Source organism: Variovorax dokdonensis (assembly GCF_030316895.1).
In the GTDB taxonomy this organism is placed as follows: domain Bacteria; phylum Pseudomonadota; class Gammaproteobacteria; order Burkholderiales; family Burkholderiaceae_C; genus Variovorax; species Variovorax dokdonensis.
The window spans coordinates 1,306,575-1,363,115 of the sequence record NZ_JASZYV010000001.1 but is presented as its reverse complement, the minus strand read 5'-3'; the positions used below and the strand labels follow the sequence as shown (position 1 = coordinate 1,363,115).

The following is a 56,541-nucleotide window of genomic DNA, read 5'->3' as shown; positions in this document are numbered from 1 at the left end:
TGTAGGCCCGACCTTCGGCCTTGAGCTGCTGCTCGGTCTGTCCGACCCACGCGATCTCGGGGGAGGTGTAGATCACCCACGGGATGGTGTTGAAGTTGACATGGCCATGCTGACCGGCAATGCGCTCGGCCACGGCAACGCCCTCTTCCTCGGCCTTGTGCGCCAGCATCGGGCCGCGCACCACGTCGCCAATGGCCCAGACGTTGGGCAAATTGGTCTTGCAGTCACCGTCCACGACGATGGCGCCGCGATCATCGAGCTTCAGGCCAACGGCATCGGGATTCAGGCCGATGGTGTTGGGCACGCGGCCGATCGAGACGATGAGCTTGTCGACATCGAGCGATTGCGCTTCGCCCTTGGCGTTCTCGTACGCAATCGAAACGCCCTTCTTGCCGGACTTGATCTCACCGACCTTCACGCCGAGCTCGATCTTCAGACCCTGCTTGTCGAAAGCCTTCTTGGCCTCCTTCGCGATCTGTTCGTCCACCGCGCCGAGGAAGGTCGGCAGCGCTTCGAGCACGGTCACGTCAGCGCCAACGCGGCGCCAGACCGAACCCATTTCCAGGCCGATCACGCCGGAGCCGATCAGAGCCAGCTTCTTGGGCACAGCGCCGATGCGCAGAGCGCCGTCGTTGGAGAGCACGTTTTCTTCGTCGAAAGGCACGCCGGGCAAGGCACGGGCATTGGAGCCCGTGGCCACGATGATGTGCTTGCCGCTGATCGTCTCTTCGGCCGCACCGGCGACCTTGATCTCATAGCCGCCATCGGCCGCCTTCACGAAGGAGCCACGACCGTGGAACGACGTGACCTTGTTCTTCTTGAAGAGGAATTGGATGCCGTCGTTGTTCTGCTTCACGACGGCGTCCTTGCGGCCGACCATCTTGGCGATGTCGATCTTCACGTCGCTGGCCGTGATGCCATGCTCGGCGAAGTGCTTGTTCGCGTGCTCGAAATGCTCGGACGACTGCAGCAGCGCCTTCGAGGGAATGCAACCCACGTTGGTGCAGGTGCCACCCAGCGCGGGCTTGCCGTCCTTGTTCTTCCATTCGTCGATACAGGCGACGGAAAAGCCCAGTTGAGCCGCACGGATGGCGGCGATGTAACCGCCAGGTCCACCGCCGATCACGACGACGTCGAATTGCTTGTTGCTCATGACTTGACGCCCCGCCTTCAGATGCCGAACAGCAGGCGAGCGGGATCTTCCAGCGCGTCCTTCATGGCCACCAGGCCCAGCACGGCTTCGCGGCCGTCGATGATCCGGTGGTCATAGCTCATGGCCAGGTAGTTCATCGGGCGAACCACGATCTGGCCGTTCTCGACCACGGCGCGATCCTTGGTGGCGTGCACGCCCAGAATGGCCGATTGCGGCGGGTTGATGATGGGCGTCGAAAGCATCGAGCCGAAAGTGCCGCCGTTGGAGATGGAGAAGGTACCGCCGGTCATGTCTTCGATGCCCAGCTTGCCTTCTTGCGCCTTCTTGCCGAACTCGGCGATCTTCTTCTCGATGTCGGCGAAGCTCATCTGATCTGCATTGCGCAGGATCGGCACCACCAGGCCGCGGGGCGAACCCACCGCGATGCCGATGTCGAAGTAGCCGTGGTAGACGATGTCATTGCCGTCAACCGAGGCATTGAGCACGGGGTACTTCTTGAGCGCATGCACGGCAGCCTTCACGAAGAAGCTCATGAAGCCAAGCTTGGTGCCGTGTTCCTTGGTGAACGCATCCTGGAACTTCTTGCGCAGGTCCATCACGGGCGCCATGTTCACTTCGTTGAACGTGGTCAGGATGGCGTTGGTGCTTTGCGATTGCAGCAGGCGCTCGGCAATGCGGGCGCGCAGGCGGCTCATCGGCACGCGCTGCTCGGGGCGCTCGCCCAGGTCCTGCGAAGCCGACGGGGCCTGCACTTGCGGCAGCGCGGTCTTCGGCACGCCGGTGGGGATCTGCACTGCGGGTGCCGCAGAAGGCGCACCGGCGCCGCGAGCGACGGCGGAGATCACATCGCCCTTGGTCACGCGGCCATCCTTGCCGGTGCCAGCCACGTCGGCCACCGTCAGGTTGTTGTCGGCCAGCAGCTTGGCAGCGGCCGGCATGGCGACGTCGCCCTTGCTGTTGCCGCTCGCCACGGGTGCAGCAGCAGCAGCCGGAGCGGGTGCAGCGGCGGCAGGCGCAGGTGCCGCAGCGGGCGCTGCCGCGCCAGCCTTGGCCGCGGTGTCGATCTTGGCGATCACCTGGTCGGCCGTGACGGTGGCGCCGTCGGCCTGGACGATCTCTGCCAGAACCCCAGCAGAGGGCGCGGGCACTTCGAGGACGACCTTGTCGGTTTCGATCTCGATCAGGATTTCATCGATAGCGACGGCTTCGCCGGGCTTCTTCTTCCACTGCAGGAGGGTGGCCTCGGCCACGGATTCGGACAGTTGGGGAACCTTGACTTCTACGATAGACATTTGAATGAGTTCTTTCGCTTCGCTGTGCTCTTTTCGAGGGCAGTGCGGGGTTGTTCTTACTTGGTGAGCACGAAGCCCTTGAGCTTGGCGAAGGCGGCGTCGACCAGCGCCTTCTGCTGTTCCTGGTGCAGGTGCGAGTAGCCCACTGCCGGCGATGCCGAGGCAGCGCGACCCGCGTAGCCCAGCTTCTGGCCTTCGGACATGTTCTCGTGGATCTGGTGCTGCACGAAGAACCATGCGCCCTGGTTCTGAGGCTCGTCCTGGCACCACACCACGTCGGCCAGATTGGGGTACTTCTTGAGCTCGGCGGCGAAGGCGCGGTGCGGGAACGGATAGAGCTGTTCCACGCGAAGGATCGCCACGTCGTCGCGACCCGACTCGGCACGCTTCTTGGCCAGGTCGTAGTAGACCTTGCCCGAGCAGGCAATCACGCGCTTGACCTTGTCGGCCTTCAAGTCGCCGCTGTCGGGAATGACGGTCTGGAACGCGCCCTTCGTGAACTCGGACAAGGGCGAGGTCGCATCCTTGTTGCGAAGCAGCGACTTGGGCGTGAGGATGACCAGCGGCTTGCGCAGGTTGCGAACCATCTGGCGACGCAGCACGTGGAAGATCTGGCTGGCCGTGGTCGGCTGCACGATCTGCATGTTGGTGTCGGCAGCCAGCTGCATGAAGCGCTCCAGGCGCGCCGAGCTGTGCTCGGGGCCCTGCCCTTCGTAGCCGTGCGGCAGCATCATCGTGATGCCATTCACGCGGCCCCACTTGACTTCACCCGAGGCGATGAACTGGTCAATGACCACTTGGGCGCCGTTGACGAAATCGCCGAACTGGGCTTCCCAGATCACCAGGGTGTTCGGGTCGTTCGACGAATAGCCATATTCGAAGGCCAGCACGGCTTCTTCGGAGAGGATGGAGTCGATGACGACGAACGGCGCCTGGTGCTCGGCCACGTTCTGAAGCGGCACGTAGGTGCCTTCGTCGAACTTCTCGCGCTTCTGATCGTGCAGCACGGCGTGGCGGTGCGTGAAGGTGCCGCGCCCGCTGTCCTCGCCCGACAGGCGAACGGGGTAGCCACTGGAGACCAGCGAGGCGAAGGCCATGTGCTCGCCCATGCCCCAGTCGACGTTGATCTCGCCGCGGCCCATGGCGGCGCGGTCGTCCAGCACCTTCTTGACCAGCGGGTGCACCGCAAAGCTTTCGGGCAACGTGGTGATGCGCTCGGCCAGTCGCTTCCATTCGGACGTGGGGATGGCCGTGTCGCCGGCATCCGTCCACTTCTTGCCCAGGAACGGGCTCCAGTCAACGGCGTACTTGCTCTTGAAATTGGTCAGCACCGGATCGACCGTGTGCTTGCCCGCGTCCATGGCGGCGCGGTAGGCCTTGACCATGTCGTCGCCCAGCGTTTCGCCGAGGCCTTGGGCAGCCAGCTTGTCTGCATACAGCTTGCGCGTGCCGGGGTGCTGGGCGATCTTCTTGTACATCAGCGGCTGGGTGAGCGAAGGCGTGTCCTGCTCGTTGTGGCCCAGCTTGCGGAAGCAGATGATGTCGACGACCACGTCCTTCTGGAACTCCATGCGGAACTCCAGCGCGAGTTGCGTCGCGAGCACCACCGCCTCGGGATCGTCGCCGTTCACGTGCAGCACCGGCGCCTCGATCATCTTGACGATGTCCGAGCAGTACAGCGTGGAGCGGCTGTCGCGCGGATCGCTGGTCGTGAAGCCGATCTGGTTGTTGATGACGATGTGCACCGTGCCGCCGGTGTAGTAGCCGCGCGTTTCGGCCAGCGCCAGCGTCTCCATCACCACGCCCTGGCCGGCAAATGCAGCGTCACCATGCACCAGCACCGGCAGCACCTGCTTGCCGTCGACATCGCCACGGCGGTCCATGCGGGCACGCACCGAACCTTCGACCACGGGATTGACGATTTCCAGGTGAGAAGGGTTGAACGCCAGGCTCAGGTGAACCGGGCCGCCCGGCGTGGTCACGTCCGAGCTGAAGCCCTGGTGGTACTTGACGTCGCCCGATGGCAGCTCTTCCGGCGCCGTGTGATCGAACTCGGCAAACAGGTCGGCGGGCATCTTGCCCAGGGTGTTGACCAGCACGTTCAAGCGGCCACGGTGGGCCATGCCGATCACGATTTCCTGCACGCCGCGGGAGCCCGCCTGCTCGATCAATTCGTCCATCGACACGATGAAGCTCTCGCCGCCTTCGAGCGAGAAGCGCTTCTGGCCCACGTACTTGGTGTGCAGGAATCGCTCGAGCCCCTCTGCCGCGGTCAGGCGGTCGAGCACACGCTTCTTGTCGTCCGTGCTCAATTGCGGATTGGTGCGCGCGCTTTCGAGCTTCTGTTGCCACCAGCGCTTCTGGTTCTGGTCGGTGATGTACATGTACTCGGCACCGATGGAGCCGCAGTACGTTTCGCGCAACGCGTTGAGCAGGTCGCGCAGGGACATGGTGTCCTTGCCGAAGAACGTGTTGCTGGTGTTGAACACGGTCTCGAGGTCGGCATCGGTGAAGCCGTAGAACGAGGGCTCGAGCTCAGGAATGGACGGGCGCTCGGTGCGCTTGAGCGGATCCAGGTCGGCCCAGCGAGCACCGACGTTGCGGTAAGCGGCGATGAGCTGCTGGGCGGCGGTTCGCTTGCGACCCAGTTCGGAATCGGCTCCGCTGGCCTGCACCACCTGCTTGGTGCCCTGCTTGGCCAATTCGGCGAAGGCATTGACCACCGGCAGGTGGGGAACGTCGCGCGAGTTGGAGCCGTCGGCGGCTGGGACGTGCTGAAGCGCGTCGAAATAGGCACGCCAGTTGTCAGGAACGCTGGTGGGGTTGGCCAGATAGTTCTCGTACATCTCTTCGACATAGGGGGCATTGCCGCCGAAGAGGTAGGAGTTGCCTTGATAAGAGGCGTAGACGCCCGCACCGGGTGCCTGATTTGAATCGCTCATTGTTGCGCTCACCTTCGCTTCCCTGCAGGAAGCACGAGTCGGTTGCTGGAAACCTTCCGCGACACGGCTGAACCGGTTGGCGGATGCGAACTGTGGCTGGAAGGGCCTGAATTCAGCCCGCTATTGTGCCACCAAGCCCCTCAGCGCGTGTGACAAGCCGTCCGCGTCCTGCTTTTTGGACCTCAAAGGTCCAGTTGCCGGCGGATCGATTCGAGGCTGGCCGGATCGTCCATGGTGCTCAGGTCGCCGGGGTCGCGACGCTCGCACACAGCCTGGATGGCGCGGCGCAGCAATTTGCCGCTGCGCGTCTTGGGAAGGGCGGCGACGAACATCACACGGGACGGCCGCGCCACCGCACCCAACTCGTCGTTCACGCGCTTCATCACCTCGCCTTCCAGGGAACGGGCACGCCCGGCGTCGGTGAGCGCACCCGCATCCTTCGGCACCGCAAACGCCATCGCAACTTGGCCCTTGAGGGCATCGGCGACGCCGACGACGGCCACCTCCGCCACTTGGGCATGGCCGGAAATACATTCCTCAATTTCGCGCGTACCCAGCCGATGGCCGGCCACGTTGATGACGTCGTCCGTGCGGCCGAGGATGTAGAAATAGCCATCCGCGTCGCGGATGCCCCAGTCGAATGTCGAATAGGCCATGCGACCGGGAATGCTTTTCCAGTAGGTGTTCACGAAGCGCGCGTCGTCGTTCCAGACGGTCTGCATGAAGCCGGGGGGTGTCGGGCCTTCGATCACCACCACACCCTTCTCCCCTGGGGCTGTGAGTTCCTCGCCCGTGGCTTCGTGCACCACCTTCACCTTGTAGCCGTACATGGGCACGCCAGGGCTGCCGAATTTGGTGGCCATGTGCTCGACGCCGTTGGCCAAGGTGATGATCGGCCAACCCGATTCGGTCTGCCAATAGTTGTCGATGATGGGCACGCCGAGCCCGTCGCTGATCCAGCGCGCGGTGGGCTCATCGAGCGGCTCGCCCGCCAGAAACAGCGCGCGAAGACTGGACAGGTCGTGCTTCTTCAGAAGCGCCGGATCCTGCTTCTTGAGCACCCGCACGGCCGTCGGCGCACTGAACATCACCGTCACCTTGTACTTCTCGACCAGGCGCCACCAGATTGCGCCATCGGGTTGGCCGTCCATGCCCTGTGTGGGAAGCCCCTCGTACATCAGCGTGGCCATGCCCGCCAGCAAGGGGCCATAGATGATGTAGCTGTGTCCCACGACCCAGCCGATGTCGCTCGTGGAGAAGTAGGTGTCGCCGGCACGCCCATCGAAGATGTGCCGCATGCTGGCCGCCAGCGCCACGGCATAGCCGCCCACGTCCCTCTGAACGCCCTTGGGCCGTCCTGTCGTGCCGCTCGTATAGATGGTGTAGCTGACGTCGGTGGCGTCGAGCCAGGTGCAGGCGACCTCGGTGGACTTCACTCGCGCCGCCATGTCGGCGGCCAAGTGGTCGCGTCCCGGCACCAGCGCCATTGGCGCCAAGCCGCGATCGGCCAGCAGCACGGCATCGGGCTTGTGCGTCGAAAGCCGGATGGCTTCGTCCAGCAAGGGCTTGTAAGCCGTCACCTTGCCGCCACGCGAACCGGCGTCGCTGCTGACGATCACCTTGGGCGTGGCGTCGTCGATGCGCGACGCCAATGCGCCGCTCGCAAACCCACCGAACACCACGCAGTGAATCGCACCGATGCGCGCACAGGCCAGCATGGCGAAAGCGGCTTCGGGAATCATCGGCATGTAGATGAGCACGCGGTCGCCCTTGGTGACGCCAAGCTCCAGCAGACACGCCGCGGTGCGCTGTACCTCTTCGTGCAATTGCCTGAACGTGAAGGTGCGTTCGGTTCCGGTCTCGGTCGACACATGGATCAGCGCGGGCTGGTCGGCCCGATCGGCGAGGTGCCGATCGATCGCGTTGTGGCACAGGTTGGTCTTGCCGCCGACGAACCATCGCACGAAAGGCGGCGTGTCGGCATCCATGATGCGGGTCGGCGCCGTCTGCCAGTCGATCATGGCCGCCTGCTCGGACCAGAACGCCTCGGGCGATTCGATCGACCGTTGATGAAATGCTCTGTAGCTCTCACTCATGTTGGCTGTCTCCGATTGCCTTTGCGTCTTGGTGCCAGCGCAGACCGCGGCGGCTGGCACTTCTCTATTTGATCAATGCCAGCGCCTCTCGAAAGGCTGGATGCTCGGCGCTACGCAACCACTCGAAGGCCACCATCTCGGTCGTGACCAGTTCGGCTCCTGCACCGGCCAGGCGGTCGAAGGCCGCATCGCGGTTGCGTTCGGTGCGCGAGGCGCAGGCGTCCGTCACCACCCACACGTCGAATTCATCCTCGATCAGATCCAGGGCCGTCTGCATCAGGCAAACATGCGCTTCGCAACCGGCCAGCACGATGCTGTCCCGCCCCGGCGCAGGCGCGGCAGCGGATTTCTGCAGGTGCTTGGGCAGGCTTCGGGCATTGCCCCGGGGCTGGGCAGGCTCGGGCGGGCGCAGCCACTCGCTCAAGCCTTCTTCCACGGCGCTGAAGTGCATCTTGGCCATCGTGCGCTGGCAAAGCGCGCGGATCTCGGGCACGTTGGGGCCGAGGCTGGAGGGGTTTTCCTCGGTGCCCCATACGGGCACTTTCATCAGACGCGCGAGTTCACCCAGTCGGCGGGCGTTGCGCAATACGGCCTCGCCTTCGGCGATCGCGGGCATCAGGCGCGCCTGGTAGTCCACCAGGACGAGTTGGGATTGGGTGGCGTCGAGCAGCATCTTGTTTTCGTGCAATGTGTAGCGAACCGCGACCCTACCACCGACCTGCTTCGTTTCGCCGCGCAACAACCCGACTCAGGGCTGCAGCCGGATCAGTTGGCCGTTGCTCTGGTCGGTCAGCACATACAACAGGCCGTCCGGCCCCTGTCGCACGTCGCGAATGCGGGCTCCGCCGTCCGCCAGCAACCTGTGCTCGGCGACAACCTTGCCCCCCTGCAACTCGATCCGGTCGACAAAGCCGAACTTGAGCGAGCCCACGAAGAGGTTGCCCCGCCAGGCCCGGCCGTAGCGGTCACTGGTCAGGAAAGTCATGCCCGAAGGCGCGATGGACGGTACCCAGTAATGCAGCGGCTGCTCCATGCCGTCGTACGCCGTGATGCCATCGCCGATCTTGCCGCCGCCGTAGTTTTCGCCATAGGTAATGACCGGCCATCCATAGTTGCGGCCCGCCTGGAGCACGTTGATCTCGTCGCCGCCCTGCGGCCCATGCTCGATCATCCAGAGTCGTCCGTCCGGGCCCAGCGTTGCACCCTGGCTGTTGCGATGCCCCCAGGTCCAGATCTGCGGCTGGGCGTCGGCCCGGCCCACGAAGGGGTTGTCGGCCGGCACGGTGCCGTCCTTGGCGATCCGGATGACCTTGCCGAGATGGTTGTCGAGCTTCTGCGCGTCGTCCTTGCGGCTGAACCGGTCACCCAGCGTGAGGTACAGCGTGCCGTCCGGAGCCTCGACGATTCGGCAACCGAAGTGATTGCGGCTGGCGACCTTGGGGCTTTGGCTGAAGATCACCTGGACCCCGTCCAATCGGGCGCGATCGACCGACAGTTGCGCTTTGGCCAGTGCCGTCCCGCTCCTGCCCTCCGTATCCGGTTCGGAATAACAGAAGTACACCATGCGGTTGGCAGCGAAATCGCGATCGACGATCACGTCGAGCAAGCCGCCCTGCCCGCCGACGGCCACCTTCGGCAAGCCCGGAAGCGGCGGGCCGACCTTGCCCTCCGGATCGATGACACGCATGCGCCCCAGGCGCTCGGTCACCAAGAAGCGACCCGACGGCAGGAATGCAACCGCCCACGGGTTCTCCAGACCGCTTGCCACCACGACCGGACGCGGCGCTACGGGCGTCGTGGCCGGCTTGGCCTGCGCCCAGGCCAAAGCCGGCGCCAGGAGCACCAAATTCGTGCACAAACGGCCGACGAACTTAGAGTACTTTGAGATTACTTTGAAAGCAGTTGATTTCATTTGTCACCGGGGCACCAGAACAGAATTTACATTTCAGACTTCAACCAGTGTCAGAAATTTCTTTGCCGACAACGAGATAAGTGAGTGTCCTAGAGTGAAAAGTGGTTTGACATGACCCTTTGTCATCAATATCCTACGGCTCATGCGTTTTGTCGTCTTACCAACAATATTGATCTTGGCCTGCAGCCAAGCTTTCGCGGCCCCCCCATCGATCGAACGCAACGACGAAATTGGTCGCCTTCTGGTCAATGAAGGTTTGATCGCCCAGCTCGATCAAGTTCGCCAGACGGTGAGCGATCGTACTAACTCCCTGGTCACCGCCGCGGTTGGCTTCCTCGGCGTCCCCTACCGCCGCGGCGGCAACACCGCAGAAACCGGCGTCGACTGCAGCGGCCTGGTCAAGGCTCTTTACGACCAGACCCTGGGCTACGTTCTTCCCCGCCGCGCCGAAGAGCAGGCGGCTGCCACCGAAAAGATCGACCGCGCCGAACTCAAGCCCGGCGACCTCGTCTTCTTCAACACAATGCGCCGCGCTTTCAGTCACGTGGGCATCTACATCGGCGACGGCAAATTCATCCACGCCCCACGCACGGGTGCGACTGTCCGCATCGAGAGCATGGACGGCAGCTATTGGCAGCGCCGCTTCAATGGCGCGCGACGCGTACTGGGCATGGAAACCGCAGACGCTTCAGCTGCGGCAGCCGCGGCCAAATAGGCGATCTCGAGGCCTGCCCTCGCATCGACCAACAGAAAACCCGCCGTCGGCGGGTTTTCTGTTTCTGGAGCCGCGCCGCGCCCGGAAGGCGCGCCCGGATCAACGCCGCTGAGGCGGCAGATCGGTGCAGGTGCCGTGGGCGACTTCCGCCGCCATGCCGATCGACTCGCCAAGCGTCGGGTGCGGGTGAATGGTCTTGCCGATGTCCACCTCGTCCGCGCCCATCTCGATGGCCAGGGCCACCTCGCTGATCAGGTCGCCGGCGTGCGTACCGACGATGCCGCCGCCCACGATGCGATGGGTTTCGGCATCGAACAGCAGCTTGGTCACGCCTTCGTCGCGGCCGTTGGCAATGGCGCGGCCGGAGGCCGTCCACGGGAACAAGCCCTTCTTGACCTTCACCCCTTGCGCCTTGGCGGCGTCTTCGGTCAGGCCGACCCATGCGACTTCGGGGTCGGTGTAGGCCACGCTCGGAATCACGCGCGCCTGGAAGGCGGCGCTGGCCAGTTCCTTGTCGCCCTTCTGTTCGCCGGCGATCACTTCGGCAGCCACATGCGCTTCGTGCACCGCCTTGTGAGCCAGCATGGGCTGGCCGACGATGTCGCCGATCGCGAAGATGTGTCGCACATTGGTACGCATCTGGATGTCGACAGGAATGAAGCCGCGATCGCTCACCGCCACGCCTGCCTTCTCCGCGCCGATCTTCTTGCCATTGGGCGAACGCCCCACAGCCTGCAGCACGAGGTCGTACACCTGCGGTTCCTTCGGTGCCTGCTCGCCTTCGAAGGTGACGCGAATGCCCTCCTTCGTGGCCTCGGCCCCGACCGTCTTGGTCTTGAGCATGATGTTGTCGAAGCGCGGCGCATTCATCTTCTGCCATACCTTGACCAGATCGCGATCGGCGCCCTGCATCAGGCCGTCGAGCATCTCGACCACATCCAGCCGAGAGCCGAGCGTGGAATAGACCGTGCCCATCTCCAGGCCGATGATGCCGCCGCCCAGCACGAGCATTCGCTTGGGGTCGTGGCCCAGTTCGAGCGCACCGGTGGAGTCGACCACGCGCGGATCCTTGGGCATGAACGGCAAGCTGACCGACTGGGACCCGGCGGCGATGATGCAGTTCTTGAAGCGGATGACCTGCTTCTTGCCGGTCTGGTCCTTGCCGTCCCCGCTGGTTTCCTGCACTTCGAGATGGTGGGGGTCGAGGAAGGTGCCCACGCCGCGCACGGTGGTCACCTTGCGCATCTTGGCCATGGCGGTCAGCCCGCCGGTGAGCTTGCCTACCACCTTGCTCTTGTAGCCCAGCAGCTTGGCGCGATCGACCTTGGGCGCACCATAGTCGACGCCCAAGTCGGCAAAGTGCTTGACCTCGTCCATCACGCCGGCCACATGCAGCAGCGCCTTGGACGGAATGCAGCCCACGTTCAAGCAGACGCCGCCCAGGGTCGAGTAGCGCTCGACGAGGACGGTCTTGAGGCCCAGGTCGGCACTGCGGAAGGCGGCCGAATAGCCGCCCGGTCCGGCGCCCAGCACCAGCACGTCGCACTCATGGTCGACGCCACCGGAATAGCTGCCCGCAGGCAGCGGTGCTTGAGCGGGCGCAGCGGGCGCGGGCGCCGAAGCGGCCGGGGCACTCGCCGGCGCCGGAGCGGCCGGTGCCGGTGCGCTTGTACCGGCGGTCGCTTCAACGGTCAGGATGACCGAGCCTTCGCTGACCTTGTCGCCCACCTTCACGGCCAGCGACTTGACCACCCCGCCCTGACTGGCGGGAATTTCCATCGAGGCCTTGTCGGACTCGACGGTGATCAGCGACTGCTCGGGCGCAATCGTGTCGCCCACTTTCACCAGCACCTCGATGACCGCCACTTCGTCGAAGTCGCCGATGTCGGGAACCTTGATCTGTTGTTCACTCATCAGCATTCCTTCACAACAGGATGCGGCGATAGTCCGCCAGCACCTGGGACAGATAGGCGTTGAACCGCGCGGCAGAGGCGCCGTCGATCACACGGTGGTCGTACGACAGCGACAACGGCAAGGTCAGACGTGGAACGAACTGCTTGCCGTCCCACACCGGCTTCATCGCGCTCTTGGACAGGCCAAGGATGGCCACCTCGGGCGCATTGATGATGGGGGTGAAGTGCGTGCCGCCGATGCCGCCTAGCGAACTGATTGAGAAGCAGCCGCCCTGCATGTCGGCCGCGCCGAGTTTGCCGTCGCGCGCCTTCTTGGCCAATTCGCCCATCTCGGTGCTGATCTGCAAGATGCCCTTCTTGTCGGCGTCCCTGAGCACAGGCACGACCAAGCCGTTGGGCGTGTCGGCCGCAAAACCGATGTGGAAGTACTGCTTGTAGACCAGTTGGTCACCGTCCAGGCTGGCATTGAACTCGGGGTACTTCTTGAGCGCCGCCACCACAGCCTTGATGACGAAGGCAAGCATGGTCACTTTGACGCCCGATTTTTCGTTCTCCTTGTTGGTGGAGACCCGGAAGGCTTCGAGCTCGGTGATGTCCGCTTCGTCGTTGTTGGTGACGTGAGGAATCATCACCCAGTTACGCGAAAGGTTTGCGCCGCTGATCTTCTTGATGCGCGACAGGTCCTTGCGCTCGACCGGACCGAACTTGGTGAAATCGACCTTGGGCCAAGGCAGCAGGTCCAGGCCAGCGCCGCCGCCACCGCCGCCCGCCGGGCGCGCCGCCGCAGCCGCTTTGGTGGTGGCCGCGCCACTCATCACCGATCGGGTGAAGCCCTGGATGTCGTCCTGCGTGATGCGACCCTTGGGGCCGCTGCCCTTCACTTCGTCGAGTGGCACGCCCAGTTCGCGGGCGAACTTGCGCACCGATGGCGACGCATGGGGCAAAGACCCGCTCGGCGCCGCGGTGGGGTCGTGCGGCGCGGGCGCCGAAGCGCTCGCTCCGGACGGCGCACTCGATGCAGCCGGAGCCGAAGCCGGGGCCGGCGCGCTGCTCGGCGCAGCCGCAGGCGAGCTCGCAGCCGGCGCGGCCGACGGCGCCGGGGCGGGCGTCGAACCCGCCGCGCCTTCCAGCACGGCGATCAGGTCGCCGACGTTGACGGTGTCGCCGACCTTGACCTTCAGCTCCTTCAACACGCCTGCAGACGGCGAAGGGATTTCCATCGAAGCCTTGTCCGACTCGACGGTGATGAGCGACTGCTCTGCCGTCACCGTGTCGCCGGGCTTGACCAGCACCTCGATGACCGCAACGTCCTTGAAGTCGCCGATATCAGGCAACTTGACGTCCACCGGGCCCGAGGCGGCTGCCGCAGAGGCTGGCGCCGCTGCCGGAGCCGGTGCAGGTGCAGGTGCCGCAGCCTGGTCAGCCTTGGGAGCAGGTGCCGGTGCCTGTGTTGCAGGCGCCGCAGCGGCGCCGCCGCCCTCAGCTTCCAGCATGAGCACCACGCTGCCTTCCTTGACCTTGCTGCCAACGTCGACCTTGAGCTCCTTCACCACGCCGGCCGCGGTCGAGGGAATCTCCATCGACGCCTTGTCCGACTCCACGGTGATGAGCGATTGGTCGACCGCGATCTTGTCGCCCGGCTTGACCAGCACCTCGATGACCGCAACGTCATCGAAGTCCCCGATGTCCGGGACTTTCACTTCCATCAATGCCATTTCAAGTTCTCCCGCCCCGAAGGTGCGCTTTGGAGGTTGTTGGACCCACGAATGGGCTTATGCGTAGAGCGGGTTGATTTTGTCGGTGTCGATGCCGTATTTCTTGATGGCCTCGACCACCTTCTCTGCGGGCAATGCACCGTCCTCTGCCAGCGCCTTGAGCGCGGCAACCACGATGAAGTGGCGGTTGACCTCGAAGTGCTCGCGCAGCTTGGAACGGAAATCGCTGCGGCCGAAGCCGTCGGTGCCCAGCACCTTGAAGTTGCGTCCCTTGGGCACGAAGGCACGGATCTGGTCGGCGTACGCCTTCATGTAGTCGGTCGAAGCGACGACCGGGCCACCTTCGCCGAGCTGCTGGGCCACGAAGGGCACGCGCGGCGACTCGGACGGATGCAGCAGGTTCCAGCGCTCGCAGTCCTGGCCGTCGCGGGCCAGTTCGTTGAAGCTCGGGCAGCTCCAGATGCGTGCCGCGACGCCCCAATCCTGCTCCAGAAGTTCCTGAGCGTGGAAGGACTCGCGCAGGATCGTGCCGCTGCCCATCAGGTCGACCACCGGCATCGCCTTGCCCTTGCCGCCCTTGGCCTTGACCTCGGGCGCCTGCTTGCAGATGTACATGCCCTTGATGATCTGCTCTTCGGTGCCTGGCTGCAGGCCGGGCATGGCGTAGTTCTCGTTGAGCAGCGTCAGGTAGTAGAAGACGTTGTCCTGCTTTTCCACCATGCGCTTGAGACCGTGGTGCAGGATCACGCCGACTTCATGCGCGAACGTGGGGTCGTAGCTGATGCAGTTGGGGATGGTGCCGGCCAGGATGTGGCTGTGGCCGTCCTCGTGCTGCAGGCCCTCGCCGTTGAGCGTGGTGCGCCCCGACGTTCCGCCCAGCAGGAAGCCACGCGCCTGCATGTCGCCCGCCGCCCAGGCCAGATCGCCCACGCGTTGGAAGCCGAACATCGAGTAGTACACATAGAACGGCACCATGATGCGGTTGCTGGTGCTGTAGCTCGTGGCGGCGGCAATCCAGCTCGACATGCCGCCAGCCTCGTTGATGCCTTCCTGCAGGATCTGGCCGGCCTTGTCTTCCTTGTAGTACATGACCTGGTCCTTGTCGACCGGGGTGTACTGCTGGCCTTCGGGGTTGTAGATGCCCACCTGGCGGAACAGGCCTTCCATGCCGAAGGTGCGCGCTTCGTCGACGAGGATGGGCACCACGCGCGGGCCCAGCGCCTTGTCGCGCAGCAATTGCGTCAGGAAGCGCACGTAAGCCTGCGTGGTCGAGATCTCGCGGCCCTCGGCCGTCGGCTCGAGCACGGCCTTGAAGTTGTCGAGCGCGGGCACGGTGAAGCTCTCGTCCGCCTTGGTGCGGCGATGCGGCAGATAGCCGCCCAGCGCCTGGCGACGATCGTGCAGGTACTTCATTTCCGGCGTGTCGTCTGCCGGCTTGTAGAACGGCAGGTCGGCGATCTGACTGTCCGGGATCGGGATGTTGAAGCGATCGCGGAAGGCCTTGATGTCTTCGTCGCCCAGCTTCTTGGTCTGGTGGACCGTGTTCTTGCCTTCGCCGATCTTGCCCATGCCGAAGCCCTTGACCGTCTTGATCAGGAGCACGGTGGGCTGGCCCTTGTGGCTCACCGCCGCATGGAAGGCCGCATAGACCTTCTGCGGATCATGGCCGCCGCGGCGCAATTGCCAGATCTCGTCGTCGCTCATGCTCTCGACCATCTTGGCGGTGCGCGGGTCGCGGCCGAAGAAGTGCTGTCGGACGTAGGCGCCGTCGTTGGCCTTGAAGGCCTGGTAGTCGCCGTCGTTCGTTTCCATCATCAGCTTGCGCAGCGCACCTTCCTTGTCGCGCGCCAGCAGCGGATCCCAGTTACTGCCCCACAGCAGCTTGATGACGTTCCAGCCTGCACCACGGAATTCGCCTTCGAGTTCCTGGACGATCTTGCCGTTGCCCCGCACCGGGCCATCCAGGCGCTGCAGGTTGCAGTTGACGACGAAGACAAGGTTGTCGAGCTTCTCGCGCGCAGCCAAGCCGATGGCGCCGAGCGATTCGACTTCGTCCATTTCTCCATCGCCGCAGAACACCCACACCTTGCGGTTGGCCGTGTCGGCGATGCCGCGGGCATGCAGGTACTTGAGAAAGCGAGCCTGGTAGATCGCCATCAGCGGGCCCAGGCCCATCGACACCGTCGGGAACTGCCAGAACTCCGGCATGAGCTTGGGGTGCGGATAGCTCGACAGGCCCTTGCCGCCCACTTCCTGACGGAAGTTGAGCAGTTGCTCCTCGGTCAGGCGACCTTCCAGGTAGGCGCGGGCATAGATGCCCGGCGACACGTGACCCTGGATGTAGAGGCAGTCGCCGCCATGCTTTTCGCTCTCGGCGTGCCAGAAGTGATTGAAGCCCGCGCCGAACATGGTGGCCAGCGAGGCGAAGGAGCCGATGTGCCCCCCGAGGTCACCGCCTTCAGGCGGGTGATGGCGGTTGGCCTTGACCACCATCGCCATGGCGTTCCATCGCATGTAGGACCGAAGACGCTCCTCGATCTCGTTGTTGCCGGGCGAACGCTCTTCCTGGTCGGCCTCGATCGTGTTCACGTAGGCCGTGTTGGCCGAGAACGGTTTGTCGATGCTGTTCTGCCGGGCGTGTTCGAGCAATTGCTCAAGAAGGAAGTGGGCGCGTTCGGGGCCTTCGGACTGGATGACCGCCGAAAGGGCGTCCATCCATTCGCGCGTTTCCTGAACATCCGCGTCGTTCGCCGCTGCGCCGAAGGCGCCTTCGGGATTTGCCGACATGCTGTGTCTCCTTGGGTGGGATGTGGCTCTAATTTAGTGCCCGGTTGAAGTTGCGCGGCAGTTTCCCACAAAAAAGTCGCAATTTCAAATAGTGCGTTGTAGATTCATATTATGAAATACAGTTGACTACAAGATAGAAATGTGAACCGTGGCGCGGACATAGGGGCACCTCCTCTACACTCGCGCGATGTCCCCCTTGTTGCCCAAGGAAGTCCCGGCGCATGCGACTTCTTCTCCGTTCGCCTTGTGGCGGCACTGGTGGCGTCGCCAGACGCCCAGGCTGCAGGATGCCGTCGCCATGCTCGTGCCGCTGGCTGCCGTTCTCCTGTTCCTGTCGGCGATCGTGGCTGCCTTCTGGTATTTGCGCGCCGAGGAGCTGGAGCGCGAGCAGGAATCGGTAAGACGCGACGTCGAATACGCGCAGCAGCGCCTTCGCCTGCAATTGCTCGAACGGCAGGAGCAACTCATGCGCATTGCGCGCGATGCCTCCACGCGGGAGATCGACGCCGCCGAGTTCGTCAGCCGCTCCGAATCCCTGTCCAGCCAGTACCCGGTGCTGCAGTCGGTCAGCTGGATCGACGATCGTCGCCGCTTTCTGGCCGTGTACTCGGCGCCCAGCGTCCATCCGGCGCAGCAGCACCTGGTCGGCGATGTCTTGCGTCCGGGCGAGGTCGAAACCAACTACGCGCTCGCGCGCGAGTTGCGCCAGCCGGTCTTTTCGCAACCGGCCTTCGGCACGGACGTGCCGGGCGTGCTTCAACTGCACATCCCGCTGTTCGACCAAGGCCTGTTCGCCGGCGTCGTGCTGGCCGAATTCTCGGTGGACGCGATACTGCGCTACGGCATCCCGCCCGAGGTCACGGCGCGCTATGCGGTGTCGCTGCTCGATGGCAATGGCAAGCTGATCGCCGGCAACACGGTCAGCCCGATCGAGCCCACGCCCCACTTTCTGCCTTGGACCAAGCGGGTCAACGAGTACGAAGTGCCGGTCTCGCCGGTCGGCAACGGACTCATCCTGCGTGCGCAGGGCTATCGGACCTCTCAGGGCCTGGTGGGCAACGGCCTGTTCTGGCTGGTGATGGCGCTGAGCGTGCTCACCAGCTGGATCCTGATCGGCAACTGGCGCCATACCCGCCGACGCCAGGCCGCGCAGGAAGCATTGGTGGCCGAAACCAACTTCCGCCGTGCCATGGAAAACTCCATGCCCACCGGCATGCGCGTGCTCGATCTTGAAGGCCGCATCACCTACGTCAACGCCGCCTTCTGCGCGATGACGGGCTGGAGCGAACAGGACCTGGTCGGCCAGTCGCCGCCCTTCCCCTACTGGCTCGAAGCCGACCGCGAGATCATGAACGAGCGGCTCGAGGAGGAGCTGCACGGCCGCTCGCTGCCGGGCGGCTTTCAGGTCAGGGTCAAGCGCAAGAACGGCACCGTGTTCAACGCCCGGCTGTACGTCTCGCCGCTGATCGACGCCAAGGGCCACCAGACGGGCTGGATGACCTCGATGACGGACATCACCGAGCCGACCCGCATCCGCGAACAGCTCTCGGCCTCGTACGAGCGCTTCACCACCGTGCTGGAAGCGCTTGACGCCGCCATCTCGGTGGCGCCGATCGGCAGCGAAGAGCTGCTGTTTGCGAACAAGCTGTACCGGCTCTGGTTCGGATCGAACACGGTCGGGCACCTCAGCATCGTGGCGCAAGCGGGCGTGCCGCCGGCCACCACCCATGACGATGCGATGGACGAAGTCGACGCCTTCGCTGGTCTGCCCATCGACACGCTCACCGGCGCGCAGCCGGCCAACAACGAGATCTTCGTCGCCGACCTGGGCAAGTGGCTCGAAGTGCGCTCGCGGTACCTGACGTGGGTCGACGGCCGACTCGCCCAGATGGTGATCGCCACCGACATCACGCCACGCCGCGACGCCGAAGACCAATCGGCCCAGCAGGCGGACCGTGCGCAGGCGGCCAGCCGGCTGATCACCATGGGCGAGATGGCCTCCAGCGTCGCGCACGAGCTGAACCAGCCGCTGACCGCAATCACCAACTACTGCAACGGCATGGTCTCGCGCATCCGCTCGCAGCAGATCGATGAAGAGTCCTTGCTGTCGGCGCTGGAGAAGACCTCGCGGCAGGCACAGCGCGCCGGACAGATCATCCAGCGCATCCGCACCTTCGTGAAGCGCAGCGAACCCAACCGCACGCCTTCCGACGTGTCGACCATGGTGAGCGAAGCGGTGGAGCTTGCCGGCATCGAGCTGCGACGCCGCAACGTGCGCCTGAATCACTACGTGGCCGCGCGCCTGCCGATCGTGCAGGTCGATCCGATCCTGATCGAACAGGTGCTGGTCAATCTTCTGCGCAATGCGGCCGAAGCCATCGATCAGGCACAACGCCCTTCGTCACGCCGCAGCGTCGAACTGCGCGTGCTGCCACGCATGATCGACGGCAACGAGGCGGTGGAGTTCTCGGTGCAGGACACCGGCGCCGGTCTGCCGCCTGAAGTGATGGAGCGCCTGTACGAAGCCTTCTTCTCGACGAAGCCAGAAGGCATGGGCATCGGACTCAATCTGTGCCGCACGATCGTCGAGTCGCACAAAGGGCGCATGCAAGCTGAGAACATCTACAATGGACCAGAGATCGTCGGGTGCCGTTTTTCGTTCTGGATTCCGGTACTCGACTCCACGCGATCATTGACAAGCGACGAGGCAAAGGTACCTGCATGAGTTTGATTCCGAAGAAGGGTACGGTGTATGTGGTCGATGACGACGAAGCCGTACGTGATTCGCTGCAATGGCTGCTAGAAGGCAAGGACTACAGGGTTCGCTGCTTCGACTCCGCCGAATCTTTTCTTTCCCGCTACGACCCGCGCGAAGTCGCCTGCCTCATCGTCGACATCCGCATGGCCGGCATGACGGGCCTTGAACTGCAGGACAAGCTCATCGAACGCCGCTCGCCGCTGCCCATCGTGGTCATCACCGGCCACGGCGACGTGCCGATGGCCGTCGACTCGATGAAGAAGGGCGCGATGGACTTCATCCAAAAGCCCTTCAACGACGAAGAACTCGTCACGCTGGTCGAACGCATGCTCGAACACGCACGCGAGTCGTTCGCGCAGCACCAGCAATCGGCCAGCCGCGATGCGCTGCTGTCCAAGCTCACCGGCCGCGAGGCGCAAGTGCTCGAGCGCATCGTCGCCGGGCGCCTGAACAAGCAGATCGCCGATGACCTGGGAATCAGCATCAAGACGGTCGAGGCACACCGCGCCAACATCATGGAGAAGCTCAACGCCAACACCGTGGCCGACCTGCTCAAGATCGCATTGGGGCAGGCAGCGCCGGCAAAGGCCTGAGCCACTTTCACACCCATCACGCCCGCCAGTTGCTGAGCGGGCGTTTTTCATTTCAGAACTGCAAGAGCACACCATGACAGCCCAACTAATCGACGGCAATGCCCTGGCACGCAGCATTCGTGAGGAAGTCGCCGGCCGCACCGCGGCGCTGAAGGCACGCGGCATTCATCCGCATCTCCGGATCATCCTCGTGGGTGAGGACCCGGCCAGCCAGGTCTACACCAAGCACAAGGTCAGCGACAGCACGGCCACCGGCCTCGACGCCAAGCTCGAGGTCTACCCCGCCGACCTGTCCGAAGCAGACCTGCTCGCGCGCATTCGCACGCTCAACGCCGATGCCAGCGTGCACGGCATCCTGGTCCAACTTCCGCTGCCCGCGCACATGGACAGCCAGAAGGTCATCGAGACCATCTCGCCCGTCAAGGACGTCGACGGCTTCCACGTGGCCAGCGCCGGCGCGCTCATGACGGGAGCACCGGGCTTTCGCCCCTGCACACCGTACGGCTGCATGAAGATGATCGAGTCGATCGGCTATTCGCTGCGCGGCAAGCATGCGGTGGTGATCGGCCGCAGCAACATCGTCGGCAAGCCGATGGCGATGATGCTGCTCGCGCAAAGCGCCACGGTCACCATCTGCCACAGCGCTACCGCCGACCTCGGTGCCATCACGCGTCAGGCCGATGTGGTGGTGGCCGCGGTGGGCAAGCGCAATGTGCTGACCGCCGACATGGTCAAGCCGGGCGCGGTGGTGATCGACGTCGGAATGAACCGCAACGACGAAGGCAAGCTGTGCGGCGATGTCGACTTCGAAGGTGTGAGCAAGGTGGCGGGCTGGATCACGCCGGTGCCGGGTGGCGTCGGCCCCATGACGCGCGCGATGCTTCTGGTCAACACCCTGGAAGCCGCCGAGCGCCAATCCTGAAGCGCACGCCGCGCGGTCAGGTACGCACCAGCGCCAGCAGCGTGATGTCGTCGCTGGCGACTTCCGGGCCGCCCTCGAGCGCGCGCGAAATGCCGAGCGCCAGCGTGTTCGCCTCTCGATGGCCATCGGCCATGAGCGCATCGAGGCGATCGACCGCCAGGTCGCCGCTCGCTTCCAGGGCTTCGGTCAAACCATCGCTGAAGGCGACGAGCATGTCGTTCGGCCCCATCGATACCTGGTGAATGTGCCAGGCCGGGCCGGCCACCAGACCCAGCGCCGGCCCACTGACCTCCAGCGCGACGACGCCGGGGGCCCCTTGGCCGCCACGCCGCAGCAAAGGCAGTTCATGGCCCGCATTCAAATACGTCAGCGTGCCGCCTTGGGGCTCGAGCAGCGCCACGAAGGCGGTTGCAAACATGTTCTCCTGGCCATGCACGCTGGCGATGTAGTCGTTGGTCGCGCCCACGCATCGTTGCAGCACATCATGTGGCGCAGCGCCCGGCGCAAGTTGCTGGGCCGTCACGCGGAGCAACGTGCGGAAGAGCGCCATGTACAAGGCCGCGCCCACACCCTTGTCGCAGACATCCGCCACCACCAGCATGCATTGCCCGTCGGGCAGCACGAAGGCGTCGTAGAAGTCGCCGCCCACGTGGCGCGCCGGTCTGCAGAAGGCAGCCAGGCTCCAGCCTGGAACCGACGGCAACTGTGCCGGCAGAAAGCCTTGCTGAATGCGATGGCCGATCTCCATCTCGCGCGAGAGGGCTGCCAAGAGTTGCGCCTGCTGGTCCTGCAGGCGCTTCTTGACCAACGACGCCTCCACCCTCGCCTGCAGCACCCTGGGATTGAACGGCTTGGTGAGGTAATCGTCGGCGCCGAGTTCCAGACAGCGCACCACGCTCTCGGCTTCGTCGATGGCCGACACCATCACCACCGGCAATTGCGCCAGCCGAGGATCGGCGCGGATGTGGCCCAGGGTTTCGTAGCCGTCCATCTGCGGCATCGTGATGTCCAGCAGCACCAGGTCCCATTCGTCCTGGGCCAGCTTGGCCAGCGCATCGCGTCCGTCCACCGCCGCCACACCTTCGTGGCCCAGGCGCTGTACGCGACGGATGAGCAAGTCTCGATTGAGGTCCAGGTCGTCCACGACCAGGACGCGGACGGGCCGGCTCGAAACCAGCGCCGCGCTCATGACGCCATCTCCGCCGCTTTGGGCGTTGCGATCAGTCGCTGCAGATAGGGAATTTCTCGCTCCATGGCGGCGACGCCGCGCTCGACCAGATAGGGCACCAGATGCACGTCACCCAGGCCGACCCGGCGCTGGATGTCAGGAAAGATGGCCAGCGTCTCGGCATGATGAGTGAGGTTGTAGAAGCCGTACTGCGCCCGATACAGCCGGTTGACCAGCAGCGTCGTGAGCTGGCGCACCAGCCCCATGCCGGACTGGAACTCGGTTTCCAGCGCATCCTCGAAGCCCACCGCGATGATGATGTCGGCCCCTTCGCGAATCGCGACATTCAGCGGCAGCGGATTGCACACGCCGCCATCGACCAGGGTACGACCTGCCAGCTCCCAGGGCGGCAGGATCAGCGGCATCGCGATCGTGGCCCGGATGCCGTCTGACAGCATGCCGCTGGACAGGATCACTTCCTCGCCCGAGATGAAATCGGTGGCGACAAGCCGCAGGGGCACCGGCAGGTCTTCGATGCGCAAGTCGTTCGCGAAGCCCTGCAAGGCCGCGTTGATCCTGCGGTCGCGGATGATGCTGGCGCGCTGGTCGAAGCGCAGCATGCGCGGAAAGACGGCGCTGAGCACCGCGCGATAGTCCACTTCGTCGAAGGCGCCGTCCCATCCGCGTGCGAAGCGCGCGGCCGCGACATCGGCCGCATCGGCGGGTTGTGCACCAGTCCCGCATTGCGCCAGCCAGGCCGCGCAGAACGCACCGCCACTGCAGGCAACGATCAGATCCGGAACGATGCCGTGGCGCTGCAACACCTTCACAACGCCGAACGCCGCGGCGCACTTGAGCGAGCCGGCACCCAGCACGAGCGCCACCTTGCGCCGTGCCGGCGCCTTCGGGGAGACCTCCGCGCCCTCAGGCGACCTGGGCAATTCGAGCACGGTCCGCATTGAGCAAGGAATGCAGATAGGGCAACTGCTGCAAGGTCGCCTGCTCGCCCTCGTCGATGATGTAGGGAACCATGGCGGTGTCGAAAAGCTTCACCCGATGCTTGAACTGCGGCAGGATCAGGATCAACTCCGAGTGATGCGCCGCGCTGTGGAAGGCCAGCCGCGAGCGCAGCAGGTTGTTGGCCAGGATGGCGCTGAGCTGGAAGGCAAAGCGACCCGCACTGCTGATCCGTTCCTGGTACGGGTTCTCGAAGCCCACCGCCACGATGACACGGCTGCCGTGCCTCATCGCCACGCTCACCGGCAAGGGGTCGGAGAGGTAGCCGTCGACCAACAGGCGCTCGCCGATGCGCACCGGCTCGAAGGCCAGCGGCAGCGACAAGCTGGCACGGATGGCATCCACCATCGATCCGCGCGACAACTCCACCAACTCTCCGTTGGCAAAGTCGGTCGCGGTGATGTGCAGCGGGATCGGTGTGTCCTCGATGCGCCGGTCCCCGAACACGGCCCGCAGCTTCTCACGCAGCATGCGGTCGTTGCGCAGCCCGAAGTTGTCGGCACGAAAGCCGAACAGGCGCGGCGCCACGACCCTCAGCAGGCCCATGACGTTGCGCTGCGAGGTGATGTCGCGGGTCCAGGTTCGGATGGTCAGATCGCGCGACGTTTCGGTGTCGTAGCCCAAGGCCACCAGCGTCGCAAAGAGCGCGCCCGCGCTGCAGCCCACCACCCGGTCGATGCCGATGCCCGCGTCCGCCAGCGCCTTGACGACGCCGATGGCCGCCGCGCACTTGACGCTGCCCGATCCGATGACCAGCGTGACTTTCGGCAGTGAGTCGTCCGAGTCGACGTTCTTGTGATGCACGATGCGCTCCTTTGGGAGGTTGTTCAGTCTGCGTCGCCGAAACTGGCCACCGCGCTGGGCACGTCGGTATAGACCTTCAGGATCGCGGTAAAGCCGGCGATCGACAGCACCCGTTCGACCTGGGGCTGCAGTGCTGCAAGCCGGAGATCACCCCCCGCGCGCCGGCATTCCTTGACGGTGATGAGCAGTGAGCGCAGCCCGGCGCTGCTCGTGTAGTTGACCTGCGCGAAGTCGGCGACCAGGCGTTGCCGCCCCTCGCCAATGGGCAACGCAAAGGCGCTGGTGAGCTGGTCGGCATTGAGGCTGTCCACGCTGCCGGTGATGCTCAGCACCAGAACGTCATCAGGATGCGGGGTGATCGCGATTTCCACTTCTCTTCTCCTACTCAGACTTGAATTCGTGTGTCAGCTCACCGGCGGCAGGTGCTTTTCGATCACAAGCACGTTGCCCAGCGCCGGGTCGCGCCGATAGTCGACGCGGTCGGCCAGTTGTCGAATCAGATGAACGCCCAGGCCTCCGATCTCGCGGTCCATCGCATCGAGCAATGGATCGGGCGGTTCGGCGGCCAGCGGGTCGAAGGGAATGCCGCGATCCTGCAGAACGAGTTCGACGCCACGGTGCGTGCATCGAACGCGCAACAGCAACGTGCCGTCCGCGCCTTCAGGGTAGGCGTGGCGCATGATGTTCACGCATGCCTCCTCGGCCATCAGAAGCAGGTCGTGTGCCATGTCCTGAGGCGCATCCATGTGCGCGCAGGCCTCGCGCACCATGTCGAGCAGCGGCGGCAACTCACCGAGCGTCGCCGGGCAGCTGCGCTGCCGCTGCCAGGGCGCGACAAGCGGTGATTCACCTTTCATCGACGCCTCCCCACAGTGTGGCGGGACCTGTGTCCGCAGGCAGCGTGACGACTTCCTCGTTGGTGACTTGCGCAAGCTGCTGCGGCAGGCGCAGCCGGAAGCAGGAGCCCCGGCCGGGCTCACTGCTCACGTCAAGTTCCCCGCCGAGCAGGTGCGCGAGTCGCCGCCCGATGGCCAGTCCCAGGCCGCTGCCGCCAAACGACCGTGTGCTGCCGCTGTCGGCCTGCACGAAGGGTTGGAACACGTGGGCGACCTGCTCCTGGCTCATGCCGATGCCGGTGTCCTGCACCTCGAACAGCACGCCGCGGCCACCATCGATGTGCATGAGGCTGGCCCGCAGTTCGACCTGACCGGAGCGTGTGAACTTGGCGGCGTTGGCCAGCAGGATGTGAAGCACCTGCCGCAGGCGTTGCGGATCGGTGCGCATGATGGCCGGCGCGTCGCCGCAGCGCACCGTGAGCTGGTTCTCGTTGGCCTGCATCGCGCTCTTGACCGAATCGACCACCTGAGCCAGCAAGTTGGGTACATCGCAGTCCTGCAGGTGCAGTTCGACCTTGCCGGCATCCAGGCGAGAGAGGTCCAGCACGTCGTTGATCATGCCCAGCAGGTGCCGCGCCGATTGGCGGATGCGCTGGACGTCCTCCAGCGCGCCGGGGTCGACGCCGGCGTCTCGCAAGTCTTCGTCCAGCAGGTCGGCGTAGCCGATCACGGCATTGAGCGGCGTGCGCAGTTCGTGGCTCATGTTGGCCAGGAAGGCACTCTTGGCGCGGTTGGCCACCTCGGCCTCCTGGCGCGCACGCTCCAGGTGGATGGCCTGCGCCTCGATCTGGGCATTGCGCTCCCGAAGTGCCCGCCGCGTGCGGCCGGCACGACGGGCCTGGATATGCATGGCAAAGCCCCACACCATGAGCTGCACCGCAAACGTACAAGCCGAGACGATGGTCGGCCACCACGCCAGCTGGGGCATGAATCGCCAATCATTGGCCATGCCCCCCAGCGCCATGCCCAGCAGAACGGCCGGCAGATTGCGCAGGGCCAGCCTGCCGCCACCGATGCTCAGGCTGGAGCCCGTCACGCCGAAGCAGAAGACGACGATGCACCACGGACTGAAGTTCGCCAGCGCCGCGTACAAGCCCAGCAGGCATGAGTCGACAGAAAGCGCCACGTACTCGCGCCGCTTGATGCCCACTGTCGGGCCGTGCGTGGCCAGCAAGAAGGCCAGGTGCGGCCACAGCAACGAGACGGCCATGACGCCCCACAGCGCTGGCGTGGCCGGCGGCTGCTCCAGAAAGATGGACAACAGCAGCAGTGCGCTCAGCAGGTGTGCCCCCACGCGCACCGGGTAAGTCAGCCTTGGCAAGCGCAACGCCTTTTCGCGGGCGTCTGCGTCCGCGGCGCCGGCGTGCGGCGGCGGCCAGACGGGTTCGCTCGCGATCGGCGAGGTGGAACTCATGCACCCGTCCTGCCGAGCAGGGCTTCAATCTTGCCGAGCAGACGTTCGAACTCGATGGGCTTGGTGTCGAACTCATCGCAGCCCGCCTCCAGCGCCCGTTCGCGGTCGCCGGACATCGCATGGGCCGTCAGTGCGATCACCGGAATGTGGCGCAATTGCGGATCTGCCTTGAGTCGGCGCGTGGCCTCCCAGCCGTCGATGATCGGCAGGCTCATGTCCATCAGCACCAGTTGGGGCTGCCCGTCGCGAACGGCCACCAGCGCCTGTTCGCCGTCGACGGCCATCGCGACCTCGTAACCGCGCCGCATGAGCCGACGCGAGAGCATGTCGCGATTGAGCTCGTTATCCTCGACGAGCAGGATTCTGGCCATGCGCCCTCTCCTCCTGGTGGTTCATTGAAAGCGGCAGGAACACCGAATAGCGCGAACCGCGCTCGCGGCTGGACTCGGCCTCGAAGCGGCCACCCATGCGTTCGCACAGGCCGCGCGCCAGCGCAAGCTGCAGCCCCGGGTCCGTCTGCCCCGCGCCGATCGCCTCGAAAGCGAGCGCATCGTCGGGCGCCTGGAAGGGTGCCAGCGCCTGGCGCAGGGCTGCCTCCGAAACGCCGGGAGCGTTGTCGCGCACCTGCACTTCCACCCAGTTCCCGTCAGGCGGACGGGGCACGATGAAGATCGACAGGCGATCGCCGCCCCGGTTCGCATGGCTGACCAGCGCCAGCAGCAGTTGCTTGAGGCGTGTACGGTCCGCGCGCACCAGGAGCACCACGCCGCGCTCCACCTGGATGCTGTTGGCCCGGCGCCGGCATGACTGCTGCGAGGCCGCTGCCACTTCCGTCAGCACCGCGTCGAGCGCCACGTCTTCGATCTTCATCGGCAGTTCGCCGCGCTCCAGGCTCGCATGGTCGAGCACGGTGTCGATCATCGACAGCAGCGTGTGCCCCGATTCGCGAATGCTGCGCGCGGCCACTGCCACATCGGCGGGTTCGCGCCGCGAGGCCGCGTCTTCCAGCAACAGATCGGCGTAGCCAAGGATGCCGGTGAGCGGCGTGCGCATGGCGTGGCTCATGCTCGACAGGAAGCGCGACTTCGCCTCGCTCGCCGCCTCGGTGGCGGCCTGCGCCTGGCGCAAGTCGCTGATATCGACCACGCCGGCGATCATGCATGTGCGGCCGCCGTAGCTCAGGTTGTGGGCAGACACCCGGCCCCAGAACTCGCTGCCGTCCGCGCGCAGGAAGCGAAGCTCATGTCCTGTGACGGAACCGTTGGCGCGCAGGGCCGCGCTGAGCTTTTCGCCGTCGACGCTGTGCGCCGCGTACAGGCGCTGCATCGACAAGCCGATCAGTTGCAGCGGCTGGTAGCCGAACAACTCCTCGCTGCGCGGACCGGCCAGCAGGATGTGGTCGTCGCTGCCACGCCAGAGGATGAGGAAGATCGGTGCGGCCTCCACCACGGCGCGAATGCGCTCGTCCTGCGCGTCGGCGGCCGATGGGGCGGGCGGGCGATAGAGCTTGTTCGGCTCGTCGGCGTTCGCATCCGAGGTCCGCGCCAAGGCGGTGGCCTTGCGCTCGTACCAGCTGGCGGCCACCTGGTCCTGCAAGGTCGGAAACTCGCGTAGAACGCTGGCGAGGAAACGGCTGCCCTCGCCGGGCTGGCTGGTCACCGTGAGGTCGCCGCCCATCATCCGGCACAGGCGACGGCTGATCGCCAGGCCCAGGCCGGTCCCGCCGTACTTGCGGCTCGTCTCCGAGCTGGCTTGAACGAAGGGCTGGAAGAGCCGCTCCATCTGCTCCGGGGTCATGCCGATGCCGCTGTCGACCACTTCGAACACGACCAGGGGCCTGCCATGTTCATTGCGCCCTTCTCGGGAATGCAGCGCGATCGTCCCGCCGTGCGTGAACTTGGCCGCGTTGCTCAGCAGATTGAACAGCACCTGCCGCAAACGCGTCTGGTCGGTCCGCACGATGCCCAGCCCGGGCTGGGTGTGCAATTGCAGCGTGTTGCCGTTGGCGGCCACCAGTGGATGCGCGGTCGACGCAACAAGATCGACCAGCTCGGCCACTTCGAAAGGCTCGGCATGCAGCTCGATCTTGCCGGCCTCCACCTTGGACAGGTCGAGCACGTCGTTGATCAGGCCGAGCAGGTGCTTGGCCGCGCCGCGGATGCGGCCAAGGTCGCCCAGCATCCGCTGCGAGTCTTCGCGATCGGCAAGGTCTTCCTCCAGCATTTCGGCATATCCGATCACGGCGTTGAGCGGCGTGCGCAGCTCGTGGCTCATGTTGGCCAGGAAGGTGCTTTTGGTGCGGTTGGCGGCCTCGGCCTGTTCGCGCGCGCTCTCGGCCTGCTCCTGCGCGGCCTGGGCCGACACACGCTCGGCATCGGCGACGCGGCGCGCCTCTTCCAGTGCCCGGCTTTGCCGCTCGATGACCCGGTTGCGCTCGCGCAGTTCATGGTGGGCACGATGGGCGAGCCTGGCCTGCTGGTACGACCGCAACCCGAAATTGAGGATGAACAGGACCGTGGCCGCTGCCGCGACACCATAGGTGCGCAGCGACAGCTCGCCGCCCACTTCGTAGCCGGTGACCGCGCCACCGGCAGCCATGCCCAGGGCAGCCATCAGCACGCAACGAACCGCGAACCGTTCGCCGCCCACCGCCACGTCGGCCGTGGTCAAGGCCGCCAGGAAAGCCAGCGAGATCCACGGCGGAAATCCGATCGTGGACGCCCACACGCCGAAGATCAGGCTGTCGCCGTAGAGGCAGCGCAGTTCGGTGGCCTTGCTGTCCGACGCATTGCGACTGAGGAAGTAGGCGGCGAAAGGCCAGACGACCGTGCTGACGAACAGCAAAAGCCAAGGCCAGCCCGTCTGCCCCCGGTCCAGCAGGGCCGACGCGTAGGTGAATCCCGTCAGCCAGTGGCCCGCAAGCCGGACCCCGAAGTTCAGCCGAACAATGGGGTGAACGGCCCGTCCCGGCGATGGGACAGCCTGTGAAGCCTGAGCACTGCTCTCCTCTAGCTCTTCTTCGTCTTCGGCGCCGGTGGCCGGGGCGTGGGGGCCGGCACCGGATGCCGCAACCGCCTGCCGATCGAGCACCGCCGGATTCGCACGTTCCATTGGGGGCCCAGTCGCCGGGAAAAAATTAACGCGAAATTGTTACTCATAGCAAACCTGGTCGGCTACGATTCGTCCGCCGTGGGCCGAAGTGTTGCCACCGATCAACATTCGCACATAACAACATTGACAGAATCGACAAATTTGTGGATGCGCCAGACGTCAATGACCGCCCTACCGTCTTCGTGCGGCGGGTTCGCCCGGAAGACGCGCAGACGATGCGCGGCTTTCTCATGGGCCTGAGCGCGCGCTCGCGCCGCGAGAGGTTCCATGCGGCGGTTAACGGCGATTCACCCAAGCTGGTCGGCTATCTGGTCAGTGCGGACGGCGAGCGCCACGCCGGCTGGGTGGCTTGCGTCTGGGGTCCCCACGGCGAACAGATCGTGGGCGAAGCCGGCTGGAACGTGGTGAACCACGAGGCCCAGTCCGCCGAACTCGCCTTAAGCGTGCTCGACAACTGGCGTGGCAGCGGCGTGGCCAATCGCCTGATGGACGCCTTGATGCAGGGTGCCCGCAATGCCGGCTTGCACCACATCTACGGCGACGTCTGGGACGCCAACGCCCGCATGTTGGCGTTCATGCGCCGCCACGGCCTCGAAGAAGGCTGGGACGAACCTCCGGAACCGGGCATCGTGCGCGTGAGCTGCCGCTTCGAATAGCGGGCGGCGCAAGCCGCCAGCGCTGCGGCACCGGTGCAAGCAGCGCCCTGGGTGCGACTGTGCCCTTGCGTTCTCTGGCATTCTTGAGCCTGGTTCTTGAACACCCCTGGCACCGCCCAATCTGTAACCCATGAGCAACCCACTCCTCGACTTCACCGACCTGCCCTTGTTCGACCAGATTCGTCCGGAGCACGTCGCGCCCGCGATCGACCAGCTGCTCGAGCAATCCGAGGCAGCCCTGCAGAAGGTCACGGCGCCGGAGTTCCCGGCCGACTGGCGGGCCATCGCCCAGCAACTCGACGTGGCGGTCGAACGCCTGGGCCGCGCATGGGGCGCCGTGGGGCACCTCAACTCGGTGGCCGACACGCCCGCACTGCGCGCCGCCTACAACGAGGCCATGCCGCGGGTCACCGCCTTCTGGACACGCCTGGGCTCTGACGAGCGGCTCTATGCCAAGTACAAGGCCATCGACCCGGCAACGCTCAATGCGGAGCAGAAGCAGGCCCATGCCAACGCCATGCGCAACTTCGTTCTTGGCGGCGCCGAGCTTCAGGGCGAGGCCAAGGAACGCTTCGCGCAGATCCAGGAGCGCGCCGCCGAAGCCAGCCAGAAGTTCAGCGAGAACGCCCTGGACGCCACCGATGCCTTCGCCTACTACGCCACCGAGGAAGAACTCGAAGGCGTGCCACAGGACGTGGTGGCGGCCGCGCGCGCTGCCGCCCAGGCCGAGGGCAAGGAAGGCTACAAGCTCACGCTCAAGATGCCCTGCTACCTGCCGGTGATGCAGTTCGCCGTGAGCAGCCAGCTGCGCGAGACGCTCTATCGCGCCTACGCGACCCGTGCCAGCGAACTGGGCGATCCGACGTTCGACAACACCGCGCTGATCCAGGAGATCCTCGCGCTGCGCCAGGAAGAGGCGCATCTGCTGGGCTACCCCAATTTCGGTGAGCTTTCGCTCGTGCCGAAGATGGCCCAGTCGGCCAAGGAGGTGACCGACTTTCTGCGCGACCTCGCGGCCAAGGCCCGCCCGTTCGCCCTGAAGGACCTGGCCGACCTGCGCAGCTTTGCCGCCGAGCAACTCGGCATCGCCGATCCCCAGCCCTGGGACTGGAGCTACATCGGCGAAAAGCTCAAGGAAGCCCGCTATGCCTTCAGCGAGCAGGAGGTCAAGCAGTACTTCACCGCGCCGAAAGTCCTCGCCGGCCTCTTCAAGATCGTCGAGACGCTGTTCGAGGTCTCGATCCGCCGCGACACCGCGCCGGTATGGAACCCGGGCGTGGAGTTCTATCGCATCGAGCGCAGCACGCCGCAGGGCGTGCAGAAGGTCGGCCAGTTCTACCTCGACCCCGCCGCCCGTGCCGGGAAGCGCGGCGGCGCCTGGATGGACGATGTGCGCGCCCGCTGGCTGCGTCCGGACGACGGCCGCCTCCAGACGCCCGTGGCGCATCTGGTCTGCAACTTCGCCGAAGGCGTGCAAGGCAAGCCGCCCCTGCTCACGCACGATGACGTGATCACGCTCTTCCACGAAACCGGCCACGGCCTGCACCACATGCTCACGCAAGTGAGCGAGCGCGACGTGTCGGGGATCAGCGGCGTCGAGTGGGATGCTGTGGAACTGCCCAGCCAGTTCATGGAAAACTTCTGCTGGGAATGGGAGGTGCTCAGGCACATGACCGCCCACGTCGACACCGGCGAGCCTCTGCCCCGCGATCTGTACGACAAGATGATCGCGGCCAAGAACTTCCAAAGCGGCCTGCAGACGCTGCGCCAAATCGAGTTCTCGCTGTTCGACATGCTGCTGCATACGGAGTACGACGCCACCAAGGCCGAGCCGGGCGGTGTGATGGATCTGCTGCGCAAGGTTCGCGACGAGGTTGCGGTCATGCCTTCCGCCCCCTTCAGCCGCACGCCCAACACCTTCTCCCACATCTTCTCGGGTGGCTATGCGGCCGGCTACTACAGCTACAAGTGGGCCGAGGTGCTCAGCGCCGACGCGTACGCCGCCTTCGAGGAAAGTGCAGATGAGCAAGGGCGCCCCAGCGTCGAGACTGGCAGACGCTACCGCACGGCCATCCTCGAAGCGGGCGGCAGCCGACCGGCCATCGAGTCGTTCAAGGCCTTCAGGGGTCGCGCGCCTCAGCTGGACGCGCTGATGCGCCATCAGGGGATGGTTGCGCCCACGCCGGCCTGACCTGAACACTTTCCACCGCCGAGGTAGTGCGGCGCAGTGGCGTTTTCGCGTCGCTGACGCCCGCGCCGTTCCTTATGGCGCTTGGCTAGACGGCGACGCTTGGCATACTGCCCGTATGCCCTGTACCACTTTGTCGCAATTTCCCCGCCTGTGGCGCGGCCCGCTGCTGTTGGGCGCTGCCGCGCTGTGCCTTGTTGGCGGCCCTGTCGGCGCTCAGGTCTATCGGCAGATCGACGCCAACGGCAGGGTGACCTTCAGCGACAAGCCTCCCACCTCGCAAGGTTCGGGCGCGCAGCCAGTGCCGTCGAATGCCGCCCCTTCGGCCGCCAACGGCCTCGCACAGTTGCCCTACGAACTGCGCCAGGTGGCTCAGCGCTATCCCGTGACGCTGTACACACGCAGCGAATGCCAGCCCTGCGACGCAGGCCGCAACCTGCTCACCACCCGCGGCGTGCCCTACACCGAGCGCACGGTCAACACGCCCGAGGACAACGCGGCATTGAGCCGCCAGACCGGACAAAGCGGCCTGCCGATGCTGACCATCGGATCGCAGCGGCTCGAAGGTTTTCTGGACAGCGAGTGGAGCCAATATCTGGATGCGGCCGGCTACCCGGCCAGCTCCCAGTTGCCGTCGGGCTACCGGCAGCCGGCCGCGGCACCGTTGGTCGCCGTTGCACCTGCACCTGCGGCCGTACCTGCCCCGGCAGCGGCCTCCGCGCCAGCAGCCCCGCCTTCAGCGCCTGCGCCCGTGCAAGGCCCCACGCCCGACAACCCGGCCGGCATCCGCTTCTAGAGAACTAGAAGGTCAATGTCTCGACGCCCCCGGGCGTGCCGAGCAGGCAGACGTGCGCGCGCTGCAACGCAAACACGCCGACGGTCAGTACGCCAGGCCACTGGCTGACCATCATCTCGAAATCATGCGGCCGCTCGATGCGAAGGCCCGTCACGTCGACGATGTGCTGGCCGTTGTCCGTCACCAAGGGCGCGCCATCGCGCAGGCGAACGACGCCATTGCCGCCCATCTCGGAGAACTGGCGGATCACCCTGGCGGTCGCCATCGGCACCACTTCCACCGGCAACGGAAATGCGCCCAGCACCTTCACGCGCTTGGACGCATCGGCAATGCAGACGAACCGGCGCGACTGGGCGGCCACGATCTTCTCGCGCGTGAGGGCTGCGCCGCCACCCTTGATCATGTGGCCGTGGCCATCGATCTCGTCGGCGCCGTCGATGTAGACGCCGAGTTCACCGACCTCGTTGCAATCAAACACCGGCACGCCGATGGCGCGCAGGCGCTCTGTCGAGGCCACGGAACTGGAGACCGCGCCACGAATGCTGTCCTTCACCGTCGCCAGCGCCTCGATGAACTTGTTGACCGTCGAGCCTGTGCCGACGCCGATGATGGTGCCGGGCTCGACATAGGCCAGGGCCGCGCGCGCGACCTGCGCCTTGAGTTCATCCTGGGTTGGGGCTGGGGAGTTCATCGGGGACAATCCTGGGCTTTGCTGCTAAGAGCCTGAATTATCCGATGTCGCTCGTCCCCTACGGCCTCACGCGCCCCTTCCTGTTCGGCATGGATGCCGAGCAGGCCCACGAGATCACCCTTGGCGCCCTGGCCCGCACACAGAACACGCCGCTGGCTTGCTTCTATTCGCAGGCTCGAACGGATGACCCGGTCCAGTTGGCTGGGCTGCATTTTCCGAACCGCGTTGGCCTGGCCGCTGGCCTGGACAAGAACGCACGCTGCATCGACGCCTTTTCGGCCATGGGCTTCGGCTTTGTCGAAGTGGGCACCGTCACCCCCAAGGCGCAACCGGGCAATCCGAAGCCTCGCATCTTCCGCCTGCCCGAGCGAGAGGCACTGATCAACCGCCTAGGCTTCAACAACGAGGGCCTGGACGCCTTCGTGCGTAACGTCCAGCAGGCCCGGTTCCGCAAGCGCGGCAACATCAAGGGCGGCAAACCCATGCTGCTGGGCCTGAACATCGGCAAGAACGCGGCCACGCCGATCGAGCGGGCCGTCGACGACTACCTGATCTGCCTCGAAGGCGTCTATCCGCACGCCGACTACGTCACCATCAATATCTCCAGCCCCAACACGGCCAACCTGCGCAGCCTGCAAAGCGACGAGGCGCTGGACGCCCTGCTCACGGCGCTCGCCCAACGGCGCGAGGCGCTGGCCGAGGCACAGGGGCGACGTGTTCCGCTGTTCGTGAAGATCGCGCCAGACCTCGATGAAGCGCAAGTGAGCCTCATCGCCGCCACGCTTCGGCGCACGGGCATGGACGGCGTGATTGCCACCAACACCACGCTGTCGCGCGATGCAGTCGCAGGGCTTCGCCATGCGGAAGAAGCCGGTGGACTGTCGGGCGCCCCCGTGCGCGAGGCCAGCAACCGGGTGATCGCCCAATTGCGCGCTGCGCTGGGCCCGGGCTTTCCGATCATTGGGGTCGGCGGCGTGATGAGCGGCCAGCATGCCAAGGACAAGCTCTCCGCCGGTGCTGACGTGGTGCAGATCTATACGGGACTGATCTACAAAGGGCCCGAGCTGGTGCGCGAAGTGGCTCGGGCGCTGGCCAGCCGGGGCAGTTCGAACTGAAGAAGAGCCGGCGGCCGTACCGCCGGACCATCAAACCCGTAGAAGCTCTGGCGCCTCAGCGCCGGAACTTCCATACGATGGGCGCCAACCAGGTCGCCAGCCGAATCACGCGGCGCGGCCGAACAACCGCAATGGCCGCGGCGGCGATGGCAGCCGATGCGACCGGATGGCTCTTCGCCAGCGCGGTCAACTGGGCGCCGATGTCCTGGCTCTGCTGCTCCTGCCGTGCAGCGCCGGAGCCCGGTGGGGGATGCTGCAAGGTGGCGATGCGCTCGCGCTGACGCTCCATGCGAGCCAGCAGTTCGGCGCGGTTTGCCGGACGCGGGGCACGCAGCGCCCGATTGGCCGGCCTCGAGCCGATCTGAGCCTGGATCCAGTGCCAGTCGCGAGCGAACTCCTGCTGCACGGCGTCGACGCCCGACGACTTGCGCTGCATCACCTTGAACAGGCCCAGCACAGCCAGCACCCAGATGACGAGCCAGACGATGGCCACTGCCCATGCGGCCGTGGTGCGTTGAGGCGTGTCCCAGTAGTTGACCACGACTGCCACCGACACCAACGCCACCGCCACGGTGGTGAGGCCGGCGACGGCCACCACCAGCAGCAGGAGAAGACGCAGGCGGTCGCGCTCTTCTTCCCAGGCAAAGCGCAGCAACTGCGCACGATCTTCCGCCGCCAAGGCCCCCTCGCCGGCGGCGATCTTCATCTGCTGAACTCGGCGGTCCAACCCGGTCAGCGCCAGGAGGCGCTTCGCCAAGGGACTCATCATCTGCATCCTCCCGTGCTCATGCGGGCCTCGGGCATGTCCGCCGGGCCTCGATTCGTCGCGCAACCTGCACGCTCCCTCATGGGGCGTGCGCCTTTCAGCGACGGCCGATCAGCACGCCGATCAGCACGCCCACGGCCAGCGCGGCGCCAGCGATCTGCCAAGGCTCGTCATGGGCGTAGGCATTGGCCGAATCAGCGGCTTCGCGAGCCTTCTTGGCGGCCAGCTTGCCCTTTTCGGATGCAAGCTCGCGCGCAATGGCCAGCTTGGCATCGACGCGCTGGCGCAGCGCCTTCACACGCGGGATCGACTCGAGCTCTTCGCTGGAAAGAACACCGCGCACATCGTTGGCGATGTCTTCCACGACCTGATTGGCGGCGGCCTCGAGGTTGGCACTAGAAGTTGACATTTTCTGATACTCCTTGATGTGGTTTGCGTCGTGCGGATCGCAGCGTTCACCCGAACGCGCGTCTCATCGCATGCACCGTCGCATGTTACATGCCTGCGAAATCAAGCGAGCATTTCTGCGACAAATCCGCCGATCGCGAGGCTGCTTGTCAGCCCGGGCGACTCGATGCCGAAGAGGTTGACGAGTCCCGGCACGCCATGCTGCGCAGGACCCTGAATGTCGAAGTCGCCCGCAGGTTGCCCGGGCCCCGATATCTTGGGCCGGATGCCCGCATAGCCGGGGCTCAAAGCGCCATCGGGCAAGGTCGGCCAGTACTTTCTGACCTCCGCATAGAAGGCCTCGCCTCGCGCGGGGTCCACCACCAGATCGTTGGGTGAATCGACCCACTGCACATCCGGCCCGAACTTGGCCTGTCCGCCCAGGTCGAGCGTCAGATGCACACCCAGCCCGCCCGGCTCCGGCACGGGGTAGATCAGGTGGCTGAAGGGCGCGCGGCCGCTGGCGACAAAGTAGTTGCCCTTGGCATACCAGGCCTGCGGTATGAACGATGGGGCAAGCCCTTCGAACATGCGTGCCAGCTGCGGCGCCGCCAGCCCCGCCGCATTGACGACGCGGGCACAGCGCAACGTCGTGCCGTCCTCGGCGTGCAAGTCGATGCTGCCGCCGTTGATTTGCGCGCGCGCGATGGGCGACATGAATGCGACCATGCCGCCTGCGTTCTCCAGATCTCCCTGCAAGGCAAGCATGAGCGCATGGCTGTCGACGATGCCCGTGCTGGGCGAATGCAGAGCGGCCACGCATTGAAGGTGCGGCTCCAGCGCCAGCGCCTCTTCGCGCGTGAGCAGCACCAGGTCATCCACACCGTTCGCCCGAGCCTTGGCGGCAATGGATGACAAGTCGGCTTCCTGGGCCTCGCTGGTCGCCACGATCAGCTTGCCGCACCGCCGATGCGCAACGCCGCGGTCCGCACAGTAGGCGTAGAGCATTTCCTTGCCCGCCACGCACAGGCGCGCCTTGAGCGAGCCCTGGGGGTAATAGATGCCTGCGTGAATGACTTCGCTGTTGCGCGAACTGGTGCCGGTGCCGATCGCGCCTTCGCGCTCGAGCACCATCACCTCGTGGCCCGCCAATGCCAGGGCACGCGCCACCGCCAGGCCGACAACGCCGGCCCCGATCACCGCACATTCGATGTGTTCCATGCGGTCGAGCTTAATGGCTGCGCGGCGCCGCGGGCCGGCATGCCCCGTTCAATGCGGCGGGGCGATGGGCTGCTCTGGGTCCTGAGGCTGCGCGGGCGGATTGGCCGGCCCCTGATCGGGTTCGACCGGCATCTCGCCGGGATCCTCTGGCGCGGGTCGGTGCATCTGTGGCATCGACGCGTTGTACAAATCGCTCATGATGTCCTCCCGAAAAGGAGCGAGGCTAGAAAGAGTGCCTGACCCCCATGCTCATGGTGGTCACGCGGGCATCTTCGGCAGCCACGAAGTCAGGCGGTTGCTGGACGCTGCCGGTACCCAGAACGTATTTCGATCCGTTGCGGTTGTCCACCGTGCCCAAGCCCCCATAGAGCGTCGTTCGTGGCGACAGGCGGTACTCCAGACCGACGGCGGCGTAGTTGGCGTCGCGCTCTCCGAGCGGCACCGCGTAGTCGCTGTGGTCGGTGATGCGCGTGTACTGCGCGATCAACAGAAAACGACCCAAGGGCAGCCGCATACCGATATTGGCCAGCTTGAACGAACTGGCCCCGCCTTCCGCAACGCCGGCGACCTGCGCCTGACGGCCGACACAGGCCGAGCAGAAGTTGCGCTCGTCGGTGTAGCCCACGATGAGCTCGCCGGGCCCGAAGTCGTAGCGCACGCCGGTCACCAGGGCCTTCAAGGGCCCGTCGCCGGGCTGACCGGACTCCTGCTCGCCCCAGGCACTGACCAAAACCCACGGGCCGTGCTCGAAGCGCAGGCCCAGCGATCGCGTGGCACCCACCACTGTGTTCGACTCGCCAGCCGCCACCAAGGCATCGAGCGAGAAGCCTCGCCAGGTCGGCGAGGTGTAGTCGACCGCGTTGTCGGCACGCGCGGTGACCAACAGCGGCAAGGGTTCGCGAGCGACCGACCCCGATCGGGAAAGTGCGCCGGGCGCGCCGTTCAGGCCGCGCCTGAATGCATCGACTTCGTCCTGCGTCGACCAGTAGGGCGTTGGCAGCCGGCCGAGCTTGAGCGTGCCGAGCGAAGCGTGCGAAATCCCGACCGAGGACTCGCGGCCGAACATGCGGCCGCCCTGCGCCAGGATGCCTGTGTCGAGGCGAATGCCACTTTCGAGGCGGAACTCGGCCGTCCATCCCCGACCCACGTCTTCCCAGGCGTGATACCCGAGCCGGCTGCCGGACAGACCACCGGAGATGACGCGGGCACGCTGGGCGGTTCCCATGTCGCTGTATTCGAAACCCACGTCCATGATCCCGTAGATCATGGCGCCCTGCGCCGCGGCAGACCCTGAAAACAGACAGACCGCCACCGCGACCACGCAGCGAGCGGCGGACGCACACTGCTGTCCGTCCAGCGAGGACCTGGATGGCGGGCTGCCGTAAAGCGTGCTCAATCCGTCATGCATGGCTTTGCTCGTGCTCCCAGACGGGGGCTAGTATCGGGCATCGCCATGTCCAGCGGCCTCTTGCCGCCTTCAGTTCAGGCCCAGTGCCTTTGCTTCTTCGTCGTAGCGCGGGTAAGAGGCCTTCATCACGGCACCATTGAGGATCATCTCGGCCACGGGCGTGCGCTCGCCGGAGGCCTCGAACACTCTGGTGCGCACCCAGACGGATTCCGTTCGCGCGCTTTCGCTCAGCGCGATGATCTCGCGCTCCAGTTCATAACGCTGCCCGACGAAAAGCGGGCCACGCAGAAGTCGGATCTGCTGGCCAGCGAAAAGCCCCACGGCCGGCTTGCGCCCCGACAAGCCTGCCTGCGCCGAAGTGCTGCCCAGAAGCACGCTGATCATCTCCATCGGGATGATCGGACGGCCCCAGGGCGAACTGGCACCGCTCTCGGGTGTGTACCAAGCGCAGGGCTCCGTGATCACCTTGAGCTTGTCGCGCAAGGTGAACGGGTAGTGGTCGCCCATGTGATCGTCGAAGCCCATGGCGATGGATTCGCCAGTCGCACCTCGCTGCCCGACCTTGAGGTCCCGGTTGATCACCAGTGCCGTGGGCGGGCGCAGCCTTGCGATGCGCTGTTCGAGTTCGTGCGGCGGCAAACCGGCGGATTCTCCGACGGATGCGGTACCAACCAGCACGGGCGTTCCATCCTTCTTCTCGGCATGGATGCGCACCATGCGGCCACCGGCGTCGGCGGGGGGTTGCACGAAGGCGCGCACTTCCTCGCCCTCCACCACCATCGTCTGGTAGTGGGCGCTGATGCAGCCTGTCTCGAACCAGGCGCGACCAAACAGGCGATACAGCAAGGGATCGAACTGGCTGAAGTGCGTCGGCCCCTCGATCGGCCCAGCGCGCAGCCCGAGCCCCTCGGCGGTGCTGTCATCGTGGATCGATTTGTGGCCGTCGTAAGTCTGCTCTGCGAGCATCTGCCGAGGCTGGCGAAGCGGACCGCAAAGCAGCGGATGGCGAAACTCGAAGGGGCATGCGTCGGCGGCGCCGGCGTGATCGGACATCTGGGGGCTCCTGTCTGGACTGAGCTCGGCGTCGGCGCCGCGCTTTCGGGCAACGAGCTTAGGCCAGGAAGGCTGCCAAGGGCCGCCCCGGCCTGACGCCTGGGTGACTTGTCGCCCGTTGGTGAGGAAGCGTCCGCGGCGCCCTTATTTGGCGAACAGTTGGCTCATGTCCTTGAAGGCCTTGAACTCCAGCGCATTGCCGCAGGGGTCGAGCAGGAACATGGTGGCCTGCTCGCCCACCTGGCCCTTGAACCTGACGTAGGGCTCGATGACGAATTTCGTGCCGAAGGACTTGAGTCGTTCAGCCAGCGCCTCCCACTGCTGCCACTGCAGCACGATGCCGAAATGCGGCACCGGCACATCGTGACCATCCACCGGATTGGTGTGAGCCTGTTCCTGCGCGGATGTCTTCGGGTGTTCGTGAATCACGAGCTGGTGGCCGTAGAAGTTGAAGTCCACCCATTGCGCGCTCGATCGCCCTTCTTCGAGGCCGAACACTTCGCCATAAAAGCGGCGCGCCGCGGGAAGGTCATGAACGGGAATGGCGAGGTGGAATGGGGAAAGCTGCATCGCGGAACTCCAGAAGATTGATGGGCGGGCGACCAGCAAGAACGTCGGGTGCCGCAACCTCGGTCAACGTGAATCGTACCGCCCGTGATTGCATCAGAAAATGAATCTCCAGCGCACGGCAAAGCTCAAGCAAGCAGTGGCGCCAGATGGCGACAAGCACAAAGCCGAATTCGGAACATGGAGAGGTGATGCACCGGAGCGAATGAGGCGCCAGGGCCTCGGGTGCCGTCGGAAAGGGGATCTTCCGAATGGTGGGCGGTAGTGGGATCGAACCACTGACCCCTGCAGTGTGAATGCAGTGCTCTACCCCTGAGCTAACCGCCCAAGCCGCTGTCAGACCGAGAGGCTGCCAGGGAGCTGGATCTTCGCGCTGCGCGTTGGATGCGTGCTGTGCGAAGCCTTAGATTATAGCCACATTTTCCGCAGCTTCTCGGCGAAAAATCGTTTTTCCGTTGCTGGCCTTGTCCAGTTGGGCCAGCACTTCTTCGTGCACCGCCAGTTCCTGGATGCTGGCAGTGATCACCGGCAGCACGAAACTGCGCAAGTCGATCTCGATCACCCTGCCCTCTTCCGGCTCGCTGGTGCCCACATCGATCAGCAGGGCGTCCTGGCCGCGCGTCAGGTTGATGTAGACATCCGCCAGCAACTGCGCATCGAGCTTGGCACCGTGGAAGGTCCGGTTCGAACGGTCGACGCCGAAGCGGTCGCACAACGCGTCCAACGAATTGCGCTTGCCCGGATAGACCGCCTTGGCCATCGCAAGCGTGTCGGTGACCTCGCTCACATAGTGCCGAAGCGGCTGCAGGCCGGCGCGCTCGAACTCCTTGTTCAAGAAGCCCACGTCGAACGCAGCGTTATGAATGATCAGTTCGGCACCGCTGAGGTACTCGACGATCTCTGGCGCGCGCATGCCGAACTTGGGCTTGTCGGACAGGAACTCCGTCGTCAGCCCGTGCACGCGCAGCGCATCTTCATGGCTGTCGCGCTCGGGGTTGAAGTACAGGTGGAGGTCGTTGCCGGTGAGCTTGCGGTTGAACAGCTCCACGCAACCCAACTCGATGACACGGTCGCCATCTTCGGCCGAGAGGCCGGTGGTTTCCGTGTCCAGGACGATCTGGCGAGTCATGCGCTTAGTGGTTTTCCTTGGCGTGATTGATCGAGTACTTGGGGATCTCGACGGTGACGTCTTCCTGCGCGAGTATGGCCTGGCAGCTCAGGCGCGACTGCGGCTCCAGACCCCAGGCCCGGTCCAGCAGGTCGTCCTCTGCCTCGTCCGATTCGTTGAGAGAGCCGAACCCCTGTCGAACGATCACGTGGCAGGTGGTGCATGCGCAGCTCATTTCGCAGGCATGTTCGATCTCGATGCCGTTGTCGAGTAGCGCCTCGCAAATCGACGTGCCGGCCGGCGCCTTCACCTCGGCCCCCTGGGGGCAGTACTCGGCGTGCGGAAGAATCTTGATGGTGGGCATGAAATCAATAAAGCTCAGAGGGATTCGATGGCCCGGCCCGACAAGGCGCGGGCGATGCCCTGGTTCATTCGCCGCGCCGCAAAGGGCTCGGTGCCATCGGCCAACACCTTGACGGCAGCTTCGATGACGGCGGCATCGGTCGATGTGCGCGCTTCGCGCAGGGCCTGCATCAACGCATCGATCTGCTGACGCTCTTGCGCATCCAGAAGCGCGCCGTCGGCGTCCAGCGCGCTTTGCGTGGCCAACAGCATGCGATCGGCATCGACACGCGCCTCGATCAGCGCGCGCGCCGCCACATCTTGCGACGCGGTGCTGAAACTGTCCTGCAGCATGCGGGCGATCTGGTCATCCGACAAGCCGTACGACGGCTTGACCGCGACGCTGGCTTCCACGCCGCTGGTTTGCTCCTTGGCGCTCACGCTCAACAATCCATCGGCATCGACGGTGAAGGTCACGCGAATGCGTGCGGCGCCCGCTGCCATCGGCGGGATACCGCGCAAGGTGAAGCGAGCCAGGCTACGGCAATCGGCAACGAGGTCACGCTCGCCTTGGACCACGTGCAAGGCCAGCGCAGTCTGCCCGTCCTGGTACGTGGTGAAGTCCTGTGCCATCGCGGTGGGAATGGTGGTGTTGCGCGGAACGATCCGCTCCGCCAATCCGCCCATGGTTTCCAGGCCGAGCGACAGCGGAATCACATCCAGCAACAGCAGGTCGCCGGTGCCGCCATTGCCGGCCAATTGATCGGCCTGCACCGCCGCACCCAACGCCACGACTTCGTCGGGATTGAGGTCGACGAACGGCTCCCGGCCGAAGAACTTGGCCACGGCACGCCTGACCTGCGGCATGCGAGTGGCGCCTCCGACGAGAACGACACCTTGCAGCTCATCAGGCTTGAGCTTGGCATCGCGCAGCGCCTTTCGCGCCGCGGCCAGCGTGCGGTCGGTGAGGGACCGCGTTGCCTGTTCGAACTCGTCGCGCGTGACGTCCTGCGACACCGACTCGGCCCCGATCTGCACTTGCAACGTGGTGACTTCGTCGCCGGTCAGGGCTTCCTTGGCCGCACGGGCGGCGATGAGAAGCGCGGCCTTGTCGGTATCGTTGCCCAGTTGCAGCCCGGCCCGCGAAGCGACCAGATCGGCCAGCGCATGGTCGTAGTCGTCGCCGCCCAGCGCCGAATCGCCGCCGGTCGCGATCACTTCGAAGACGCCTTGTGTCAAGCGCAGGATCGACACGTCGAAGGTGCCGCCACCCAGATCGTAGACCGCATAGACGCCCTCGGCCGCGTTGTCCAGGCCGTAGGCGATCGCCGCCGCAGTGGGCTCGCTGATCAGGCGCAGCACATTCAGGCCAGCAAGCTGGGCCGCATCCTTGGTCGCCTGGCGCTGGCCTTCGTCGAAATAGGCGGGTACGGTGATCACGGCGCCGTGCAGGTCCTGGTCGAACGTGTCCTCGGCCCGATAGCGCAATGTGGACAGTATCTCGGCGCTGACCTCTACCGGCGACTTGACGCCTTCACGCGTCTGAACCTGGACCATGCCGCCCTGCCCCTCGCTCTCGACCAGGGCGTAAGGAAGCGCGTCGCGGCGAGTCACGTCGGCAAGGCCACGGCCCATCAAGCGCTTGACTGAGGTGATGGTGTTGGCCGGATCGTTCGCGCGCTCGGCCAGGGCGTCGTAGCCGATCTGGCGACGCGCTCCTTCGAGGTAGCGCACGGCCGAAGGCAGCAGCACGCGGCCTTGTTCATCAGGAAGGCATTCGGCCACGCCGTTGCGCACGGCAGCGACGAGCGAATGCGTGGTGCCCAGGTCGATGCCAACGGCAATGCGCCGCTGGTGCGGATCCGGCGCCTGGCCGGGTTCGGAAATCTGCAGAAGAGCCATGTCCTATTGTCCCAAGCGATCGAGCCGGGCTTCGACGTCCTCGCCAAAGCGCTCAATGAACATGAGGGCTCTGACTTGCGCGGCGGCCTGCGCGAAGTCGCCTTTTTCGTCGATCAGCCAATCCAGGGACGACAAGCCCCGCCGGCGAGCGTCGTCCACTTCGTCCTGCAACGCTTGCAAGCCCGCTGCGTCGCCCGTCTCGTCGAGTTGTTCGCGCCACGCCATCTGCTGCATGAGAAAGTCGGTCGGCATGGCGGTGTTGTGTTCGGCGTCGATGGTCACGCCATTGAGCCTGCACAGGTAGGCGGCCCGCTTGATCGGATCCTTGAGGCGCTGGTAGGCCTCGTTGATGCGCACCGACCACTGCATGGCCACGCGCTGCGCCACCGCGCCCTGGGCTGCGACGCGATCGGGATGCGCCTCCCGCAGCAGTTCCTTCCAGCGGGCGTCCAACACAGCACGATCCTGCGCGAATGTGGCAGGCACGTCGAACAGTTCGAAATCGGTGGCGTCAAGCTTCATAAGCAGAAAAAAGCCGCCTGTCCAAGACACGGCGGCGCCTGATTTTCAACGGGGTACGCGCCCCCGCGGTGGAATCTAGATCCGGAAGCTTTCGCCACAACCACAGCGGTCGCGCTCGTTGGGGTTGTTGAACTTGAAGCCTTCGTTCAAACCCTCGCGCACGAAATCCAGCTGGGTGCCGTCCAGATAGGCCAGGCTCTTCGGATCGATCAGCACCTTCACACCTTGGTCCTCGAACACCACGTCTTCGGGCGAAGTCTCGTCGACGTATTCAAGCTTGTAGGCCAGGCCGGAACAACCCGTCGTCTTGACGCCCAGGCGCACGCCCAGGCCCTTGCCACGCTTGGCGAGGTACTTGTTGACGTGGCGGGCTGCGGCCTCCGTGAGGGTAACGGGCATCTTCAGTGCGTCGCCTCGGTCGCCGCAGCGGCGCCGTGCTTCTGCTTGTAGTCGCTCACGGCTGCCTTGATGGCGTCCTCGGCCAAGATGGAGCAGTGAATCTTCACCGGCGGCAACGCCAGCTCTTCGGCGATCTGCGCGTTCTTGAGCGCAGCTGCCTCGTCCAGCGTCTTGCCCTTCACCCACTCGGTCACGAGCGAGGAGGAAGCAATCGCGGAGCCGCAGCCATAGGTCTTGAAGCGCGCGTCTTCGATCACGCCGGTGTCGGGATTGACCTTGATCTGCAGCTTCATGACGTCGCCGCAGGCAGGCGCGCCCACCATGCCGGTGCCGACGCTGTCGTCGCCCTTGTCGAAGGAGCCGACATTGCGGGGGTTTTCGTAGTGGTCGATGACCTTGGATGAATAAGCCATGGGGTACCTCTCGATCTTTGTGTTTTGTGTGCGTCGTCAGCGACTCACCGCGTCAGTGCGCAGACCATTGAATCGTGCTGAGGTCGACGCCGTCCTTGAACATCTCCCACAAGGGGCTCAGTTCGCGCAGCTTCGCCACGTTGTGGCGGATGGTGGAGACGGCGTAGTCGATTTCTTCTTCGGTGGTGAAGCGGCCGATGGTCATGCGCAGGCTGCTGTGGGCCAATTCGTCGCTGCGACCAAGCGCGCGCAGCACATAGCTCGGCTCCAGGCTGGCCGAAGTGCAGGCCGAGCCGCTGGACACGGCGAGACCCTTGATGCCCATGATGAGCGACTCGCCCTCGACGAAGTTGAAGCTCATGTTCAGGTTGTGCGGCACGCGGCGCTCCAGGTCGCCATTGACGAACACCTGTTCCACGTCCTTCAGGCCATCGAGCAGGCGTTGCTGCAGGGCGCGGGCCTTGGCGAGGTCTTGCGCCATCTCTTCACGGGCAATGCGGAAAGCCTCGCCCATGCCGACGATCTGGTGCGTAGGCAGCGTGCCCGAACGCATGCCGCGCTCGTGGCCACCACCGTGCATCTGGGCCTCGAGCCGCACGCGCGGCTTGCGACGCACATACAGCGCGCCGATGCCCTTGGGGCCATAAGTCTTGTGCGACGCCAGGCTCATCAGGTCGATGGGCAAGGTGGCCATGTCGATCTCGACCTTGCCGGTCGCCTGCGCGGCGTCGACATGGAAGATCACGCCCTTTTCACGGCAAATGTTGCCCAGCGCCACGACGTCCTGGATGACGCCGATCTCGTTGTTGACGAACATCACGCTCGCCAGGATGGTGTCGGGGCGGATGGCCGCCTTGAAGGCATCCAGGTCGAGCAAGCCGTCTTCCTGCACGTCGAGGTAGGTCACCTCGAAGCCCTGGCGCTCCAGTTCGCGCATGGTGTCGAGAACCGCCTTGTGCTCAGTCTTCACCGTGATCAGGTGCTTGCCCTTGCCCTTGTAGAAGTGGGCAGCCCCCTTCAGGGCCAGGTTGTTCGATTCGGTTGCGCCCGACGTCCAGACGATCTCGCGCGGATCCGCGCCAATGAGTTCGGCCACCTGGGCGCGCGCCTTTTCAACAGCCTCCTCGGCTTCCCAGCCCCACGCGTGGCTGCGTGAAGCCGGATTGCCGTAGTGCTCGCGCAGCCACGGAATCATGGCGTCGACGACGCGCGGATCCACCGGTGTGGTCGCGCCGTAGTCGAGGTAAATGGGGAAATGGGGCGTAACGTCCATGACAGGCTCTTGGCTGGCGTTTGGCTGGCGCTTGATCAGAAAAATGGGTCGCAGGCGCGATTCATCGCCGTGCCGGACCCGCAGGCCCGGCCACGGCCTCGGTGCATCGCATCAGGACTTGGCGAAGGCGTTGCCCAGGGCGAACACCGAGTTGGGCGCGTTCACGCGGATCGGCTTGACGACCGGCTGCGACGAAATCGCACGCTTCACGGCCGGCTTGTTCTCCACCGTCACACCCTTGGCGAGCTGATCGTCCACCAGCTTCTGCAAAGTGACGGAATCCAGGAACTCGACCATGCGCTGGTTGAGCGATGCCCAAAGCTCGTGCGTCATGCACCGGCCGGCCTCACCCAGGCAGTTTTCCTTGCCGCCACACTGGGTGGCATCGATCGGCTCGTCGACCGACACGATGATGTCGGCCACGGTGATCTCGGAAGCCTTGCGGCCCAGCGAGTAACCGCCGCCAGGGCCGCGCGTCGACTCGACCAGCTCGTGACGGCGCAGCTTGCCGAACAACTGTTCCAGATAGGACAGCGAAATCTGTTGACGCTGGCTGATCGCAGCAAGCGTGACGGGGCCAGAGTTCTGACGCAAGGCCAGATCGATCATGGCAGTGACCGCAAAACGGCCTTTAGTAGTGAGACGCATCGCAAGCTCCTTGACGTGCTTACCGTTGAAATGACACCGGGACTCGTGACCCCAGTGACCCGTCTCCGCCCTAACCGGCGACCTTGGTCTCTGGAACTCGTCCAAAGCGTTGGAGCCGGCCCTTCATCGCGAAGTTTCTGCTGTTGTTGAGTAATTGACTCAAGTATAGCAGATTCCACAGATCTACCGGGTTAACACCGATTCCATGCCTTTCTGTGATATTTGTCCGGGCCAAAAGTTCACAGAAAGATACTTCTCCCGCTTCAAGCCGCGACGTGGTCGCCGCCTGAAGCGCCGAAGGCCTGCTCCCGCAGATGCGCCAACTGGTCGCGCACCCGCGCCGCCTTCTCGAATTCGAGGTTGCGTGCGTGCTCGAGCATCTGCTTTTCCAGGCGCTTGATCTCCCGGGCCACGTCCTTTTCGCTCATGTCTTCCACGCGGGCGCGGTCGACCTCGCGCTGGGCTTGCTCCTTGCCACTCTTTTCGCTGTAGACGCCGTCGATGAGGTCGCGCACCCGCTTGACGATGCTGCGCGGCGTGATGCCATTCGCCTCGTTGAAGGCGATCTGCCGGGCGCGGCGGCGCTCGGTCTCGTCCATGGCCTTCTTCATCGAATCGGTGATGCGGTCGGCGTAGAGGATGGCCGTGCCATTGAGGTTGCGCGCCGCCCGGCCGATGGTCTGGATCAGCGATCGCTCGGCGCGCAAGAAACCTTCCTTGTCGGCATCCAGGATCGCCACCAGCGAGACTTCCGGGATGTCCAGGCCTTCGCGCAGCAGGTTGATGCCGACGAGCACGTCGAAGGCACCCAGGCGCAGGTCGCGGATGATCTCCACGCGTTCCACGGTGTCGACGTCGCTGTGCAGGTAGCGAACCTTCACGCCGTTGTCGGAGAGGTAGTCGGTCAGTTGCTCGGCCATCCGCTTGGTCAGGGTGGTGATCAGCACGCGCTCGCCAAGCTCCACCCGAAGGCGGATTTCCTGCAGCACATCGTCCACCTGATGGGTTGCCGGACGCACCTGAACCAGCGGATCGATCAGTCCGGTGGGGCGCACCAGCTGCTCCACCACCTGCCCCGCATGCTGCTTCTCGTAGTCGGCAGGCGTGGCCGACACGAAGATGCACTGGCGCATGCGCCGCTCGAACTCCTCGAACTTGAGCGGACGGTTGTCCAACGCAGACGGCAGGCGAAAGCCATATTCCACCAGCGTCGTCTTGCGGGAGCGGTCGCCGTTGTACATGGCACTCAACTGGCCGATCATCTGGTGGCTTTCGTCCAGGAACATCACCGCGTCCTTGGGCATGTAGTCCGTCAGCGTCGCTGGCGGATCGCCCGGCGCGGCGCCCGAGAGGTGGCGCGTGTAGTTCTCGATGCCCTTGCAGTGCCCGATCTCGGCCAGCATCTCCAGGTCGAACCGGGTGCGCTGTTCCAGTCGCTGGGCTTCGACCAGCTTGCCGTCGTTCAACAGCTCCTTGAGCCGACTGTCCAGTTCGAGCTTGATGGTTTCGACGGCACGCAGCACCTTGTCGCGCGGCGTCACGTAGTGGCTCGAGGGATAGATGGTGAACCGCGGAATCTTCTGCCGGATGCGCCCGGTGAGTGGGTCGAACAATTGCAGCGATTCGACTTCGTCGTCGAAAAGTTCGATGCGGATGGCCAGTTCGCTGTGTTCGGCCGGGAACACGTCGATCGTGTCGCCACGAACGCGAAACGCCCCGCGCACGAAGTCGTTCTCGTTGCGCGTGTACTGCATGCGGATGAGGCGCCCGATGACGTCGCGCTGATCGATCTTGTCGCCCACCCGAAGGATGAAGCGCATCTGCGTGTAGTCCTCAGGGGCGCCAATGCCGTAGATGGCGCTCACCGTCGCGACGATCACCGTATCTCGGCGCTCAAGAACACTCTTGGTGGCCGACAGGCGCATCTGCTCGATGTGCTCGTTGATCGAGCTGTCCTTCTCGATGAACAGGTCGCGCTGAGGCACATAGGCCTCGGGTTGGTAGTAGTCGTAGTAGCTGACGAAATACTCGACGGCATTCTTCGGGAAGAACTCGCGAAACTCGCTGTAGAGCTGCGCGGCCAGTGTCTTGTTGGGGGCGAAAACGATGGCCGGCCGTCCCAGGCGCGCGATGACGTTGGCCATGGTGAAGGTCTTGCCCGAACCGGTCACGCCCAGGAGGGTCTGAAAGACCTCGCCGTCCTGGACGCCTTCCACCAGCTTGTCGATGGCCGCAGGCTGGTCGCCTGCCGGGGGATACGGCTGGAACAACTCGAAAGGCGAATCCGGGTAACGAACGAACTGACCCGGCTTGGCGGGGTCGTCGGCACCGGCTTCGACCGGCACAAGAGCAATTTCGGGAGAAGCTGGCATAGGGTGATCCCGGAGCAGGTGCGGCGCAAACGTTAAAATTCAAGGGAACTGGATAGGTTAAACCCTGCCGCCAGTTCATGGAAAAGCCCGTCCTTCTCTTTCAAAACGGGCGAATCGACCGACACCCTAAGGATTCCTCCAACATGTCTATCTTCACCGCCGTCGAAATGGCGCCGCGCGACCCGATCCTGGGCCTGAACGAGCAGTACGCTGCCGACACCAACCCCAACAAGGTCAATCTGGGCGTGGGCGTGTACTACGACGACAACGGCAAACTGCCCCTGCTCGAATGCGTCAAGGCGGCAGAAGCGGACATGATGAAGGCACCCTCGGCACGCGGCTACCTGCCCATCGACGGCATCGCCGCCTACGACAACGCCGTCAAGGGCCTGGTGTTCGGCGCTGACAGCGAACCCGTCAAGTCGGGCCGCGTGGCCACCATCCAGGCCATCGGCGGCACGGGCGGCCTCAAGGTGGGCGCCGACTTCCTCAAGAAGGTCAACCCCGACGCCAAGGTGCTGATCAGCGATCCCAGCTGGGAGAACCACCGCGCCCTGTTCACCAACGCCGGTTTCAATGTCGAGGCCTACCCGTACTACGACGCCGAAAAGCGCGGCGTGAACTTCGACGGCATGCTCGAGGCCCTGGGCTCGGCCGCGTCCGGCACCATCGTCGTGCTGCACGCCTGCTGCCACAACCCGACGGGCTACGACCTGACCCCCGACCAGTGGGATCAGGTCATCGGCGTGGTTCGCGCCAAGCACCTGGTGCCCTTCCTCGACATGGCTTATCAGGGCTTCGGCTACGGCATCGCCGAAGACGGCGCGGTGATCGGCAAGTTCGTCGCCGCAGGTCTGAGCTTTTTTGTCTCGACCTCGTTCTCGAAGAGCTTCAGCCTCTACGGCGAGCGCGTGGGCGCACTGTCGGTGTTGTGCGCCGACAAGGACGAGGCCGCGCGCGTGCTTTCGCAGCTGAAGATCGCCATCCGCACCAACTACAGCAACCCACCCATCCACGGCGGCGCGGTTGTCGCAGCGGTGCTCGGCGACCCGGCACGCCGCGCCGTCTGGGAAAAGGAACTGGCCGAGATGCGCGAACGCATCAAGGCCATGCGCCACAAGCTGGTCGACGGGCTCAAGGCTGCAGGTGTGCAGCGCGACATGAGCTTCATCACCCAGCAGATCGGCATGTTCAGCTATTCCGGCCTGACCAAGGACCAGATGGTGACGTTGCGCAACGAGTACGGGGTCTACGGCACCGACACCGGCCGCATGTGCGTCGCGGCACTCAACAGCAAGAACATCGACTACGTTTGCCAGAGCATCGCCAAGGTCCTGAGCTGAGGCTTATAAGTGTCAAGGAGCGTCGATCCGTGCCTTGACAATTAATGGACACTTCCGGCAGTCGCATTGGGAACAGCCCTCTGCAGAAAGTTGCGACCCGCTGCTATATTGCACTGCAGCACAACGCATAAAAAGTAAGGGTTGCCGCGATGTTGTATCAGTTCTACGAAGCCCAACGCTCCCTGATGGAGCCTTTTGCCGACTTCGCTCAAGCGGCGTCGAAGTTGTTCGGCAGCGGCTCCGGCTTCAGCCAGTTTCCCATGGCGCAGCGAGTGTCCGCGGCCTACGACTTGCTCTATCGACTGGGCAAGGACTACGAAAAGCCCGAGTTCAACATCAAGTCGGTGCCGGTCGGCGATGCCGAGGTGGTCATCCAGGAGATGGTCGAGCTTGAGAAGCCCTTCTGCCAGCTGCGCCGCTTCAAGCGCTTCACCGACGATCCGAACACGCTTTCCGCACTCAAGAAGCAGCCCGTTGTGCTGATCGTGGCGCCGCTGTCCGGCCACTACGCCACCTTGCTGCGCGATACCGTGCGCACCATGCTGCAAGACCACAAGGTCTACATCACCGATTGGAAGAACGCGCGGCTGGTGCCGCTTTCGGACGGCAAGTTCCACCTCGACGACTACATCAACTATGTCGAGGATTTCATTCGCCACCTGCAGCACAACTACGGCCATTGCCACGTGGTCAGCGTCTGCCAGCCGACAGTGCCGGTGCTGGCGGCAGTCTCGCTGATGGCAAGCCGAGGCGAAACGCTGCCCCTGTCGTTGACCATGATGGGCGGGCCCATCGACGCACGCAAGTCGCCCACGGCGGTCAACAACCTGGCGATGAACAAGAGCTTCGAATGGTTCGAGAACAACGTCATCTACAGGGTGCCCCAGGGCTTCCCTGGAGAAGGGCGCCGCGTCTACCCGGGCTTCTTGCAGCACACCGGCTTCGTGGCCATGAACCCCGACCGTCATGCGAGCAGCCACTACGACTATTTCAAGGACCTGATCAAGGGCGACGACGCCAGCGCGGAGGCGCACCGCAAGTTCTATGACGAGTACAACGCCGTGCTCGACATGGACGCGGACTACTACCTCGAAACCATCCGCACCGTTTTCCAGGAATTCCGCCTGGTCCACGGCACATGGGAAGTTCGCAACCCCAATGGCCAGTTGGAGCCCGTGCGCCCACAGGACATCCATACGAGCGCCCTGCTGACGGTCGAAGGCGAACTCGACGACATCTCCGGCTCGGGCCAGACCGAAGCCGCGCACGACCTGTGCACCGGCGTCGGATCGGCAGATCGGCGACATCTCGAAGTCAAGGGCGCGGGCCACTACGGCATCTTCAGCGGTCGCCGCTGGCGCGAAAAGGTGTACCCGGAGGTCAGGGCGTTCATCAGTGCGCATGACCAGCCGCAGACGCACCGCAGCACGCGCGCCGCAGTCAGCTCCGAAGACAGCGTGAGCACGCGGACCGCGGCCGTTGTCCGCAAGTCCGCCGCTGCGAAGAAGACTGCTTCTGTCAAAACGGCACCAGCGAAGAAGGCAGCCGCCGGCACGTCTCGTGCGCGCTCCGCTCAAGGCAAGCGCAAGACCGGGACCGCATAGGCGCAGATGGTGAAGTGACGACGCTGGCTGCGCGAATCGACGCCGCATTGCCCCAGACGCAATGCACGCGCTGCGGCTATGCGGACTGCGCAGGCTATGCGCAAGCCATCGCCGATGGCGCTGCCGACATTCATCAATGCCCACCCGGCGGCGCTGAAGGCATCGTCCGCCTGGCGCGCATCACCGGCCGACCGGTGTGTCCACTGGGCTCGGAGTTCGGCACTGAAGGCCCGCGAATGATGGCCGTCATCGACGAAGCGTGGTGCATCGGCTGCACGCTGTGTCTCGATGCCTGCCCCACCGACGCCATCGTCGGCATCAACAAGCGCATGCACACGGTGATCGAGCCGCATTGCACGGGCTGCGAGTTGTGCATTCCCGTGTGTCCGGTCGATTGCATCTCGCTGGAAGTGGCGACACCGGGGCGAAGCGGCTGGGCGGCCTGGTCCGAAGAGCAGGCGCGCGCGGCAAGGCAGCGCTACGCGACGCACACCCTTCGCATGAGCGACCAGGCACGACCGGCGGCCGACGCAGGCGAGAACGAATCTGCCGACACGCCACCCGTCGTCGCGCCTTCGTCTCCATCGACCAGCAGCGACGCGCGCAAGCGCGCCATCATCGAAGCCGCGCTGGCCAAGGCACGCGAGCGCAATGGCATCGCTCCATCCAAGCCGCACTCATGAACCTCGACACACTGCTCGTCTATACCGCTGCCTCGGCCTTGCTCGCGGTCACGCCCGGCCCGACGATGCTTCTGGCTTTGTCAAACGGGATCACCGGCGGCATGCGGCGAGCGCGCTGGGGGATGATGGGCGCCGTCCTGGGCAGCAGCATCGTCATCGCGGTTGTCGCGCTGGGCCTCGGCTCCCTGCTGGCGGCTTCGGAATGGCTGTTCAATGCGCTGCGCTGGGCGGGCGTGTTCTATCTGGTCTACCTGGGCCTGAAGCTTTGGCGCAGCCCGGTGGAAGACATGGAGGCGATGCTGTCGCACCCGCACACGGCGCCGCAGGGGCCGCAAGCCTTCGCGCGCAGCTTGACCGTGGCCTTGTCCAATCCGAAGTCCGTCCTGTTCTTCGCGGCATTCCTGCCCCAGTTCATCGACACTACGGCGCCCCAGGCACCTCAGTACCTGGTGCTCGGCGCGATCTTCGTCGTGCTCGACACCTTCATCATGATCGGCTACGCGCTGGCCGGCACGCAGGCCGTTCGATGGCTCTCGCGGCGCGGCCTGCAGCGCATGAACCGCGGCTGCGCTGCCGGCATGTGGGCGCTGGCCGCTACGCTGGCCTTCTGGCGACGGCCGGGCGCTTAGGGCGCTCCAGGGCGGCGGCCGCAGCCTTCGCCGTCGCGGCGGCTGCGTCGCGCAGCGCCGCGTCGATCAGCGCATCTGCCATCCAGAGCGCGGTGCGCTCGACATCCCGATCCTGCAGACCCCAGATGTCCTTGAGGATCACGTAGGGCTCGATGCCGTAGACCACCGACAGGGCCTTGTGCAGTCGATCGCGCACGTCCGCAGGCAGTTGCGGTGCCAGCGGCGCAATCGCGTGCTCCAGGATACGGATGCGGTGACCGCGCCGGTAGGGCTCTTCCTCCAGCAGCCCGGCCCGGTCGAGCGCCCACTGCTCCAGCGCCAGCTGAGCCGCAGCGCGCAACTGCGGCTCGAACTCCTTGAAGCGCCTGAAGGTCTTCCGGAACAGCGCATCCACACGCGCCCGGCCGTCGCGCTCATCCGGCGCAAGCTGGCGCACCGGACCAAGCGATGCGTCGATCACCGCGGTGACAAGCGCGCTGCGGCTGGCGAAGTAGCGATACGCCGTGGCCCGCGACACCCCGGAGCGCACCGCCACTTCGGCCACCGAAGGAATGCGCCCCTCGGTCTGGATCAACTGCATGGCCGTGTCCAGCAGAAGCTTGAAAGTGGATGCCCGCACGCCGCGATCGGGCGGCACGGGCGGCGGTGTGGGTTGGTAGCGCAAGGCGGGCATGCAAGGGTTAGTCCGTAGCGAATCGTTGGTCTTGGTTGTACCGCAAGGAAAAACGCGTCGCTATCATCCGCCGAGTCGATTTGAGACACAAGTCTCAAAAACAGAACAGCGTCTCGCCAAGCTTCTTGCACTGCAACACGTCTTGGCGACGGGGCCGCATGGAGACAAGCGATGCGTTTCGCCAGTTGGTACTGGGGTGATCGGAGCTATGCGGGCACGGTTTCGGCGGACGGCCGAGAGGCCACGCCTCTGGCCGTGCGCGATCCCGAACGCGGCGCCCTCGAGCTGATCGAACGCATGGTCAGCGGCGACGGCCTGCCGGCGCCAAGTGGCCCGCGCCTGCCGGTCTCGGCGCTCACCTTGCGCGCTCCCCTGCCCCGGCCGCGCCGCAATCTGCTTTGCGTGGGGCGCAACTACCGCTCTCATGCGGCGGAACTGGCCAGCTCCGTCTTTCGCGACAGCCTGCCCGACAAGGACGCCTGGCCCATCCTCTTCACCAAGCTGCCCGAGACCGTGGTCGGCCCACACGACACGGTGCTGCTGCCCGGCGCCGCCGTCTCAGAGCAGATCGACTACGAGTCTGAACTGGCGGTGGTGATCGGTCGCCCCGGCCGCAACATCCCCAGGTCGCGCGCCATGGACCATGTGTGCGGCTACACGGTGGTCAACGACGTGAGCGCGCGCGACGTCCAGGTGCGCCACCAGCAGTGGATGCTCGGCAAGAGCTTCGACACCTTCTGCCCGATGGGCCCCTGGATCGTCACCGCCGACGAGCTCGACGGGCGCGACACCCGCCTGCGCGGCTGGCTGCTGCCGCGCAACGGAGAGCCCGTGCTGCGCCAGGACGGCAGCACGCGCGACATGATCTTCGACATCCCCACGCTGATCGAAACCTGCTCGCGCGGGATCACGCTGCTGCCGGGCGATGTGATCGCCACCGGAACGCCGTCGGGCGTGGGCATGGGTCTGTCGCCGCCGCAATGGTTGCAGCCGGGCGACGCGTTTCGCATCGAGATCGATGGCATCGGCGCGATCGAGAACCGATTCGAGCTGGCCTGAAAAGGAGAGTGTCCGTGGCGCTTCACTGGATCGACAAGCTGGCGGTGGAAGACGATGGCGATGGCGACGCCGTCGTGTGCGTGCACGGCCTGGGCGGAAGCTCCAACACCTGGACGCCGCTGGCGCTTGGCGTACTGGCGCGCCACCGCGTGGTGCGCCTCGATCTGCCGGGCAGCGCACGCTCCCCGTACGGCGGCATGCCCCTCAGCATCGAACGCATGGCCGAGGCCGTCATGGCCGTCTGCACCCGGCTCGGCCTCACGCGCGTGCACCTGCTGGGTCACTCGATGGGGACGATCGTCTGCCAGCACGTGGCGGCGGCGCAGCCGAAACTGGTGCGCAGCATGGCGCTGTTCGGCCCGCTGATCGCCCCGCCCGACGCGGCCCGCACCGCCATCCGCGCGCGCGCTGCCAAGGCCCGCAGCGAAGGCGCTGCCGGCATGCAGGACATCGCGCAGACGCTGACCAACGGCGCCACTTCCGCAGACAGCCGGCAGCGAACCCCGGCAGTCGCCGCCTTCGTGCGCGAAAGCCTGATGCGCCAGGACCCCGAAGGCTACGCGCGCAGTTGCGAAGCGCTGGCGGATGCGCGAGCCGCGGCCCTGGAGCGCATCGTGGCGCCGACGCTGCTTTTGACTGGCGACGAAGACACGGTGGCACCGCCGCAAGCGGTGCGCGCCATGGCCGAGCGATTCGGCGCCCCCGCCGGGCCGGCGCGCGTGGTGGTGTTCAACCGCTGCGGGCACTGGACGCCGATCGAGCGGCCCGACGAATGCGCTCGCGAGCTGCGCGATTTCCTGGCCGGGCAGCGCTGAAACAAGGAGCATCGAAATGGCCGACGTCCTGTTCACCAATGTGCGCATCTTCGACGGCTCGGGCGATCCGCCCTACGCGGGCGAGGTGCTGGTCCAGGGCAACCGCATCGCCCGCGTGCAGCGCAGCGGCTACGGCGCCGCCCGCGTGCCGGTGATCGGCGTGACGACCGTCGACGGCGGCGGAGCCTTCCTCATGCCCGGCATGATCGAGGCGCACACGCACTTCTCGTGGAACGACCAGCCGAGCCTGGACGCCATCCAACGCATGCCGCCGGAGGAACACATCCTGTGGTGCGCCCAGGTGGCCGAACGCTACCTGGACATGGGCTGGACCTCCTGCGTGGGCGCCGCCTGTGCCAAGCCGCGCCTGGATGTGGTGATCCGCAACGCCATCGAAGACGGCACGATCGTCGGCCCACGCTATCTCGCGGCCAGCCAGGAGATCACCGTGCCCGGTGGCCTGGGTGACACCACCCAGCCACACCTGCCGCAATCGGAGTTCGCCTTCGGCGCAGTCGTCAGCGGCTCGGAGGAAATGCGCCGCTGCGTGCGCATGTTCTGCAAGTACGGGGTCGACTCGCTCAAGATCAACCTCTCGGGCGAATCCATCACCGGCATGTCCAGCGAGATGAGCCAGTTCACCGAAGCCGAGATCGCCACCTGCGTGGAGGAAGCCAAGGCCTGGGGCAAGCGGGTGGCG

The 56,541-nt window shown here is 65.1% G+C and carries 50 protein-coding genes and 1 tRNA gene (2 of these 51 running past the window's edge); 15 read left to right on the top strand and 36 right to left on the bottom strand.

Features of this window, described 5'->3' with window-relative positions:
- The 6 genes from lpdA (QTH91_RS06320) to QTH91_RS06295 all read right to left on the bottom strand — a co-directional run.
- Positions 1–1,153: the 5' portion of a dihydrolipoyl dehydrogenase gene (gene lpdA / locus QTH91_RS06320; protein WP_286659153.1), read on the bottom strand. 278 nt of this gene lie to the left of the window's left edge; 1,153 of the gene's 1,431 nt are visible here — the first part of the coding sequence; the start codon lies at positions 1,151–1,153; its stop codon lies beyond the left edge, outside the window.
- A 17-nt stretch (positions 1,154–1,170) separates the two neighbouring features.
- Positions 1,171–2,445, bottom strand: coding sequence for a 2-oxoglutarate dehydrogenase complex dihydrolipoyllysine-residue succinyltransferase (gene odhB, locus QTH91_RS06315; RefSeq protein WP_286659152.1), 1,275 nt, complete (start codon positions 2,443–2,445; stop codon positions 1,171–1,173).
- Between the two features lie 56 nt (positions 2,446–2,501).
- On the bottom strand, positions 2,502–5,387 hold the full coding sequence (locus QTH91_RS06310) for a 2-oxoglutarate dehydrogenase E1 component (protein ID WP_286659151.1): 2,886 nt from the start codon (positions 5,385–5,387) through the stop codon (positions 2,502–2,504).
- Between the two features lie 182 nt (positions 5,388–5,569).
- Complete coding sequence (locus tag QTH91_RS06305) at positions 5,570–7,543, bottom strand: propionate--CoA ligase (protein ID WP_286659150.1); 1,974 nt, start codon at positions 7,541–7,543, stop codon at positions 5,570–5,572.
- Between the two features lie 4 nt (positions 7,544–7,547).
- Positions 7,548–8,156: an isochorismatase family protein gene (locus QTH91_RS06300; protein WP_286659149.1), complete on the bottom strand. Its 609-nt coding sequence runs from the start codon at positions 8,154–8,156 to the stop codon at positions 7,548–7,550.
- A gap of 75 nt (positions 8,157–8,231) precedes the next feature.
- Entirely contained in the window at positions 8,232–9,395 is a 1,164-nt protein-coding gene (locus QTH91_RS06295) for a PQQ-dependent sugar dehydrogenase (protein WP_438273541.1), read from the bottom strand.
- Between the two features lie 142 nt (positions 9,396–9,537).
- Here QTH91_RS06295 and QTH91_RS06290 point away from each other — a divergent pair, with 142 nt between their 5' ends.
- Entirely contained in the window at positions 9,538–10,110 is a 573-nt protein-coding gene (locus QTH91_RS06290) for a C40 family peptidase (protein ID WP_286659148.1), read from the top strand.
- 99 nt (positions 10,111–10,209) lie between these two features.
- On the opposite strand, the gene lpdA (QTH91_RS06285) is transcribed toward QTH91_RS06290, so the two are convergent.
- Genes lpdA (QTH91_RS06285) through aceE form a run of 3 tightly spaced genes read right to left on the bottom strand, consistent with a single transcriptional unit; the run spans position 10,210 to position 16,525 of the window.
- Entirely contained in the window at positions 10,210–12,024 is a 1,815-nt protein-coding gene (lpdA, locus tag QTH91_RS06285; protein ID WP_286659147.1) for a dihydrolipoyl dehydrogenase, read from the bottom strand.
- A gap of 10 nt (positions 12,025–12,034) precedes the next feature.
- Complete coding sequence (gene aceF, locus QTH91_RS06280) at positions 12,035–13,738, bottom strand: dihydrolipoyllysine-residue acetyltransferase (protein WP_286659146.1); 1,704 nt, start codon at positions 13,736–13,738, stop codon at positions 12,035–12,037.
- A 57-nt stretch (positions 13,739–13,795) separates the two neighbouring features.
- The gene (aceE, locus tag QTH91_RS06275) at positions 13,796–16,525 is read right to left on the bottom strand and encodes a pyruvate dehydrogenase (acetyl-transferring), homodimeric type (RefSeq protein WP_286659145.1); all 2,730 of its coding nucleotides are present in this window, start codon (positions 16,523–16,525) and stop codon (positions 13,796–13,798) included.
- A gap of 187 nt (positions 16,526–16,712) precedes the next feature.
- Between aceE and QTH91_RS06270 the strand changes: the two genes are divergently transcribed.
- The 3 genes from QTH91_RS06270 to QTH91_RS06260 all read left to right on the top strand — a co-directional run bounded on the left by QTH91_RS06270 (position 16,713) and on the right by QTH91_RS06260 (position 20,798).
- Positions 16,713–19,250, top strand: a complete 2,538-nt coding sequence (locus QTH91_RS06270) for a PAS domain-containing sensor histidine kinase (protein WP_286659144.1) — start codon at positions 16,713–16,715, stop codon at positions 19,248–19,250.
- Positions 19,247–19,876, top strand: a complete 630-nt coding sequence (locus QTH91_RS06265; RefSeq protein WP_286659143.1) for a response regulator transcription factor — start codon at positions 19,247–19,249, stop codon at positions 19,874–19,876. Before QTH91_RS06270 ends, QTH91_RS06265 begins: the two co-directional genes overlap by 4 nt.
- Before the next feature lie 73 nt (positions 19,877–19,949).
- Positions 19,950–20,798, top strand: a complete 849-nt coding sequence (locus QTH91_RS06260; protein WP_286659142.1) for a bifunctional methylenetetrahydrofolate dehydrogenase/methenyltetrahydrofolate cyclohydrolase — start codon at positions 19,950–19,952, stop codon at positions 20,796–20,798.
- A 16-nt stretch (positions 20,799–20,814) separates the two neighbouring features.
- On the opposite strand, the gene QTH91_RS06255 is transcribed toward QTH91_RS06260, so the two are convergent.
- Genes QTH91_RS06255 through QTH91_RS06220 form a run of 8 tightly spaced genes read right to left on the bottom strand, consistent with a single transcriptional unit; the run spans position 20,815 to position 29,208 of the window.
- Complete coding sequence (locus QTH91_RS06255; RefSeq protein WP_286659141.1) at positions 20,815–21,987, bottom strand: PP2C family protein-serine/threonine phosphatase; 1,173 nt, start codon at positions 21,985–21,987, stop codon at positions 20,815–20,817.
- A complete protein-coding gene (locus QTH91_RS06250) occupies positions 21,984–22,925 on the bottom strand; it encodes a patatin-like phospholipase family protein (RefSeq protein WP_286659140.1) in 942 nt (313 codons plus the stop codon). The genes QTH91_RS06255 and QTH91_RS06250 overlap by 4 nt, the downstream gene beginning before the upstream one ends.
- Positions 22,891–23,787 carry a patatin-like phospholipase family protein gene (locus QTH91_RS06245; protein ID WP_286659139.1) on the bottom strand — a complete coding sequence of 299 codons (897 nt, stop codon included), beginning with the start codon at positions 23,785–23,787 and terminating at the stop codon, positions 22,891–22,893. Before QTH91_RS06245 ends, QTH91_RS06250 begins: the two co-directional genes overlap by 35 nt.
- Positions 23,788–23,810: 23 nt before the next feature.
- On the bottom strand, positions 23,811–24,158 hold the full coding sequence (locus QTH91_RS06240; protein ID WP_286659138.1) for an STAS domain-containing protein: 348 nt from the start codon (positions 24,156–24,158) through the stop codon (positions 23,811–23,813).
- A 33-nt stretch (positions 24,159–24,191) separates the two neighbouring features.
- Complete coding sequence (locus QTH91_RS06235; RefSeq protein ID WP_286659137.1) at positions 24,192–24,644, bottom strand: ATP-binding protein; 453 nt, start codon at positions 24,642–24,644, stop codon at positions 24,192–24,194.
- Positions 24,634–26,097, bottom strand: a complete 1,464-nt coding sequence (locus tag QTH91_RS06230; RefSeq protein ID WP_286659136.1) for an ATP-binding protein — start codon at positions 26,095–26,097, stop codon at positions 24,634–24,636. The genes QTH91_RS06235 and QTH91_RS06230 overlap by 11 nt, the downstream gene beginning before the upstream one ends.
- Positions 26,094–26,468 (bottom strand): response regulator, encoded by a 375-nt coding sequence (locus tag QTH91_RS06225; protein ID WP_286659135.1) that lies wholly within the window; start codon positions 26,466–26,468, stop codon positions 26,094–26,096. The genes QTH91_RS06230 and QTH91_RS06225 overlap by 4 nt, the downstream gene beginning before the upstream one ends.
- Complete coding sequence (locus tag QTH91_RS06220; RefSeq protein ID WP_286659134.1) at positions 26,440–29,208, bottom strand: ATP-binding protein; 2,769 nt, start codon at positions 29,206–29,208, stop codon at positions 26,440–26,442. Before QTH91_RS06220 ends, QTH91_RS06225 begins: the two co-directional genes overlap by 29 nt.
- Before the next feature lie 143 nt (positions 29,209–29,351).
- On the opposite strand from QTH91_RS06220, the gene QTH91_RS06215 reads away from it, so the two are divergent.
- The 3 genes from QTH91_RS06215 to QTH91_RS06205 all read left to right on the top strand — a co-directional run bounded on the left by QTH91_RS06215 (position 29,352) and on the right by QTH91_RS06205 (position 32,848).
- Positions 29,352–29,864: a GNAT family N-acetyltransferase gene (locus QTH91_RS06215; protein ID WP_286659133.1), complete on the top strand. Its 513-nt coding sequence runs from the start codon at positions 29,352–29,354 to the stop codon at positions 29,862–29,864.
- Between the two features lie 130 nt (positions 29,865–29,994).
- Positions 29,995–32,055, top strand: a complete 2,061-nt coding sequence (locus QTH91_RS06210) for a M3 family metallopeptidase (protein WP_286659132.1) — start codon at positions 29,995–29,997, stop codon at positions 32,053–32,055.
- A gap of 115 nt (positions 32,056–32,170) precedes the next feature.
- On the top strand, positions 32,171–32,848 hold the full coding sequence (locus QTH91_RS06205) for a glutaredoxin family protein (protein ID WP_286659131.1): 678 nt from the start codon (positions 32,171–32,173) through the stop codon (positions 32,846–32,848).
- Positions 32,849–32,852: 4 nt separating this feature from the next.
- On the opposite strand, the gene rpiA is transcribed toward QTH91_RS06205, so the two are convergent.
- Positions 32,853–33,539 (bottom strand): ribose-5-phosphate isomerase RpiA, encoded by a 687-nt coding sequence (rpiA, locus tag QTH91_RS06200; protein WP_286659130.1) that lies wholly within the window; start codon positions 33,537–33,539, stop codon positions 32,853–32,855.
- Positions 33,540–33,583: 44 nt separating this feature from the next.
- Between rpiA and QTH91_RS06195 the strand changes: the two genes are divergently transcribed.
- A complete protein-coding gene (locus tag QTH91_RS06195; protein WP_286659129.1) occupies positions 33,584–34,654 on the top strand; it encodes a quinone-dependent dihydroorotate dehydrogenase in 1,071 nt (356 codons plus the stop codon).
- Positions 34,655–34,709: 55 nt separating this feature from the next.
- Here the strand turns inward: QTH91_RS06195 and QTH91_RS06190 are convergent, their stop codons facing one another.
- The 17 genes from QTH91_RS06190 to uvrB all read right to left on the bottom strand — a co-directional run bounded on the left by QTH91_RS06190 (position 34,710) and on the right by uvrB (position 49,035).
- Complete coding sequence (locus QTH91_RS06190; protein WP_286659128.1) at positions 34,710–35,420, bottom strand: phage holin family protein; 711 nt, start codon at positions 35,418–35,420, stop codon at positions 34,710–34,712.
- 97 nt (positions 35,421–35,517) lie between these two features.
- Positions 35,518–35,829, bottom strand: a complete 312-nt coding sequence (locus QTH91_RS06185) for an ElaB/YgaM/YqjD family protein (protein WP_286659127.1) — start codon at positions 35,827–35,829, stop codon at positions 35,518–35,520.
- A gap of 101 nt (positions 35,830–35,930) precedes the next feature.
- On the bottom strand, positions 35,931–37,028 hold the full coding sequence (locus QTH91_RS06180; protein WP_286659126.1) for an NAD(P)/FAD-dependent oxidoreductase: 1,098 nt from the start codon (positions 37,026–37,028) through the stop codon (positions 35,931–35,933).
- Between the two features lie 48 nt (positions 37,029–37,076).
- On the bottom strand, positions 37,077–37,226 hold the full coding sequence (locus QTH91_RS06175; RefSeq protein WP_286659125.1) for a hypothetical protein: 150 nt from the start codon (positions 37,224–37,226) through the stop codon (positions 37,077–37,079).
- A 25-nt stretch (positions 37,227–37,251) separates the two neighbouring features.
- On the bottom strand, positions 37,252–38,436 hold the full coding sequence (locus QTH91_RS06170; RefSeq protein ID WP_286659124.1) for a porin: 1,185 nt from the start codon (positions 38,434–38,436) through the stop codon (positions 37,252–37,254).
- 69 nt (positions 38,437–38,505) lie between these two features.
- Positions 38,506–39,489 (bottom strand): hotdog family protein, encoded by a 984-nt coding sequence (locus tag QTH91_RS06165; RefSeq protein WP_286659123.1) that lies wholly within the window; start codon positions 39,487–39,489, stop codon positions 38,506–38,508.
- Positions 39,490–39,633: 144 nt separating this feature from the next.
- Positions 39,634–40,059 carry a VOC family protein gene (locus QTH91_RS06160; protein WP_286659122.1) on the bottom strand — a complete coding sequence of 142 codons (426 nt, stop codon included), beginning with the start codon at positions 40,057–40,059 and terminating at the stop codon, positions 39,634–39,636.
- A 249-nt stretch (positions 40,060–40,308) separates the two neighbouring features.
- Positions 40,309–40,383 (bottom strand) — tRNA-Val (locus QTH91_RS06155).
- A gap of 76 nt (positions 40,384–40,459) precedes the next feature.
- Positions 40,460–41,185, bottom strand: a complete 726-nt coding sequence (dnaQ, locus tag QTH91_RS06150; RefSeq protein WP_286659121.1) for a DNA polymerase III subunit epsilon — start codon at positions 41,183–41,185, stop codon at positions 40,460–40,462.
- A 4-nt stretch (positions 41,186–41,189) separates the two neighbouring features.
- Positions 41,190–41,528: an ISC system 2Fe-2S type ferredoxin gene (gene fdx / locus QTH91_RS06145; RefSeq protein ID WP_286659120.1), complete on the bottom strand. Its 339-nt coding sequence runs from the start codon at positions 41,526–41,528 to the stop codon at positions 41,190–41,192.
- A gap of 14 nt (positions 41,529–41,542) precedes the next feature.
- Positions 41,543–43,408 (bottom strand): Fe-S protein assembly chaperone HscA, encoded by a 1,866-nt coding sequence (hscA, locus tag QTH91_RS06140; protein ID WP_286659119.1) that lies wholly within the window; start codon positions 43,406–43,408, stop codon positions 41,543–41,545.
- 3 nt (positions 43,409–43,411) lie between these two features.
- The gene (gene hscB, locus QTH91_RS06135; RefSeq protein WP_286659118.1) at positions 43,412–43,930 is read right to left on the bottom strand and encodes a Fe-S protein assembly co-chaperone HscB; all 519 of its coding nucleotides are present in this window, start codon (positions 43,928–43,930) and stop codon (positions 43,412–43,414) included.
- Positions 43,931–44,005: 75 nt separating this feature from the next.
- The gene (iscA, locus tag QTH91_RS06130) at positions 44,006–44,329 is read right to left on the bottom strand and encodes an iron-sulfur cluster assembly protein IscA (RefSeq protein ID WP_286659117.1); all 324 of its coding nucleotides are present in this window, start codon (positions 44,327–44,329) and stop codon (positions 44,006–44,008) included.
- Between the two features lie 2 nt (positions 44,330–44,331).
- Complete coding sequence (gene iscU / locus QTH91_RS06125; RefSeq protein WP_286659116.1) at positions 44,332–44,742, bottom strand: Fe-S cluster assembly scaffold IscU; 411 nt, start codon at positions 44,740–44,742, stop codon at positions 44,332–44,334.
- Between the two features lie 52 nt (positions 44,743–44,794).
- Positions 44,795–46,015 carry an IscS subfamily cysteine desulfurase gene (locus QTH91_RS06120; RefSeq protein WP_286659115.1) on the bottom strand — a complete coding sequence of 407 codons (1,221 nt, stop codon included), beginning with the start codon at positions 46,013–46,015 and terminating at the stop codon, positions 44,795–44,797.
- 111 nt (positions 46,016–46,126) lie between these two features.
- On the bottom strand, positions 46,127–46,663 hold the full coding sequence (iscR, locus tag QTH91_RS06115) for a Fe-S cluster assembly transcriptional regulator IscR (protein ID WP_286659114.1): 537 nt from the start codon (positions 46,661–46,663) through the stop codon (positions 46,127–46,129).
- A 263-nt stretch (positions 46,664–46,926) separates the two neighbouring features.
- Complete coding sequence (gene uvrB / locus QTH91_RS06110; RefSeq protein WP_286659113.1) at positions 46,927–49,035, bottom strand: excinuclease ABC subunit UvrB; 2,109 nt, start codon at positions 49,033–49,035, stop codon at positions 46,927–46,929.
- A 143-nt stretch (positions 49,036–49,178) separates the two neighbouring features.
- Here uvrB and QTH91_RS06105 point away from each other — a divergent pair, with 143 nt between their 5' ends.
- The 4 genes from QTH91_RS06105 to QTH91_RS06090 all read left to right on the top strand — a co-directional run bounded on the left by QTH91_RS06105 (position 49,179) and on the right by QTH91_RS06090 (position 53,294).
- Positions 49,179–50,378, top strand: coding sequence for an amino acid aminotransferase (locus QTH91_RS06105; protein ID WP_286659112.1), 1,200 nt, complete (start codon positions 49,179–49,181; stop codon positions 50,376–50,378).
- A gap of 149 nt (positions 50,379–50,527) precedes the next feature.
- The gene (locus tag QTH91_RS06100; protein WP_286659111.1) at positions 50,528–51,982 is read left to right on the top strand and encodes a polyhydroxyalkanoate depolymerase; all 1,455 of its coding nucleotides are present in this window, start codon (positions 50,528–50,530) and stop codon (positions 51,980–51,982) included.
- Between the two features lie 14 nt (positions 51,983–51,996).
- The gene (locus QTH91_RS06095) at positions 51,997–52,665 is read left to right on the top strand and encodes an electron transport complex subunit RsxB (RefSeq protein WP_286659110.1); all 669 of its coding nucleotides are present in this window, start codon (positions 51,997–51,999) and stop codon (positions 52,663–52,665) included.
- Complete coding sequence (locus QTH91_RS06090) at positions 52,662–53,294, top strand: LysE family translocator (protein WP_286659109.1); 633 nt, start codon at positions 52,662–52,664, stop codon at positions 53,292–53,294. The genes QTH91_RS06095 and QTH91_RS06090 overlap by 4 nt, the downstream gene beginning before the upstream one ends.
- On the opposite strand, the gene QTH91_RS06085 is transcribed toward QTH91_RS06090, so the two are convergent.
- Positions 53,260–53,967 (bottom strand): TetR/AcrR family transcriptional regulator, encoded by a 708-nt coding sequence (locus tag QTH91_RS06085; RefSeq protein WP_286659108.1) that lies wholly within the window; start codon positions 53,965–53,967, stop codon positions 53,260–53,262. The two genes, QTH91_RS06090 and QTH91_RS06085, sit on opposite strands and share 35 nt — an antisense overlap.
- A 171-nt stretch (positions 53,968–54,138) precedes the next feature.
- On the opposite strand from QTH91_RS06085, the gene QTH91_RS06080 reads away from it, so the two are divergent.
- The 3 genes in view from QTH91_RS06080 to QTH91_RS06070 are tightly spaced (at most 16 nt apart) and all read left to right on the top strand, a layout consistent with a single transcriptional unit that may run on beyond the window.
- Positions 54,139–55,026, top strand: a complete 888-nt coding sequence (locus QTH91_RS06080) for a fumarylacetoacetate hydrolase family protein (RefSeq protein WP_286659107.1) — start codon at positions 54,139–54,141, stop codon at positions 55,024–55,026.
- Between the two features lie 14 nt (positions 55,027–55,040).
- Positions 55,041–55,841, top strand: a complete 801-nt coding sequence (locus QTH91_RS06075; protein ID WP_286659106.1) for an alpha/beta fold hydrolase — start codon at positions 55,041–55,043, stop codon at positions 55,839–55,841.
- A 16-nt stretch (positions 55,842–55,857) separates the two neighbouring features.
- Positions 55,858–56,541, top strand: the 5' portion of a protein-coding gene (locus QTH91_RS06070) for a metal-dependent hydrolase family protein (protein WP_286659105.1). The gene runs 618 nt beyond the window's last position; the window shows 684 of its 1,302 coding nt (coding positions 1–684); it begins with the start codon at positions 55,858–55,860; its stop codon lies beyond the right edge, outside the window.

Excerpts from the sequence above, each read along its gene's own strand:
- odhB (WP_286659152.1), bottom strand. The coding sequence starts at position 2,445 with ATGTCTATCGTAGAAGTCAAGGTTCCCCAACTGTCCGAATCCGTGGCC.
- QTH91_RS06310 (WP_286659151.1), bottom strand. The coding sequence starts at position 5,387 with ATGAGCGATTCAAATCAGGCACCCGGTGCGGGCGTCTACGCCTCTTAT.
- QTH91_RS06300 (WP_286659149.1), bottom strand. The coding sequence starts at position 8,156 with ATGCTGCTCGACGCCACCCAATCCCAACTCGTCCTGGTGGACTACCAG.
- QTH91_RS06295 (WP_438273541.1), bottom strand. The coding sequence starts at position 9,395 with ATGAAATCAACTGCTTTCAAAGTAATCTCAAAGTACTCTAAGTTCGTC.
- QTH91_RS06290 (WP_286659148.1), top strand. The coding sequence starts at position 9,538 with ATGCGTTTTGTCGTCTTACCAACAATATTGATCTTGGCCTGCAGCCAA.
- lpdA (WP_286659147.1), bottom strand. The coding sequence starts at position 12,024 with ATGAGTGAACAACAGATCAAGGTTCCCGACATCGGCGACTTCGACGAA.
- aceF (WP_286659146.1), bottom strand. The coding sequence starts at position 13,738 with ATGGCATTGATGGAAGTGAAAGTCCCGGACATCGGGGACTTCGATGAC.
- aceE (WP_286659145.1), bottom strand. The coding sequence starts at position 16,525 with ATGTCGGCAAATCCCGAAGGCGCCTTCGGCGCAGCGGCGAACGACGCG.
- QTH91_RS06270 (WP_286659144.1), top strand. The coding sequence starts at position 16,713 with ATGTCCCCCTTGTTGCCCAAGGAAGTCCCGGCGCATGCGACTTCTTCT.
- QTH91_RS06265 (WP_286659143.1), top strand. The coding sequence starts at position 19,247 with ATGAGTTTGATTCCGAAGAAGGGTACGGTGTATGTGGTCGATGACGAC.
- QTH91_RS06260 (WP_286659142.1), top strand. The coding sequence starts at position 19,950 with ATGACAGCCCAACTAATCGACGGCAATGCCCTGGCACGCAGCATTCGT.
- QTH91_RS06255 (WP_286659141.1), bottom strand. The coding sequence starts at position 21,987 with ATGAGCGCGGCGCTGGTTTCGAGCCGGCCCGTCCGCGTCCTGGTCGTG.
- QTH91_RS06250 (WP_286659140.1), bottom strand. The coding sequence starts at position 22,925 with ATGCGGACCGTGCTCGAATTGCCCAGGTCGCCTGAGGGCGCGGAGGTC.
- QTH91_RS06235 (WP_286659137.1), bottom strand. The coding sequence starts at position 24,644 with ATGAAAGGTGAATCACCGCTTGTCGCGCCCTGGCAGCGGCAGCGCAGC.
- QTH91_RS06230 (WP_286659136.1), bottom strand. The coding sequence starts at position 26,097 with ATGAGTTCCACCTCGCCGATCGCGAGCGAACCCGTCTGGCCGCCGCCG.
- QTH91_RS06225 (WP_286659135.1), bottom strand. The coding sequence starts at position 26,468 with ATGGCCAGAATCCTGCTCGTCGAGGATAACGAGCTCAATCGCGACATG.
- QTH91_RS06220 (WP_286659134.1), bottom strand. The coding sequence starts at position 29,208 with ATGGAACGTGCGAATCCGGCGGTGCTCGATCGGCAGGCGGTTGCGGCA.
- QTH91_RS06210 (WP_286659132.1), top strand. The coding sequence starts at position 29,995 with ATGAGCAACCCACTCCTCGACTTCACCGACCTGCCCTTGTTCGACCAG.
- QTH91_RS06205 (WP_286659131.1), top strand. The coding sequence starts at position 32,171 with ATGCCCTGTACCACTTTGTCGCAATTTCCCCGCCTGTGGCGCGGCCCG.
- rpiA (WP_286659130.1), bottom strand. The coding sequence starts at position 33,539 with ATGAACTCCCCAGCCCCAACCCAGGATGAACTCAAGGCGCAGGTCGCG.
- QTH91_RS06195 (WP_286659129.1), top strand. The coding sequence starts at position 33,584 with ATGTCGCTCGTCCCCTACGGCCTCACGCGCCCCTTCCTGTTCGGCATG.
- QTH91_RS06190 (WP_286659128.1), bottom strand. The coding sequence starts at position 35,420 with ATGAGTCCCTTGGCGAAGCGCCTCCTGGCGCTGACCGGGTTGGACCGC.
- QTH91_RS06185 (WP_286659127.1), bottom strand. The coding sequence starts at position 35,829 with ATGTCAACTTCTAGTGCCAACCTCGAGGCCGCCGCCAATCAGGTCGTG.
- QTH91_RS06180 (WP_286659126.1), bottom strand. The coding sequence starts at position 37,028 with ATGGAACACATCGAATGTGCGGTGATCGGGGCCGGCGTTGTCGGCCTG.
- QTH91_RS06175 (WP_286659125.1), bottom strand. The coding sequence starts at position 37,226 with ATGAGCGATTTGTACAACGCGTCGATGCCACAGATGCACCGACCCGCG.
- QTH91_RS06170 (WP_286659124.1), bottom strand. The coding sequence starts at position 38,436 with ATGCATGACGGATTGAGCACGCTTTACGGCAGCCCGCCATCCAGGTCC.
- QTH91_RS06165 (WP_286659123.1), bottom strand. The coding sequence starts at position 39,489 with ATGTCCGATCACGCCGGCGCCGCCGACGCATGCCCCTTCGAGTTTCGC.
- QTH91_RS06160 (WP_286659122.1), bottom strand. The coding sequence starts at position 40,059 with ATGCAGCTTTCCCCATTCCACCTCGCCATTCCCGTTCATGACCTTCCC.
- dnaQ (WP_286659121.1), bottom strand. The coding sequence starts at position 41,185 with ATGACTCGCCAGATCGTCCTGGACACGGAAACCACCGGCCTCTCGGCC.
- fdx (WP_286659120.1), bottom strand. The coding sequence starts at position 41,528 with ATGCCCACCATCAAGATTCTTCCGCACGCCGAGTACTGCCCCCAGGGG.
- hscA (WP_286659119.1), bottom strand. The coding sequence starts at position 43,408 with ATGGCTCTTCTGCAGATTTCCGAACCCGGCCAGGCGCCGGATCCGCAC.
- hscB (WP_286659118.1), bottom strand. The coding sequence starts at position 43,930 with ATGAAGCTTGACGCCACCGATTTCGAACTGTTCGACGTGCCTGCCACA.
- iscA (WP_286659117.1), bottom strand. The coding sequence starts at position 44,329 with ATGCCCGTTACCCTCACGGAGGCCGCAGCCCGCCACGTCAACAAGTAC.
- iscU (WP_286659116.1), bottom strand. The coding sequence starts at position 44,742 with ATGGCTTATTCATCCAAGGTCATCGACCACTACGAAAACCCCCGCAAT.
- QTH91_RS06120 (WP_286659115.1), bottom strand. The coding sequence starts at position 46,015 with ATGGACGTTACGCCCCATTTCCCCATTTACCTCGACTACGGCGCGACC.
- iscR (WP_286659114.1), bottom strand. The coding sequence starts at position 46,663 with ATGCGTCTCACTACTAAAGGCCGTTTTGCGGTCACTGCCATGATCGAT.
- uvrB (WP_286659113.1), bottom strand. The coding sequence starts at position 49,035 with ATGCCAGCTTCTCCCGAAATTGCTCTTGTGCCGGTCGAAGCCGGTGCC.
- QTH91_RS06105 (WP_286659112.1), top strand. The coding sequence starts at position 49,179 with ATGTCTATCTTCACCGCCGTCGAAATGGCGCCGCGCGACCCGATCCTG.
- QTH91_RS06100 (WP_286659111.1), top strand. The coding sequence starts at position 50,528 with ATGTTGTATCAGTTCTACGAAGCCCAACGCTCCCTGATGGAGCCTTTT.
- QTH91_RS06090 (WP_286659109.1), top strand. The coding sequence starts at position 52,662 with ATGAACCTCGACACACTGCTCGTCTATACCGCTGCCTCGGCCTTGCTC.
- QTH91_RS06085 (WP_286659108.1), bottom strand. The coding sequence starts at position 53,967 with ATGCCCGCCTTGCGCTACCAACCCACACCGCCGCCCGTGCCGCCCGAT.
- QTH91_RS06080 (WP_286659107.1), top strand. The coding sequence starts at position 54,139 with ATGCGTTTCGCCAGTTGGTACTGGGGTGATCGGAGCTATGCGGGCACG.